The following is a 55,672-nucleotide window of genomic DNA, read 5'->3' as shown; positions in this document are numbered from 1 at the left end:
AGGGCCGATCCGTCTGCTGCGGCGGTGATGGTCATGCGGGGTGCTCCTTGCGTCGACGGGTTGCCGGTCCACGGTAACGTGCCGGGCGCGACCGACCGGACCCGCGCCTCCTGCGGGGGTGTCGGGATCGGACGGCGGGGTCGCGCCCGACCGGGTCAGCCGTTGTGGTCGGGGTGCGAGCCCGTGCGCTCGCCGGTCTCGATGCCCGCGATGGCGGCCAGGTCGCCCGCGTCGAGCTCGAAGCCGAAGACGTCGAGGTTGGCCCGGATGCGTGACGGTGTGACCGACTTCGGGATCACGACGAGGCCCTGCTGCAGGTGCCAGCGGATCGTCACCTGGGCCGGGGTGACCCCGTGCTTCGCGCCGATGCGCACCAGTGCCGCGTTGTCCAGGATGCGCCCTCGTGCCAGCGGCGACCACGCCTCGGTCACGATGCCGTGGGCGGCGTCGAAGGCCCGGAGTTCGTGCTGCTGCAACCACGGGTGCGCCTCGACCTGGTTGACGGCCGGTACGACGTCGGTCTCGGCCATCAGGCGTTCGAGGTGCGGGACCTGGAAGTTGCTCACGCCGATCGAGAGCGCCCGGCCCTCGGCCCGGATCGTCTCGAGGGCACGGTACGTCTCGACGTACTTGTCCTGCTTGGGGGCGGGCCAGTGGATCAGGTAGAGGTCGACGTGGTCGGTGCCGAGCTTCGTCAGGCTCTCGTCGAACGAGCGGAGCGTCTCGTCGTAGCCCTGCGCGGTGTTCCAGACCTTGGTCGTGAGGAACACCTCGTCACGGGGTACGCCCGAAGCCTGCAGGGCCCGGCCGACGCCCCGCTCGTTGGCGTAGAACTCTGCCGTGTCGAGGTGGCGGTAGCCCTCGCCGAGGGCGGTCTCGACGACCTGCTCGGCCTCGTCGTCGGCGACCTTGTAGACGCCGAGGCCGAGCTGCGGGATCGTGCGGCCGTCGTTGAGGGTGATCTGGGGCACGTCGATGGAGGGCATGCCCTCAACTCTGCCAGCCTCCGACCGACAGGCGTCGCAGGGCCCGGGCGACCGTCCGGTGAACGGTGCGTGCCGGGCCCGTCGTCCGGTGGACGAGGAGGCGCGGGTCAGCTCGTCTGGACCGGCACCGGTTCGGTGTCGGGTAGGGGGCTCGCGTCGCGACCGCGGAGGTCGGGCAGGGCCTTGTGGAACGCGGCGCCGACGACCATGCCGACGAAGGCGAAGCAGGCGGCCACGATGAGTCCGCCCTGGCCGCCGATGTGGTCGATCGCGAAGCCGGCGATGGCCGAGCCCAGCGCCGAGCCGATCAGCTGGCCGGTGCCGGCCCAGCCGTAGGCCTCGGCCGTGTCGCTGAACTTCACGCTCGACGACACGACGGCGAACATGACGGCGAGGGCGGGCGCGATGCCGACGCCCGCGATCAGCAGTGTGATGCTGATCGGCCAGAGGCCCGTCGCGAAGATCGCGAGGGTCATGCCGACGAAGACGATGGCGATGCGGCGCCCGAGAGCCCACGGGCCGACCGGGACGTGGCCGAGCGCGAGGCCGCCGACCAGCGACCCCGCGGCGAAGATGGCCAGCGCGATGCCCGAGTCGGCACTGCCCTCGCCGAAGAGCGCGACGACGCCCGCCTCGACCGCGGCGCAGGCGCCGATGAGCAGGAAGCCGGCGACGGTCGCCAGCAGCACCGTCGGCCGCGCGAGCACCTTGCCGAAGGCCCGTTTGCTGCGGGGGATGCGGACGCGCCCGACCTCGGGCGACGCGATGAACCAGATGCCGCCGCCCACCAGGAACGCGGCCGCGAGCCAGATGGCCTCTCGGGTGCCGATCTGCGTCCCGACGAAGGTCGTGATGACCGGGCCGGCCACCCAGATGATCTCTTGCGCGGACGCGTCGAGCGAGAAGAGGGGAGTGAGCTGGTTCGAGGTGACCATCTTGGGGTAGATGGTGCGGACGGCCGGCTGGACGGGAGGCACGCTCAGGCCGGTCACGAAGCCGAGCGCCATGAACACCGGCACCGAGAAGTCGTAGAGGGTGAAGGTGACCATCGTGATCAGGCAGACGATCAGCGTCAGGGTCAGGACGGGTCGCATCGCCCAGCGGCCCATCCAGCGGCTGGTGAGCGGGCCCGAGATGGCCTGGCCGATGCTGGTCGCGGCGAGCACCAGGCCGGCTGCAGCGTACGAGTGGTGCACGTGCTCGACGTGCAGCAGGAACGCGAGCGACAGCATGCCGAACGGGAAGCGCGCGGTCAGCTGGGCCGCGATGATGCGCGAGACGCCGGGCGTCTTCAGCAGGGTCGAATAGGTGCTCACGAGGGGACAAGTCTACGAGTGGGTCCAGGGTGCGCGACACGCCGTGGTCCCGAACTGGGGACACGGATCGACGAGTGTCGGTGGTGGGGACGAACATGTGGAGAACAGCCCAGAACCGGGGAGAACCGCCCTCGTTCTGTGCAAAACGTGTGCGGTTCCCTGTGGAGAACTCCGTGAGACGAACTACAGGCGTGTAACACCGCATCTAGTTGTGGGGGCAACTCCGGGCCACTAGATGTAGTATCGAAGAGTCGCCACGGGCACTACGCCCCGAGGCTCACGAACCACCGATCCGGCCTCAGGGGCCGGCCAGAACACAGGGGATCCCATGGCCATCACCGTCTACACCAAGCCGTCCTGCGTCCAGTGCACGGCCACCTACCGAGCCCTCGACAACAAGGGCATCGAGTACGACGTGCTCGACGTCACCGCCGACGACGCGGCCCTCGAGAAGGTCCGTGCCCTCGGCTACATGCAGGCCCCCGTGGTCATCGCCGACGACGACCACTGGAGCGGCTTCCGCCCCGACAAGATCGCCGCCCTGGCCGCCAAGGTCGACTAGTCGACCGGGCGCCCCACGCCCGACCCGTTGCATCGTGATCCGGGGTTCGGCCCCACACCACCTCGGAGGCGAGGACTCGTCGTGACGAACGAACTCGTCTACTTCTCGAGCGTCTCGGGCAACACCGACCGCTTCGTCAAGAAGCTCGGTGTGCCGGCCCAGCGCATCCCGCTGTTCCCGTCCGAGCCGCCGCTCCACGTCCATGACCCCTACGTCCTCGTCCTGCCGACCTACGGTGGCGGCGAAGGTCGAGGCGCCGTCCCGAAGCAGGTCATCCGGTTCCTCAACGACGAGGGCAACCGACGCCTCATCCGAGGCGTGATCGCGGCGGGCAACACCAACTTCGGAGAGGGCTACTGCCTGGCCGGCGACATCGTCGCGGCCAAGTGTGACGTTCCCCTTCTCTACCGTTTCGAAGTCTTCGGAACACCAGACGACGTACAAGCCGTACAGACAGGATTGGAAGAATTTTGGACGCAGCAGTCGATGACCTCGAAGTGATCGCCGCACCGGGGCAGGGCCTCAGCCAGGGGATGGACTACCACTCCCTGAACGCGATGCTGAACCTCTACGGTCCGTCCGGCGAGATCCAGTTCGAGAAGGACCGCGAGGCGGCGAAGCAGTACTTCCTGCAGCACGTCAACCAGAACACGGTCTTCTTCCACAACCTGCGCGAGCGCCTCGACTACCTCGTCGAGAACGAGTACTACGAGGCCGCGACCATCGAGCAGTACGACTTCGCCTTCATCGAGAAGCTCAACGACCTCGCCTACTCGAAGAAGTTCCGCTTCCAGACCTTCCTCGGTGCGTTCAAGTACTACACGTCGTACACGCTCAAGACGTTCGACGGCAAGCGCTACCTCGAGCGCTTCGAAGACCGCGTGGTCATGACCGCCCTCGGCCTCGCCCAGGGCGACGAGGCACTCGCCGTCGACCTGGTCGAAGAGATCATCGCGGGCCGCTTCCAGCCGGCCACGCCGACCTTCCTCAACACGGCGAAGGCCCAGCGCGGCGAGCTCGTCAGCTGCTTCCTGCTGCGCATCGAAGACAACATGGAGTCGATCTCGCGCGGCATCAACTCGTCGTTGCAGCTGTCGAAGCGCGGCGGCGGCGTCGCCCTGTCGCTCTCGAACATCCGCGAGGCCGGTGCCCCGATCAAGCAGATCGAGAACCAGTCGTCGGGCATCATCCCCGTCATGAAGTTGCTCGAAGACAGCTTCAGCTACGCGAACCAGCTCGGTGCCCGTCAGGGTGCCGGCGCGGTGTACCTCAGCGCACACCACCCCGACATCATGCGGTTCCTCGACACCAAGCGCGAGAACGCCGACGAGAAGATCCGCATCAAGACGCTGTCCCTCGGCGTCGTCGTGCCCGACATCACGTTCGAGCTCGCCAAGAACAACGAGGACATGTACCTCTTCTCGCCGTACGACGTCGAGAAGGTCTACGGCGTCCCCTTCGGCGACGTCGCGATCAGCGAGAAGTACCGTGAGATGGTCGCCGACTCGCGCATCAAGAAGACCAAGATCAAGGCGCGCGACTTCTTCCAGACGATCGCCGAGATCCAGTTCGAGTCGGGCTACCCCTACATCGTGTTCGAAGACACGGTCAACAAGGCGAACCCGATCAAGGGCCGCATCAACATGTCGAACCTGTGCTCCGAGATCCTGCAGGTCAACACGCCGACCACGTTCAACGAAGACCTCTCGTACAACGAGATCGGCAAGGACATCAGCTGCAACCTCGGCTCGATGAACATCGCCCTCTCGATGGACGCCCCCGACCTCGGCAAGACCGTCGAGACCGCGATCCGCGGCCTCAGCGCGGTCAGCGACATGAGCCACATCACCTCGGTGCGCTCGATCGAGGTCGGCAACGACCAGTCCCACGCCATCGGCCTCGGCCAGATGAACCTGCACGGCTACCTGGCCCGCGAGCGTGTCCACTACGGCACGCCCGAGGCGATCGACTTCACGAACATCTACTTCTACACGGTGCTGTTCCACGCCCTGCGTGCCTCGAACACCATCGCGATCGAGCGTGGCGTCACCTTCGGCGGCTTCGAAGACTCGACCTACGCGTCGGGCACCTTCTTCGACAAGTACACCGAGACCGAGTGGAAGCCCGAGACCGAGCGGGCGGCCGCACTGTTCGCCGACGCCGGCGTCGCGATCCCGACGCAGGACGACTGGCGTGCGCTCAAGGCCAGCATCATGCAGCACGGCATCTACAACCAGAACCTGCAGGCCGTGCCGCCGACCGGGTCGATCTCGTACATCAACCACTCGACGTCGTCGATCCACCCGATCGCGTCGAAGATCGAGATCCGCAAAGAGGGCAAGCTCGGCCGCGTGTACTACCCGGCGCCGTTCATGACGAACGACAACCTCGAGTACTACACCGACGCGTACGAGATCGGGCCCGAGAAGATCATCGACACCTACGCCGCGGCGACGCAGCACGTCGACCAGGGCCTGTCGCTCACGCTGTTCTTCAAAGACACGGCGAGCACGCGCGACATCAACAAGGCCCAGATCTACGCATGGCGGAAGGGCATCAAGACGATCTACTACATCCGTCTGCGTCAGCTCGCGCTCGAGGGCACCGAGGTCGACGGCTGCGTCAGCTGCATGCTCTAGGCCCTGCGCCTCACGGCTCTCGCGCCACCCGGCGCGGGCTGGCCTCGACAGCCGGCCCGCGCCTCCTGAACTCACGCTCTTCCCTCTGAAAGGCACGTCATGACCATCACCGATCCGGTGCACGCCACCGGCAAGTCGGTCCCGCTGATCACGTCGGTCAGTGCGATCAACTGGAACCGCATCCACGACGACAAAGACGTCGAGGTCTGGAACCGCCTGGTCAACAACTTCTGGCTGCCCGAGAAGATCCCGCTGTCGAACGACGTGCAGTCGTGGAACACCCTCACCCCCGAAGAGCAGCAGATGACGATGCGGGTCTTCACCGGCCTGACGCTGCTCGACACCATCCAGGGCACCGTCGGCGCGATCAGCCTGATCCCCGATGCGATCACCCCGCACGAAGAAGCCGTCTACACGAACATCGCGTTCATGGAGTCGGTGCACGCCAAGAGCTACTCGTCGATCTTCTCGACCCTCGCGTCGACCCCCGAGATCGACGACGCCTTCCGCTGGTCGACCGAGAACGTCAACCTGCAGAAGAAGGCCCAGATCGTCCTCGACTACTACACGGGCGACGACCCGCTGAAGCGCAAGGTCGCCTCGACGCTGCTCGAGTCGTTCCTGTTCTACAGCGGCTTCTACCTGCCGATGTACTGGTCCTCGCGCGCCAAGCTGACCAACACGGCCGACCTGATCCGCCTCATCATCCGCGACGAGGCCGTTCACGGGTACTACATCGGCTACAAGTTCCAGAAGGGTCTCGAGGGCGCCTCCGAAGAGCGCAAGCAAGAGATCAAGGACTACACGTTCAACCTGCTCTTCGAGCTGTACGAGAACGAGATCCAGTACACGCAAGACCTGTACGACGGCGTCGGCCTCAGCGAGGACGTCAAGAAGTTCTTGCACTACAACGCCAACAAGGCGCTGATGAACCTCGGCTACGAGCCGATGTTCCCCAAAGAGACGACCGACGTGAACCCGGCGATCCTGTCCGCGCTCTCGCCGAACGCCGACGAGAACCACGACTTCTTCTCGGGGTCGGGCTCGTCGTACGTCATCGGCAAGGCCGTCAACACCGAAGACGAGGACTGGGACTTCTAGCCCACCCCCGCACCACGCAGCAGGCGTCGCCCACCCCGGGTGGCGCCTGTTCTGCGTCCGGCCCCACCTCGCACCGTCCCGGTGTGCATTTCGCGACCGTCGAGGGCGGACACGCGGCTCATCTTCGGCCGCAAACGTTTTCGGTGGAGCCGAGTGTCGGGTTCGGCCCGCGTGGCGGACTCGGGGAGGTCGGGTTCGGCCCGCGTGGCGGACTCGGGGAGGTCGGGTTCGGCCCGCGTGGCGGACTGGCGGAGGTCGGGTTCGGGCGGTGTGCCGGGTGAGTGCTCAGTCGGCGAGCAGGGCCGCCCGGATCGCGGCGATGCCGATGCGCACCTCGGCGAACGAGGTGCTGAGTGGCGACAGGCCGATGCGCAGGGCGTCCGGGTTGCGGAAGTCGGGCACGACGCCGGCGTCCCAGAGCCGGGCCACGATCCCACGGAACGATTCGTGCGTGATCGTGACGTGGCTGCCGCGTTCCGCCGCAGCCCGGGGCGTCGCGACGGTCACCCCGAGCGGCACGAGCCAGGCGTCGACGAGGTCGAAGGCGTAGTCGGTCAGGGCGAGCGACTTCGACCGGATCGCGTCGATGCCGGCTTCGTCGATCAGATCGAGCATGTCGTGCATCGCGAGCATGCCCACCACCGGGGGAGTCCCGCTGATGAAGCGCCGGATGCCGGCCGCCGCCTCGTACCCGTCCGCCATCGCGAACACGTCGGCCGCGCCCATCCACCCCTGGATCGGCTGGTCGAGCTCGGGCAGCAGCGAGGCGCGGGCGTACACGAAGGCAGGGGCACCCGGCCCGCCGTTGAGGTACTTGTACGTGCAGCCGACCGCGAGGTCGACGCCCCACTCGTCGAGCTGCATCGGCACGACGCCGACGCTGTGGCACAGGTCGGCCAGCACGAGACCGCCGGCCTCGTGCACGATCGTGGTGATGGCAGGCAGGTCGACCAGCCATCCCGACCGGTACGACACGTGGTTGACGAGCAGCAGCGCCGTCTCGGGCCCCACGACGTCGCGCACCTGCGACACGGTCACGCCGGTCGCCTTGTCGACGGCGATCCAGCGGATCGTGGCCCCGTGCTCGCGGGCGATGCCCTCGACGACGAAGCGGTCGGTCGGGAACTGGTCGTCGTCGATCACGATCTCGTGGCGGTCGGGTCGGGCCCGCAGACCCGCGCGGATCGCCTTGTAGAGCAGCACGGTCGTCGAGGCGGCCACGACCGTCCGCCCTGGGGCGGCACCGAGGCCGGCCGCCGCGCTGCGGTCGCCGAGCCCGGTCGGCAGCGACCTCCAGCGCTCGGCCCACGAACGGATCACCCCCGTGCCCCCGGCACCCTCGACGAACTCGGACAGTCGTGACAGCGTGGCGGTCACGGGTCGCCCCAGCGAGTTGCCGTCGAGGTACGAGCCCACGTCGACGGCCGGCACGAACCGGTCGACGAACGACGCCAGCGGGTCGGCGGCGTGGAGCGGGCCGGCCGGGTGCGCCGAGGCCTGCTCGTCGGGATCGGTGGAGTCGGCGGGGTAGGCGAGTGGATCGGTCATCGGGTCTTCTCCTCGAGGGCGACGGCGGGGGGCTCGGCGGCGGTCAGTGCGGTCGCGGGCGCGAGCCAGGCGGCCCGCTCGTCGGAGGACGCGGAGGCGCGGGGCGCGTCGGCGATCCAGGGCACGCGAGGGAACGGCAGGCGTGCGCCGCAGGGCGGCGCGGCGACGTCGGGGGCGAGGGCGTCGAGAAGTCCCGCCAGCCCGAAGCCGGCCCGGCCCATCGCGCGCAGCTCGCGCTCGTTCACGCCGAGCGGCAGGTCGCCGTTGCCGAGGTCGGTCCCGTAGAGCACCCGGCCGCCCGCGGCACGGAAGCGCGAGAGGTGGTCGACCGCCGTCTCGTGCCCGACCCCACCCGCACCGTGGCCGTGGATGTCCAGCGTGCTCACCCACGTCGTCGAGGCGGCCAGGCGCGTGACCAGTTCGTCGTCGAGTCGTTCGCTGAAGGGGGTGTGCGCGAACCGGTCGACCCCGGCGTCGGCCGCACGAACGGCCTGGCCGACCCCCTGGACGTGCGCGACCACGGGCAGGCCGAGTCCGTGCGCGGCGTCGACAACGACCTGCAGCGTCCCGTCGTCGAGCACGGGCCCGGCGTCGGTGTTGAGGGCGACCTTGACGATCGTGGCGCCGAGGGCGTGCTGCTGCTCGACGAGCCGGGCCGCGCGGCGCAGCCGGGTCGAGGCGCGCAGGCCGCGCCCCGCGAGGGAGGCGCGGGGCGGCGCCCAGCTCGACCGGCCCGGGGACCCGCCCGGTGCGGTGATCAGCCCGCCGGCGATGGCCACCCCGGGCCAGCCGTCCCGCCCGGACCGGCCGAGCCAGCCGTGCGCGATCGCCGGGTCCCATCCGAGGGCGACGACCCGCGAGATGCCGCCGACGGGCGCCGCGCGGCGTCGATCAGGCCGAGGGGGACGTGCGGGTCGGGGAGGGGGGCCGGCACGGTGCCCGGCACGGGCGGGGGTTCGGCACCGGCCAGGGTGTCGGCGTCGTGCGCGTCGGCCGACCCGGCGAAGACGACGCCGTGGGCGTCGAGCCGTAGCAGGCTGCGACCGGACCACCGGCCCGACCAGGCGTGGTCGACCGTGACGAGCCGCGCCTCCTGGTCCATGACCCGACCCTATTCGTGCGTGCTGCCCGTGCCCTGCAGGCCCGCCCGCGTCCGGGGACGACGAGGCGGGCCCACGGGTGTGGGGAGGTGCCGAGGAGGCGCGACCTACGAGGGCAGGACGGCCCGCGAGCACCGTGCCACATACGGCAGGCGGATGAGGTCGACGTCGCGGGTGTCGGGGTGGGTGTCGAGCAGCTGCTCGACGTCGCGCAGGAGGGCCGCGCGGTCGTCGGGCGAGAGCGTGATGACGTAGCTGCGGGACGCGATCATGGCGAGGAACTCGTCGCGACCCAGCTCGTGCACCCACGCGACGTCGTGTCGCTCGACGGTGCCGAACGGTGCACCGACGACCGGGGCGTCCGACCCCATGTCGCGCTCGCGCGGCTGGTGCATCACCCGGCTGAGCTCCGCGACCCACGGCACCGACTCGTCGCGGATGTTCCAGATGAGGCCGAGCGTGCCGCCGGGGCGCAGCACGCGGGCGATCTCGGGCACGGCTCGGTCGGTGTCGACCCAGTGCCAGGCCTGGGCGACGAGGACGGCGTCGACCGAGTCGTCGCCGAGGGGGATGCTCTCGGCGGACCCCGCGACCGACGTCGCCCCGGGGACGACCTGCTCGAGGGTGGTGCGCATGCCGGGCGAAGGCTCGACGGCCGTGACCGACGGAGCGCGGTCGAGCAGCAGGCGGGTGAGCTTGCCCGTGCCGGCCCCCAGGTCGACCACGTGACAGGCGCCCTCGGGCAGCAGCCAGTCGACGGCCTCGAGGGGGTACGACGGGCGGCCCCTCTCGTAGACGTCGGCGGCCAGCCCGAACGAGGCGGCGAGGTCGGAATCGGGTCGTGCGGGGTCGAAGCCGTGGGCGGCCGGGTCGAACCCCTCCTGGGTTGGTTGATGTGTCACCGGAACACTGTGGCACGTCACGATCCGTCACACACCCTGTGTTACGTCGGCCTCGGGCGCAGCATGGACGGGATGACTTCCATGCTGCCTCCGACCCCCTCGTCCCCGCGTCCGGCCCGGCCCCTGCGGGTCGTCGCCGTGTCGGGCACCCTCAGCACGCCGTCCAAGACCGACGCCCTCGTGCACGAGATCGTCACGGCGCTGGGCGACGTCCTGCCGATCGAGGCGCACGTGATCCGGGTCAGCGAACTCGGGCCGCTGTTCGCCGGCGCGCTCACCCGTGACCAGCTCGACGAGCGGGTCGAGCGAGAGCTGGTCGCCATCGAGACCGCCGACCTGCTGATCGTCGCCTCGCCCGTCTACCGCGCCTCCTTCACCGGGCTCTTCAAGCACCTCTTCGACTTCGTCGAGCAGTACGCACTCGTCGACGTGCCCGTGCTGCTCGCCGCGACGGGTGGTAGCGAGCGACACGCGCTGATCATCGAGCACTCGCTGCGACCACTCTTCGGGTTCTTCCAGGCCCTGACGCTGCCGCTCGGCGTGTACGCGCACACGACCGACTTCACGGCGACCGGGGGCGCGGAGAAGTACGCGGTCACGGCCCCGCTGCTGCAGGAGCGCATCCGCCACGCGATCCAGCGCGGCCTGCCCCTGATCCGCTCGAGCATCGCCGAGAAGGGGCGCATCGAGCGGAGCCTCGACGACGGTGGCACGGGCGACGGTCCGCGGGTGGACGACCTGCGCGCGAGCGAGCTCGACCTCTCGACGCCCACACGGCTGTTCAGCTGAGCGCACGACCCGAAGGCGGGGCAGCCGCCCAGGATGCCCACGGGTATCGTGGTCGTCGTGACTGCCGACCCGACGCCCCGTGACCCGTCCGTCGCCCGCGCCGAGATCCGCGACAGCGAGGCACAGCGCCGGCTCGGCCTGTTGCCGTCCGGGGTGCTGCCGGGGCGTGCCGCCCGATGGGTGGCCGACGGTGTCGACGACCCGTCCGTGCGCGCGCTCGCCGAGGCACAGACGAGCACCGACGACGACCGTGAGGCGCTGCTCGCCCGGGCCGCGGCCGGCCTCGGCCTCGGCTTCGACTCGGTGCGCGAGGCACGGGCCCATCACGGCCAGCGCGTGGTCGAGTCGATGACGGCCGCGTCGGCCCCGAACGACGCCCTGGGCTTCTCGAACGGCTTCACCGACACCATCGAGGAGTCGGTGCGCGACAGCATCGCCCGCCTCTTCAAGCCCCGCGGCTGAGCCGGGGCCGCGCCGCCGAGCGTGAGGTCGGCGGCTGAGCGAGGGCTCCGCGGCCGAGCCGGGGCCTCGCGGCCGAGCCGCGCACCCGACGCGACCGGACGCAGGAGGCGCGGTGCCGGTCACGACCGGCACCGCGCCTCCTGCAGTCGGTCCGTGAGTCAGGCCTTGCCGACCTCGAGCTCGACGACGGCCCATGACAGGGCGGGAAGGCGCAGGCGTGCGGTGCCGCCGTCGACCGTGACGCCGGTCAGCGGGACGAGTCCGACCGTGTCTTGCGCGTTCTCGGTGTTGGACGAGAAGCGGTCGCCGCCCTCGGGAACGGCCAGCACCTCGGCGCGGGTGACGCGTCCGCCGCTGAAGCCGCGCAGGGCGACCTCGACGTCGGCGGCCTCGTCGAGACCGCGGTTCGCGAGGAAGAACGCGACCGTGCCGGCCTCTTCGTCGTAGGTCGCGCTGACGTCGACCAGGTCGGCGTCGCCGTACTTCTCGGTGTCGACCTTGTCGCTCGTCACGAGGGTGCGCAGGATCTGACCGGTCGCGAGCGCCGCCATGCGGGCGAACGGCCAGAAGATCGACTGGCGCCACGCGGGCCCGCCGGCCTCGCTGCGGATCGGCGCGATGACGTTGACGAGCTGCGCCTGGTTGGCGATCTTGACCCGGTCGCCGTGACGCAGCAACGAGTTGAGGAACGTGCCGACCACGACCGCGTCGGTGACGTTGTACTGGTCCTCGATCAGTCGGGGGTGCTCGCGCCAGCCCTTCGACACGTTGTGCGGCTGGTCGTCCGAGTCGAGGCCGGTCTGGTACCAGACGTTCCACTCGTCGAACGAGATGTCGACCTGCTTCGTGTGCTTGCCGGCGGCCTTGACGCCGTCGATGGTCGACACGACCTCCTCGATGAACGCGTCCATGTCGACGGCCGTCGCGAGGAAGCTCTTCGCGTCGCCGTCGTGCTCCTGGTAGTAGGCGTGCATCGAGACGTAGTCGACCTCGTCGTACGCGTGGGTGAGGACCTCGTGCTCCCAGGTGCCGAAGGTGGGCATGCCGCGGCCCGAGCTGCCGACCGCGACCAGCTCGATCGAGTCGTCGACGAACTTCATGGCCTTGGCGGCCTCCTGGGCGAGGCGGCCGTACTCGGTGGCGGTCTTGTGGCCGATCTGCCACGGGCCGTCGAGCTCGTTGCCGAGGCACCAGAGCTTGATGTCGAACGGGTCCTTCGCGCCGTTGGCGATGCGACGGTCGCTGAGCGCCGTGCCACCGGGGTGGTTGGCGTACTCGACCAGCTCGCGGGCGGCGTCGACGCCGCGGGTGCCGAGGTTGACGGCCTCCATCACCTCGGTGCCGGCGAGTTTCGACCAGGCGACGAACTCGTGCAGGCCGAAGGCGTTGGTCTCGACCGTGTGCCAGGCGCCGTCGAGGCGGCGCGGGCGCTGGTCGACCGGCCCGACGCCGTCCTCCCAGTTGTAACCCGACACGAAGTTGCCGCCGGGGTAGCGGATGACGGTCGCGCCGAGCTCCTTCGTGAGGTCGAGGACGTCCTGACGGAAGCCGTTCTCGTCGGCGGTGGGGTGGCCGGGCTCGTAGATGCCGGTGTAGACGCAGCGGCCCATGTGCTCGACGAACGAGCCGAACAGGCGGCGGGGGACCGGGCCGATGGTGAAGTCGCGGTCGACGGTGATGCGGGCGGTGGACATGGATCTCCTAGCTGAGGGGAACGGCGTGCGTGGGGTGGGGACGAGGACGAGGAGGCGCGGTGCGGCAGGGTCGTGGGGTCCGGTTCGGTCGGGTCACTGACCCCCGAAACCGGTGGTCGAGATGCCCTTGATGATCTGTCGTTGGAAGAACAGGAACACGAGGATCAGCGGCAGGGCCGCGAGGACGGCGGCGGCCATGTTCTGGGCGTACTGGATGCCGTAGGCGCTCTCGATGGTCTGCAGTCCGACCGGCAGCGTCAGCAGCGAGGCGTCGTTCGTGACGATGAACGGCCACAGGAAGTTGTTCCAGGCGCCGATGAACACGAAGATCGACACCGCCCCGAGGATGGGCCGCGACAGCGGCAGCAGGATCGTGAAGAACACCCGGATGCGCCCGGCGCCGTCGACGCGGGCGGCGTCCTCGAGCTCGATCGGCACCTGGTCGAAGAACTTCTTCAGCACGAAGACCATGGCCGGGGCGATGGCCTGCGGCAGGATGATGCCCCAGTACGTGTCGACCATGTCGAAGGCGAGCATCTGGTAGAACAACGGCACGATCAGCACCTGCGGCGGGATGATGATCGACGCGATCGTCGCCACGTAGAGCCACTTCTTGCCCCGGAAGTCGAGGCGCGAGAAGGCGTAGGCGACGAGGGCCGAGGTGGCCACGACGATCAGCGTGATGACGATCGACGTGAACAGGCTGTTGAACAGCCATACCGGGATGTTGCCTTGTTCGAGCACCCCGCGGTAGGCGTCGAGCGTGAAGCCGCCGGCCGGTATCCAGGTCTGCGGCGTCGCCGCGGCGTCGGTCTCGCTCTTGAACGAGGTGGCGAGCGACCACAGGAACGGCAGCAGCCAGAGGACGGCGAGCCCGACCAGGATGACCACGCTGAGGACGGCCATCGGGCCGAACGGCTTCTGGCCGGGCTTGTGGCCCTTCCGGCCGCGGTCGGCGGTGGGGGCGCGCAGGTCGGACGTGGGGGCGATGGCGGGGGCGGTCATTTCTGGGCTCCCTTGCGGTTGCGGGCCGTGATGCTGAACTGCGCGATCGAGATGACGACGATGACCGCGAAGAAGATGTACGAGATCGCCGACGAGTAGCCGAAGCGGTAGCCGGTGAAACCGGTGTCGAAGATGTACTGCACGGCCGAGCGGGTGCTGCCCGCCGGTCCGCCGGTGGTCATCTGGTAGATCTGGTCGAAGACCTTCAGTGAGGCGAGCACCTGCAGGATGACGATCAAGCCGGTGGTCGGGCCGAGCTGCGGGATGGTGATCGACAGCAGCGAGCGCCAGCGTCCGGCGCCGTCGAGCGACGCGGCCTCGTACTGCTGGTCGGGGATGTTCTGCAAGGCGGCGAGGTACAGCAGGAAGTTGAAGCCGACCGTCCACCAGACGGTGGTCGCGACCACGGCGATCATGGCGGTGTCGGGGTCCTGCAGCCAGGCGGGCTGCGGCAGCCCGAGCGTGCCGAGCACGTTGTTGATCGGGCCGAGGGTCGGGCTGTAGAGCTGGATCCAGAACAGCGAGACGACCGTCGAGGCGAGCAGGTACGGCAGGAAGAAGCTCAGCCGCCAGAGCCACTGCCCCGGCAGCCCGGTGTTGACGAGGATGGCGAGCACGAGGGCGACGACGACGAGCGGGATCGTGCTGAGCACCGTGAACCACAAGGTGTTGAGCATCGAACGCCACATGTCGCCGTCGGCGAAGGCCTCGGCGTAGTTGGCGACGCCGATCAGCTCGCCGCCCTGGCCGGTCAGGCTCTGGCCGGTGAAGCTCAGGTAGAAGCCGTGCACGAGCGGCCAGACCAGGAACACCGCGAAGAGCACGGTGAACGGGGCGGCGAAGCCCCAGCCGATGCGGTTGTCGGACGGGCCCGTCCGCTTGCGGGAGGCGCGGCTGCGGTCGGTCGCGCGGGCGTCGGACCGCGCGCGGTCGGCGGTGGCCCGGGGGGCCTTGACCGTGGTGGAGGTCACAGATCGACTCCTTCGTCGTCGTGATGGTCGGGTCGTGCGGAGGGGGAGGAGAGCGGTGTCGGGCGTGCGGGGTGGCCGGGTCGGCCGGTGGCGCGGGGGCGTCGCATGGTCGTCACACCGGGGCCGGGCGCGACAGCTGGGTGTTCACGCGCGCGACGAACCGCCGCATGCCGTCGGCCGCGTCGTCCTTGGCGAGGATGACCGACTGGATCGAGTCGAGGAAGTACGTCTGGAAGTCCGAGCCCGAGCCGGTGAACCAGGCGGGCGGGTCGTAGTTGAGGTAGTCGGCGGCCTCGGCGTAGTTCGCCTGCGGTCGCAGCTCGGCGTACTCGGGGCTCTCGACGATGGGCAGGTAGGCGGGGATGTGCCCGGCCGCCGCCCACGAGAGGGAGTCCTTGAGGATGGTCGAGACCATCTTGTAGACGTCCTCGCGCTTGACGTCGTCGACCTCGCTCTGCCGCGGCAGCACGAACGCGTGCGAGTCGGCGTAGACGGCCGGCGTGCCGAACAGCGTCGGGATGATGCTGCCGTCGAACGGGATGCCCGCGTTCTCGGCGCTCGGGACCTCCCACACGCCGGTGAAGAGCATGCCGCTCTCGCCGCTGACGAACTCGGCGATGCCCGACTGGATGTCGCTGGCGGTGGCCATGGCCGTGCCGTCGGTGAGCTGCTGCATGAACTCGAGCGCGGTGACGGCGGCCTGTTCGTCGTACTCGACCGTCCCGCCCTCTTTCAGCACCATGTCGGCGCCCTGCTGCTTGTAGAACGTGTAGAACATGCGCCACAGCTGGGCGCCGTCGTTGAGGTAGCCCCACGAGGCGCCGTGCTTGCCGGTCACCTGCTGCATGGCATTGGCGACCTCGAGGAACTGCTCGGGGCTGGTGATCTCGACGAGCTTCCCGTCGGGGCCGAGGGCGCCCGCCTGCGCGGCGATGTCCGTGTTGTACAGCAGGATGAACGGGTGCGAGTCGAGCGCGACCGAGTACAGGTCGCCGCCGTTGAAGCCCTTCTTCCAGACCGCTTCGGCGAAGTCCTGCTCGCGGACGCCGTACGACGCGAGCTTGTCGACGTCCCACGGGTCGAGCAGCCCACCGGGTGCGTAGCCGGGCACGCGCGACGCGTGCATGATCGCGACGTCGGGGGCCCGCCCACCGGCCGAGGCCATGGCGAGCTTCGTGTAGTACGGGGTGCCCCAGGCGAGCACCGTCTGCGTCGCGTGGAACTCGGGGTTCTGCTCGTTGGCCTGGTCGATCAGCGCCGACATCTTGATGCCGTCGCCACCGCTCAGCAGGTGCCAGAACTTGAGCTGCGCGACGTCCGTGCCCGAGCCGGTGACGGCGCCGGGGGCACAGCCCGAGAGGCCCGTGGCGACGAACGCTCCGCCGACGAGTGCTGCCGAGCCGAGCAACATGCTGCGGCGACTGAGGCCGCGTGGGGTGGCGGTGCCGCGGGTGGTGCCCGGTCGCGGTGCCGGGGTCGTCCGATGGTTCTCGGTCATCTTCACTCCTTTGTGATGTGTGACGAGAGCGACTATTCCATCGTTGTAACGGAAGCGCAAGAGGAGTTCGTCACAACGCCGGGACGTGGTCACGACGCCAGGCTTTCTCGTGGCGCCGTGACCACCTCGTGGTGTCAGCCGCGGGCGCCGCTGCTGGCTCGGACGACGATCTCGTGCGGGATCAGCACGAGCTCGGCCGCGCCCTGCCGGTCGGCGATGCGGGCCGCGAGCAGCTCGAGGGTGCGGTCGACGAACTGCCGCTTGTCGAAGGTGACGGTCGTCAGCGGCGGCACGGAGAACCTTCCGTCGACGATGTCGTCGAAGCCGGCCACCGCGACGTCGTCGGGGACGTGCAGGCCCGCCGAGCTCAGCGCGCTGACGGCGCCGATCGCGAGCGAGTCGGTGAAGCAGAAGATCGCGTCGGGCCGGTCGCCGCGATCGATCGCCGCGCGCACGACGGCGAAGGCGTCGGCCGACGTCCATTCGGGGCACGAGTACTGCAGGGCACGGTCGACGGGCCACCCGGCCTCGGCCTCGCCCGCTCGCAGCCGGGGGTGGGGGCGGGGGCGGGGGCCGTGTCGAACCCACCCGCCGAGTCGCCCAGGGTCGCGATGCGGCGGTGCCCGGCGGCGGTCAGGGGGGCCGTCATGTCGCGGGCCGCGGCGGCGCTGTCGGCCCGCACCTGGTCGACGAGGGTCTGTTCGACCTCGCCGATCACGACGACGGGCGGCAGCGAGTCGGTGGCGGCCCCGGTGCCGGAGCCGGTGCCGGCCGACGACAGGGCGCTGGCGTCGAGCGTGATCGGGTTGAGGACGAGGCCGTCGACGAGGTGTTCCTTGCCCCGCGAGAGCAGCTCGCCCTCGCGCTCGGGCCGCGAACCGGTCTGCTCGAGCTGGATCGACCAGCCGCGCTCGTGGGCCTGCTCGACGAACCAGTGCGTCATCTCGGCGCTGTACGGGGTGCTCAGGTCGGGGAAGGCCAACGCGATCGAGCCGGTGCGCCCGGTGCGCAGGCCGCGCGCGCTGAGGTTCGGCACGTAGTCGAGCTCGGCGAGCGCGCTCTCGACCCGGGTCCTGGTGTCGGGTCGCACGAACACGACGCCGTTGATCACGTTCGAGACGGTCTTCGGCGACACCCCGGCGAGTGCCGCCACGTCCTTCACCGTCGCGCGCATCCCCACAGGCTAGTGGCGGCCACGAGACCCCGGGCCCCGCTCAGGCGGAGGCGAGCACCTTGACGATGCGCTGCAGCGAGACGCTCTCGCTCGGCCGCAGGTCTTGCGCGAACAGGCTGAGGCGGAACTCCTCGAGCATCCAGCGGGCGCGGACGAGCGCAGGAGGCGCGGTGTCGGTCGGCGGGAACGTCCCGCCCGCGGCCTCGTACCGCTCGGTCGCCTGCTGCACCTCGCTCAGCCAGACGCGGTCCCGCCCGGGGTTCTCGAGCAGCTTCGCCGTGCGCTTCGTGATGCCCACGAGGTACACCGGCACGCGCTGCAGCTGCTGGAGCCCGGTCTGCGATACGAAACCCGGTCGGATGAGCCGGTCGCGTTGCTGGCGCATGTCGGTCAGCGCGGCGAGCAGGGTCATCGACGTGGCACCCTTCATCGCCTTGTCGGCGTCGCGGGCGGCGGTCAGCGTGCGGGCGACGAGCGAGACGGTCTGGAACATCTGGTCCATCACGGCCCCGGACACCCGGTCGCGCGTCGAGAGGAACTCTTTCTTGGTCATCACCATGCCGTCGGGCTTCACCCGGAACAGCACGTCGTCGACGACGGCCACGAGGCAGTCCGCGAAGAGCGCCGACGTGTTCTGGTACGGGCTCGTCGCGAGGATGAGCTTCTCGGCGCTCGTCAGGTGTTGCTGCACGTAGGCCACGGGCGACGGGGTCGCCAGCATCAGAAGGCGCCGCACGCCCTTCGGCGTCGCGAGGGCCTGGTCGGCGGGCGTCGCCATCAACGTGATCGAGACCGAGTCGCCGTGGTCGACCAGGGCCGGGTAGGCCCGGATCACCGTGTCGCCGTGGCGGGTGTCGACGACGGCGGGGAGCTCGTCGAAATCCCACGACGTCAGGCCCTCGCGCTCGATCGAGCTCGTAGGGCGAGGCGCGACGGGCGTGGTGTCGCCACCCGCGCCTCCTCGTCCGCGACCCCGGCCGCGGCCGCGCTCGTCGCGCCCGCCGCCCTGCGTGACGCGGGCGACGCTGTCGCGGGTGGCGTCGCGCAGCCGGTGCTGCAGCGCGTCGAGGTCCTTGTCGGCCCCGACCGTGCGACCCCGCTCGTCGACCACCGCGTACGTCACCCGCAGGTGCGCGGGCACGCGGTGCAGGGCGAAGTCGTCGGTCGTGACGGGCGTGTACGTGAGCTTCTTGATCGCCGCGGCGACGGTAGAGGTGAACGGCTCGTCGACGTCGCCGGGCGGTGCGTCGGGCAGCTCGTCGGTGATCTTCGACGCCCAGTCGGCGGCGGGGACCACGTTCTTGCGGATCTGTTTCGGCAGCGACTTGATCAACGACGGGACCAGCTCGTCGCGCGGCCCCGGCACCTGCCAGTCGAACCCGACCGGACGGAGGCGCGGCAACAGGGGCAGCGGGACGATCACCGTCACGCCGTCGTCGTCGGCCCCCGGCTCGAACTTGTAGCGCAGGGTCAACGTCTGGTCGCCCTGCTGCCACGTGCTCGGGAAGCCCTGCTCGTCGACGTCGGGTTCGTCGTCCCCGAGCAGGTCGGCGGCGGTCATGGTGAGCAGGTCGGGGGTGTCGACCTTGGCCTTGCGCCACCAGCCCTCGAAGTCGCGCATGCTGGCGACGTCGGCCGGGATGCGCCGTTGGAAGAACTCGAACGCGGCGTCGCCGTCGACCAGGATGTCGCGCCGACGCGTCCTCTCTTCGACCTCGGTCAGCTCGCGGATCAGCTGCCGGTTCTTCTGCTCGAAGGCCTGGTGCCCCTCCCAATCGCCCTCGACGAGCGCGTGCCGGATGAACAGCTCGCGGGCGTAGGCGGGGTCGATGCGCGAGAACTGGATGCGCCGACGCTCGACGATCGGCACGCCGTAGAGCGTGACGCGCTCGTAGGCGACGACGGCGCCCTGCTTCTTCTCCCAGTGGGGCTCGCCGTAGCTGCGCTTCACCAGGTCGGGTGCGAGCGGTTCGGCCCAGGCCGGGTCGATCGAGCCGGCGACCCGGGCGAACAGGCGGCTGGTCTCGACCAGTTCGGCGGTCATCACGGCTGCCGGCGGCTTCTTCGCGAGGCTGCTGCCCGGGAAGATCAGGAACCTCGTCTGGCGGGCGCCGACGAAGTCCTTCTTCTGCGGGTCGAACAGGCCGATCTGGCTGAGCAGGCCGGCCAGGAGGCTGCGGTGCACGCCGTCGGGGTTCGCGCTGCGCTCGCCGACGTGCAGCCCGAGGGGACGGGCTGCTCGGGAGAGTTGGCGGTAGACGTCCTGCCACTCGCGGATGCGCAGGTAGTTGAGGAACTCGTCGCGGCACAGTCGCTTGAAGGCGTTGCCGCTGAGCTCCTTCTGCTTGTCCTCGAGGTATTCGAACAGGTTGAGCAGGGTGAGGAAGTCGCCCTTGGGGTCGCGGAAGCGCGAGTGCTTCTCGTCGGCCTGGGCTCGTCGTTCGAGGGGACGCTCGCGGGGGTCCTGGATGCTCAGCGCCGAGACGATGGCGAGCACCTCGCGCGTCGTGCCCTGCGTCTTCGACTCGACGACCATGCGGGCGAGACGCGGGTCGATCGGCAGCCGCGTGAGCTGCTTGCCGACGCGCGTGATCTGGCCGCCCTGGGTGACGGCACCGAGCTCGCGCAGCAGGTCGAGGCCGTCCTTGATGCCGCGGGAGTCGGGCGGCTGCAGGAAGGGGAACGCGGCGATGTCGCCGAGGTTCAGCGAGATCATCTGCAGGATGACCGCGGCGAGGTTGGTCCGCAGGATCTCGGGCTCGGTGAACTCGGGGCGCTTCTCGAAGTCGGTCTCGCTGTAGAGGCGGATGGCGATGCCGCTGCTCGTGCGGCCGGACCGACCGGACCGCTGGTTGGCGCTCGCCTGCGAGATGGCCTCGATCGGCAGGCGCTGCACCTTGGCCCGGGTCGAGTAGCGGCTGATGCGGGCCGTGCCGGCGTCGATCACGTACTTGATGCCGGGCACGGTCAGGCTGGTCTCGGCGACGTTGGTCGCGAGGACGATGCGCCTGCGGGTGCCGGCGGTCGTGCTGGGCTGGAAGACGCGGTGCTGGTCGGCGGCGCTCAGTCGGCCGTAGAGGGGCAGCACCTCGGTGTGCGGCAGGTTGCGGCCGCGGATGCTCTCTTCGGCGTCGCGGATCTCGTTCTCGCCGCTGAGGAAGACCAGGACGTCGCCGCTCGACTCGCGCGCGAGTTCGTCGAGGGCCTCGTTGATGCCCTGGAGGTAGTCCTTGTCGTCGGCGCGCTGCCTGCGGTCGCCGGCCCGCGCCTCCTGCCGGTCGCCCTGCCGACCCGAGGGGCGGTCGTCGTCGTCGAGGTCGCCGTCGTCGTCGCTCGTGGTGTCGTCGGCGACGAGCGGTCGGTAGCGGACCTCGACCGGGTAGGTGCGGCCCGAGACCTCGACGATGGGCGCGTCGCCGAAGTGCTTCGAGAACGACTCGGGGTCGATCGTGGCGCTGGTGATGATCAGCTTGAGGTCGGGTCGGCGGGGCAGCAGCTGCTTGAGGTAGCCGAGCAGGAAGTCGATGGTGAGGCTGCGCTCGTGGGCCTCGTCGATGATGATCGTGTCGTAGCGCTCGAGCTCGCGGTCGAAGTGGATCTCGTTGAGCAGGATGCCGTCGGTCATCAGCTTGATCTGCGTGTCGGCGCCGACCTTGTCGGTGAAGCGCACCTGGTACCCGACGACGCCGCCGACCTCGTCGCCGAGCTCTTCGGCGATGCGTTCGCTGATCGTGCGGGCCGCGATGCGTCGCGGCTGGGTGTGGCCGATCTTGGTGCGACCGAGCTCGAGGCAGATCTTGGGCAGCTGGGTCGTCTTGCCCGAGCCGGTGGCACCGGCGACGATGACGACCTGGTTGTCACGGATCGCCGCGGCGATGTCGTCGCGCCTCTGGCTGACCGGCAGCTCGGCGGGATACGTGATGGTGGGGATCATGAGCCCTCCATCGTAAGCCGCCCCGGCTGAGCGGGGGGCCCGCCAGTCGTGCCTCGTCGTAGGATCGCGGCAGACCGTACGTCGACGGAGACGGAGAGACACAGATGTCATCAGCACACACCCCCCGGGGCCACGCCACCGCGTCGGTCGCGGCCATCCTCGCCGAGTCGGCCGCCAGGTACCCCGACGACGTCGCCGTGATCGTCGGGCCCACCTCGACCACGTACGCCGAGCTCTGGCAGCAGACGTTGGCCTACGCCGGGGCCCTCCGCGCCCGGGGCGTCGGCTCCGGCGACCGGGTCGCCATGCTGGTGCCCAACGTCGCCGAATTCCCGCGGGTCTACTACGCGACGCTCGCGCTCGGCGCGGTCGCCGTGCCCGTCCACGCCCTGCTCAAGCGCCACGAGATCGAGTACGTGCTGCGCGACAGCGGCTCCCGCCTGCTCGTCTGCGCCGCGCCGCTGCTGGGCGAAGGAGGCGCGGGAGCGCAACTGGCCGGGGTCGACGTCCTGACCGTGCTCGCGCCTCCTGCCGTCCAGGAGGAGGAAGGGCCCGACCGCCTGGAAGACCTCGCCGCGGCCGCCGAACCGCTTGACACCTACGTGCCCCGCGACCCGTTCGACACCGCCACGATCCTCTACACCAGCGGTACCACCGGCCAGCCCAAGGGCGCCGAGGGGTCGCACCTCGCCCTGATCGAGCAGGTCAACACCAACCTGATGACGACCTTCGACATGCATCGGGGCGACGTGCTGCTCGGGGCTCTGCCGCTGTTCCACACCTTCGGGCAGACCTGCACGATGAACACCGGGTTCCGGGTCGGCGCGACCATCGTCATGCTGCCGAAGTTCGACGGAGACGCGGCGCTCGCCGCGATGGTCGAGCACGGGTGCGAGATCTTCATGGGCGTGCCGACGATGTACATGGCCCTGATAGCCGCCGCCACCCGCAGCGAGGCGCGTCCGCCGCTGCGCTACGCCGTCTCGGGCGGGGCGTCCCTGCCTCTCGCGGTGCTCGAGAAGTTCCAGCAGGTGTACGACGCACCGATCCACGAGGGCTACGGGCTGACCGAGACCTCGCCCGTCGCCACCTTCAACCACGTCGGGGTGCCGCCGCGGCCCGGCACCATCGGCACGCCGATCTGGGGCGTCGACGTCGAGATCGCCGACCAGCACGTCGAGGACTCGATCGTGCTGCTGCCGCGCGGCGAGATCGGCGAGCTCGTCATCCGCGGCCACAACCTGATGAACGGCTACCTCGACCGTCCCGACGACACCGCGAAGGCGATCGTCGACGGCTGGTTCCGCACGGGCGACCTCGGCACGAAGGACGACGACGGCTACCTGACGATCGTCGACCGCACGAAGGACATGATCATCCGCAACGGCTACAACGTGTACCCGCGGCAGGTCGAAGAGGTCCTCGCGCAGCACCCCGACGTCACGATGGCGGCCGTCTTCGGCGTGCCGCACGAGCTGCACGGGCAAGAGATCGAGGCGGCCGTCGTCCTGCGCGACGGCGCCACGGCGACGCCCGACGAGCTGGTCGCGTTCGTCTCCGACGAGATCGCGGCCTACAAGTTCCCCCGCGTCGTCCACGTCCTCGACGTCTTGCCCCTCGGGCCCAGCGGCAAGGTGCTCAAGCGCGAGCTCGTCGACCGCTTCGGGTCCCCGCAGGAGGCGCGCTCGGGCAGCTGACGCCGGGTCGCGTCGACCCCGAGCCCCTCCCGTCCCGGGGTGCCCGCCACCTAGAGTGGAGCCTCGACGATCGTGTCCCGGCCCCCGGCCGCGCGCGACCGGCCCGTCCCGGCGGGCCCGCCTCATCACGAAGGAGTGACATGAGCGACACCATCACCGCACCCGCCCCGGCCGCCTCCGACGGTCCCGAGATCCACAAGGGCCTGGCCGGCGTCACGGTCGACCGGACGGCGGTCTCGAAGGTCGACGCGGCCAGCAACTCGCTGCTCTACCGCGGTTATCCGGTGCAGCAGCTCGCCGCCGAGCGGGACGTCGAGGACGTCGCCTGGCTGCTGCTGCACGGCGAGCTGCCCACCGCCGACGAGCGGCGCGACTTCGACGCCGAACTCCGCGCGCACCGCGCGCTCGCCCCCGGTCTGCAGCACCTGATCGACCTGATCCCGACCTCGGCCCATCCGATGGACGTCGTCCGTACCGCCGTGAGCGCCATCGGAGCCGCCCGGCCCGAACCGACGACCGGTGCGGGCGTCTACGACGTCGCCGACACGCGCCGACTCGCCACGCACCTCTTCGCCGTGCTACCCGCCGTGATCGCATACGACCAGCGGCGCCGCCACGACCTGCCTCCCGTGCCGCCGCGCGACGACCTCGGCTACAGCGCCGACTTCCTGCACCAGGTGTTCGACCGCGAGCCCGACGCGCTCGACGTCGACGCGTTCGACACCTCGATGACCCTCTACGCCGAGCACTCGTTCAACGCCTCGACCTTCACCGCGCGGGTGATCGCCTCGACGCTGTCCGACCTGCACTCGTCGATCGTCGGGGCGATCGGCGCCCTCAAGGGCCCGTTGCACGGCGGTGCCAACGAGGCCGCGCTCGAGCTGCTCGACCGCGTCGGACCGGCCGACGGCGCGGTGTCCTGGCTCGACGACGCGTTCGCCCGCAAGGAGAAGATCATGGGCTTCGGCCACCGGGTCTACAAGAACGGCGACAGCCGCGTGCCCACGATGGAGGACGCCTTGGGCCGCCTCGTCGACCGGGCCCGTGAGCAGGGCGACGACCGGGTCGACGGGCTCAAGGAGACCTACGACGTCGTCGCCGCGACGGTGTTCGAGCGCAAGGGCCTGAAGCCCAACGTCGACTACCCGTCCGGGCTGGCGTACCACCTGATGGGCTTCGAGACGCCGGTCTTCACGCCGCTCTTCGTCGCGTCGCGCGTCCTCGGCTGGAGCGCCCACGTCATCGAGCAGCGCGAGGCCAACTCGCTGATCCGCCCCCTCAGCGAGTACGACGGTGCACCCCTGAGGGACGTCCCCGCGCGCTGACGCCTACCGTGGCCCGCATGCCGAACCAGCTGCGAGACGCCGTCAGTCCCTACCTCAGGTCGCACGCCGACAACCCGGTCGAGTGGCGCGCCTGGGGGCCGGGGCCGTTCGCCGAGGCCGTCGAGCGGGACGTGCCCGTGATGGTCTCGATCGGCTACTCGACCTGCCACTGGTGCCACGTCATGGCGCGCGAGAGCTTCTCCGACCCCGAGGTCGCGGCGCAGCTCTCGGCCGGGTTCGTCTCGGTGAAGGTCGACCGCGAGGAGCACCCCGACGTCGACTCGAGCTACCTCGCCGCCGCCTCGGCCTTCACCGAGGGGCTCGGCTGGCCGCTGACCGTCTTCGTCACGCCCGAGGGCCGGCCCTTCTACGCCGGCACGTACTTCCCGCCGGTGCCCGTGCAGGGTCGACCGTCGTTCCGACAGGTGCTCGACGCCGTCACCGACGCCTGGACCACCAGGCGGACCGAGGTCGACGCGACCGCGTCCGCGGTGCAGGAGGCGCTGGCTGCGGGACCCGCGTCGGTCACCGGCACCGCGCCTCCTGGTCCCGACGCCGGGGTCGCCCTGCCGGGGCGCCCCGAGCTCGCCCACGCCGTCGCCCGCCTCGCGGCCCACGAGGACCGCGAGCACGGCGGCTTCGGCGGGGCCCCGAAGTTCCCGACGGCGCCGGCCCAGCTGGCGCTGCTCTCCCTCGGCGCCGGGGGAGACGACGGCGCCCTCGAACTCGTCTCGCGGACGCTCGCCCGGATGGCCGCGTCGCCGCTGCGCGACCCGGTCGAGGGCGGGTTCTTCCGGTACGCGGTCCGACGCGACTGGTCCGAGCCGCACTACGAGCGCATGCTGTACGACAACGCCCAGCTGCTGCTCGCCTACTCGCGGCTCTCGGTGCTCGATGCGGGCCCGGACGCTGCTGCCGCCCCGGGTGCCGACGCCACGTCGGGCACCGCGCCGATGTCGGCAACTCAGGAGATCGACACGCATCCGGCCCGGGTCGCCGCCGGGGTCGCCGATTTCCTGAGTTCGCGACTGCGCACGGCCGACGGGGCCTTCGGCTCGGCGCAGGACAGCGAGAGCACGATCGACGGCGTCCGCGACGAGGGCGGCTACTACCGGCGGGACGCCGCGGGCCGGGCCGTCCTCGACCCGCCGCCCGTCGACGACAAGGTGCTCACGGGCTGGAACGGCCTCGCGATCGCCGCGCTCGCCGAGGCGGGGGCACGGCATGGGCGGCCCGAGTGGGTCGAGACCGCGCGGGGCGCGGCCGACCTGCTGCTCGCGCGTCACGTGACGGACGACGGTCGACTGCTGCGCGCCTCCGTGGGCTCGACCGTGTCGGACGCCGTGGCGACCCTCGAGGACCACGGCCTGTTCGCGTCCGGCCTGCTGGCCCTGTCACTCGCGACGGGCGAGGGCCGGTACGCGGTCGCCGCCCGCTCGTTCGTCGCCGCCTGCCTGCTCGACGACGCCGACCCGAGGATCGTCGCGGCCCCCTCGGGCGGTGACCCGGTGCTCGTCTCGCAGGGCGTCGCCCTGTCCAGCGACCCGAGCGAGGGGGCCTACCCGTCGGGACGCAGTGCGGTCGCGGCGGCCGCGCTCACGCTGCACCAGCTCACCGGGGAGGCGCGCTACCGGTCCGTCGCCGAGCGGCTCGTCGCCGAGGTGGCCGGTTCGGCCCTCGACAACCCGCTCGCCTACGGAGCCGCCTTCGGGCTGCTCGTCGAGCTCGAGGCGCCGCTCACGCAGCTGGTCGTGGTCGAGCCCTCACCGGCGGACCGCACGGATCACGTCGACGACGGCCTCGCCCGGCGGGCGAGGGGTCTGGTCCGCCCCGGCAGCGCCGTCGCCGTGATGGACGAGGAGGCGCTGGTCGCGTTCGAGCACGCGGGCTTCGAGTTGTTCGCGGGTCGATCGGCCCCCGGGCGCGTGCCCACCGCCTACCTGTGCCGCGACTTCGTCTGCCGCCTGCCGGTCACGACCGTCGACGACCTCGACGGGCTGCTGCTCGAGGAGTGACCGCCCGAGCGCATCGGTCGGCGTCGTCCCGGGCGGGATGTCGGACGGGGTGGCTAGGGGACGCCCGGAGGGCTCAGGCGGCGGCGGGCAGGAGCGGCGCCGACGGATCGGCGACCCACTCGGAGAGCGAGCCGTCGTAGACCGAGACGCCCGATCGACCGAGGACCGCGAGGGCGAGCGCGTCGACGCTCGCCGAGACACCCGTGGCGCAGTAGACGACCGTGCGCGGCTCGTCGGGGACGACGGCGAGGCGGGCGCGGAGCACGGGCTCGCGGGCCAGCGTGCCGTCGTCGGCCAACAGGGTCTCGGCCGGCACGTTGACGCTGCCGGGGATGTGCCCGGCACGGGGCAGCCGGCTCGACGTCCCGTCGAACTCGTCGCGGGGCGAGCCGGAGACGAGGGTCGCCCGTTCGTCGCCGGCGAGGACGGACTCGACGAAGGCCTTGTCGACCCAGTGCTCGGGGCGTTCGGTCGCGGCGAACCGTGCCGGCACGGGCTCGGTGCGACCCAGGTCGTAGGGCTTGCCGTGGGCGAGCCACTGCGACCACCCGCCGTCGAGCACCGCCACGGCGTCGTGCCCGTAGGCGCGGAACAGCCACCACAGGCGGGACGCCCAGCGGCCGTCGACGGTGTCGTAGACCACGACGGTGCTGTCGTTCGAGACGCCGAGGGCAGCGACCGCGGCCTGGAAGCGCGCGGCGCCGGGACGGGTGAAGGGCAGGCCGGAGTCGGGATCGCTGAACTCGGCGACCAGATCGGCCAAGACCGCCCCGGGGACGTGCCCGTCGCGCTCGAACCCGTCACGACCGGTGGCGTAGGCGACGGACGCGTGGTCGGCGTCGCCGTCGAGTCCGAGGTCGACGAGCACGGTCGCGTCGACGATCGTCAGGTCGTCGGCGCCGAGGTGGTCGGCCAACCACTGCGCGGAGACGACGGGTGAGGTGAGGACGGGTGCCATGCGGGCCACGGTAACGCCCACCGGTGACATCGCCCCGTGAACCCGCAATGAAGCGTCACAGGGTCTGCGGTGCAGCGACCCCGAGCGGGTGGACGGGCCCGGTCGGTCGCCTCAGCGACCGGCCTTCTTCGCGGTGATGACGCCGGTGTCGAAGCCCATCAGGTTCAGCCCGCCGTTGAACCGGGCGTGCTCGACCTTCATGCAACGGTCCATCACGACGGTCAGACCCTGCTCTTCGCCGTGGCGGGCGGCGTCTTCGTTGTAGATGCCCAACTGCACCCAGATGGTCTTAGCCCCGATGGCGAGCACCTCGTCGACGACCGACGGGATGTCGGCGGCCTTGCGGAACACGTCGACGATGTCGGGGACCTCGGGCAGCGACGCCAGGTCGGGGTAGGCCTTCTGACCGAGGATCGTGTCGGCGCGGGGGTTGACGAAGTAGACGCGCAGGTCGGTCGACTGCTGCAGGTACGTTCCGACGAACGAGCTGGACCGGCTCGGGTTCGGCGAGGCACCGACGACGGCGACGCTCTTCGCCGACCGCAGGATGGCCTGCCGCTCGCGGGCCGACGGCCCGACCCACGTCCGCTGCGACTTCAGCAGCTTGGCGAGGGGCGACGACGAGGGCAGCTCGCAGGTCAGCCCGTTGGTCAGCTGCGTGGTGACGGTGTCGGTCACGTCGGGTCACTCGCCTTTCGTCGCCGCGGCCAGCGCTTGGTCGAGGTCGTGGATGATGTCGTCGGGGTCTTCGATGCCGACGCTGATGCGCACCGAGCCGGGCAGCACGCCCGCGTCGACGAGTTGCTGCTCGCTGAGCTGGGCGTGGGTGGTCGAGCCCGGGTGGATGACGAGCGTCTTGGCGTCGCCGATGTTGGCGAGGTGGCTGGCGAGCTCGACCGACTCGATGAAGGTCTTGCCGGCCGGACGGCCGCCCTTCAGTTCGAAGGTGAAGACCGAGCCGGGCCCCTTCGGCAGGTACTTCGCCGCACGGTCGTGGTGCGGGTGCCCGGGCAGCCCGGCCCAGCGGACGCGCTCGATGCGCGGGTCGGCGTCGAGCCACTCGGCGACCTGGCGGGCGTTGTCGACGTGGGCCTGCATGCGGAACGGCAGGGTCTCGACGCCCTGGGCGAGCAGGAAGGCCGAGTGGGGAGCGAGGGCCGGGCCGATGTCGCGCAGCTGCTCGGCGCGCAGTCGGGTGAGGAAGGCGTACTCGCCGAAGTTGCCGGACCAGTTGAGCCCGCCGTAGCTCGGCACGGGCTGGTCGAAGAGCGGGAAGCGCTCGCTGTCCCAGTCGAAGCGGCCGGACTCGACGACGACGCCGCCGAGGGTGGTGCCGTGCCCGCCGAGGAACTTCGTGGCCGAGTGCACGACCACGTCGGCACCCCACTCGATCGGCCGGTTGAGGTAGGGCGTGGCGATGGTCGAGTCGACGATCAGCGGCAGGCCGTGCGCGTGGGCGACGTCGGCCAGGCCCTCGAGGTCGGCGACCTCGCCGGACGGGTTGGCGACCGTCTCGACGAAGAGCAGCTTCGTCTCGGGGCGGATCGCGGCGGCGTAGTCCGCCGGGTCGGAGGACTGCACGAAGGTCGTCTCGACGCCGAAGCGACGCAGGGTCACGTCGAGCTGGGTGAGCGACCCGCCGTAGAGGTTCGCGCTGGCGACGATGTGGTCACCCGCGCCGGCGAGCGAGGCGAAGGTGACGAACTGGGCGCTGAGCCCGCTCGCCGTGGCGACGGCGCCGAGGCCCCCCTCGAGGCTGGCGACGCGCTCCTCGAAGGAGGCGGTGGTGGGGTTGGCGAGGCGGCTGTAGATGTTGCCGTACTTCTGCAGGGCGAACCGCGCCGCGGCGTCGTCCGTGTCGTCGAACACGAACGCGCTGGTCTGGTAGATGGGCAGCGCCCGCGCTCCCGTCGCCGCGTCGGGGATGTTGCCCGCGTGGATCGCCCGCGTGCGGAAGCCGTACTCACGATCTGCCATGCCCCCACGCTAGCCGTTGGGCGTCACGCGGGGACCCGGGACGTCACACGGCGGAACACGGCCGACCCGCGCCTCCCGCCTGGGGACGAGGCATCGTGCGTCGGGAGGGCGACCCTCGTCACGGGCCGGTCACTTCCAGCTGGGGATCCAGTAGTGCAAACGGATGAACTCCCAGTCCTCGAGCTGCCCCGTCCACAGCGGGTAGAAGAAGACCGACACGGCCACGGCGACCACGACCAGGATGGCCGTGACGCCGATCCCGCTCAGTCGACGGGACCGGTCGTCGGTGCGTCGTCCGAGGACGATGCCGAGCACCGCGGCAAGGCCGAGCACGAGATAGGGCTCGAAGGCGATCGTGTAGAACTGGAACACCGTCCGGTCGGTGAACGCGAGCCACGGCAGGTAGGCCGCCGCGACGCCGACGAGGATCGCCCCGTACCGCCACTCGCGGTAACGCACCACGCGGTAGACGAGGTAGAGGCAGGCCGCGACCGCCGCGTACCAGATCAGCGGGTTCGCGACCGAGGTGATCGCCTCGCCGCACCGGGCCACGTCGCAGCCGCCCTGGCCCTCGTCGAACCCCTGGTAGTACATGCTCGTCGGTCGCAGCATCAGCAACCAGGTGAGCGGGTTCGCCTGGTACGCGTGGGGGGTGTGCAGGCCGACGTTGAACCCGTAGACGCCTGCCTGGTAGTGCCAGAAGTTCTGCACGACGTCGGGCACCCACGCCAGGGCGCCCGTCCACCGGGCGCCGCCGTCCTCGACCCAGCTGCGGTAGTAGCCGCCCGACGTCACGAACCAGCCGGTCCAGCTCGCCAGGTAGGCCACCACGGCGACGGGGACGGTCAGCAGGAAGCTCACCGGTGCCTGCGTGAAGAGCGTGCCCGACAGCCAGAACTCCACGCCGGCCCGGCGGCGCGCCACCATGTCGACCACCACCGTGTAGACCGCGAAGAACGCCAGGAAGTACAGGCCGTTCCACTTGACGGCCGTCGCCAGGCCGCACATCAGCCCGGCCGTCACCAGCCAGGGACGCGCCCAGAGGGCAGGACCCCAGGCGATGTCGCGACCGGCACCGCGCCTCCTCGCCCGCCAGGCCTCGAGCCGCCGGGCGCTCTGCCGGCGGTCGAGCAGCACCGCCCCGAAGGCCAGCAGGCCGAAGAACATCACGAAGTTGTCGAGCAGGGCCACCCGCGACATGACGATGGCGTGCCCGTCGATCGCGAGGAAGAACCCCGCCAGCGTGCCGAGCAGCGTCGACCGCAGCAGCAGCGACCCGATGACCGCGACCAGGGCGACCGCGAGGATGCCCACGACGGCCGTGCTGATGCGCCAGCTCGCCGGGTTCTCGGGTCCGACCGCCGCCATGCCGAGGCCGATCAGCCACTTGCCGAGGGGCGGGGGGGCGACGGACGACGGGGCGGCGAGGAACCCGTCGACCCCGCCGGCGGCGAAGGTCGGGTCGTAGTCGGCCGGCCACGACCCCTCGTAGCCCAAGTTGAACAGTGACCAGGCGTCCTTGACGTAGTAGGTCTCGTCGAACACGAGGGTCGCGGGGGAGTTCAGGTGCCACAGCCGCAGCACCGCGGCCAGCAGCGTGACCGCGAGGGGACCCGCCCAGGCCCAGACGCGCCTCCTGACCGGGGTGCGCAGCACGCGTCCCCACCAGGCGTCGAGCCGGGTCGGGGGAGCCTCGCGGGTGTGGGCGGTGGCCGTGTCGACGACCGGCGTGCCGACGGGCGTGACGACCGCCTGGCCGGCGAGCGGACCGGGCGGCACCAGGGCCGGCCCGCCGGCCACCGGACGGGCAGGAGGCGCGGTGTCGGTCTCGACGAGCGCATCGAACTCGCGCTCGGGCCCGGTCGTCATCGGGCCATCGGAAGTGGGCGGTCCGGGGCCGGGGGACAATGGGCGGGTGATCGTGCTCGCCGCCACCCCCATCGGAAACCTCGGCGACGCCAGCCGCCGCCTGATCGAGACGCTGTCGAACGCCGAGGTCGTCGCCGCCGAGGACACGCGCACGGCGATCCACCTGATGCGCGCCCTGGGCGTCGAGAACCGCCCCCGCCTGATCGCCCTGCACGAGCACAACGAGCGCGAGAAGGCGGGCGAGATCGTCGACCTGGCCCGCGCCTCCGACGTGGTCGTGCTCACCGACGCCGGCATGCCCGCCATCAGCGACCCCGGGTTCCCGCTCGTCGAGGCCGCCGCCGCCGCGGGCGTCACCGTCACGGCGATCCCCGGCCCGTCCGCGGTGCTCCCCGCGCTCGCCGTCTCGGGACTGCCCACCGACCGCTTCAGCTTCGCGGGCTCCCTGCCGCGGAAGCAGGGCGACCGGCTGCGCGTGCTGGGCGCGCTCGCCGACGAGCGCCGCACCATGGTGTTCTTCGAGTCGCCGCACCGTCTGGCCGATTCGCTGGGCGACCTCGTGACGGCCCTCGGGGCCTCGCGCCGAGTCGTCGTCTGCCGCGAGCTGACCAAGCTGCACGAAGAGGTGCGCCGGGGCAGCGCGGCCGAGCTCGCCGAGTGGGCGGCCGAGGGCGTGCGCGGCGAGATCTGCGTCGGGGTCGAGGGCGCCCCCGAGCGCGTCGTCGACCTGGCCGCCGGGCTCGCCCAGGTGCAGGCCCTCGTGGCCGACGGCACCCGGCTGAAAGAGGCGACCACCGACGTGGCTGCCGCCACGGGCCTGTCGAGGCGCGACCTCTACCAGGCCGCCCGCGCGGCCCGCCCGCCACGCGCGTAGGGCGTCGCGTACCCCTCGCAGGGCGGCGGGTGCAAGCTCGACGCAGGCACGTGCCCGAAGGAGGCGCGGCCCACCACGATCAGGAGGCACGGCATGAAGGCGGTCCGTTTCGAGCAGTACGGCGACATCGACGAGCTGGAGGTCGAGCAGGTGGCGAAGCCCGAGGCGGGGGCCGGCCAGGCCGGGGGCGCCGTCAAGGCGGCGGGCCTGAACCCCGGCGAGGCGGCCATCCGCGCCGGACTGGTGCACGACGCGTTCCCGGCGGCGTTCCCGTCGGGACAGGGGACCGACTTCGCCGGCGTCGTCGACGAGGTCGGCGCCGGCGTCGACGAGTGGTCGGTCGGCGACGAGGTCGTCGGCTGGGCGAACCGGTCGTCGCACGCCGAGTTCGTCGTCGTCGGCCACGACGAGCTCGTCGCCAAGCCCGAGAACGTGCCGTGGGAGGTCGCCGGCAGCATCAGCGTGACCGGCCCCACCGCCTACGCCGCCCTGCGCGCCGTGCAGGCGACCGAGGGCGACACGCTCGTCGTCTCGGCCGCGGCCGGAGGCGTCGGCGTGATGGTCTCGCAACTCGCCGTCCTCGGCGGGCTCACCGTGATCGGCACGGCGAGCGAGCGCAACCACGACTTCCTGCGTCAGCTCGGCGTCACGCCCGTCGAGTACGGCGACGGCGTCGTCGACCGCATCCGCGAGGCCGCCCCGCAGGGCGTCGACGCCTACGTCGACTGCTTCGGCCAGGGCAACGTCGGCTACGCGCTCGAGCTCGGCGTCGCCCCGCAGCGCATCGACACGATCATCGACTTCGCGGCCGCCGAAGAGCACGGCGTGAAGGCCGAGGGCAGCGCCCAGGCCACGAGCCAGGCCGTCCTGTCCGAGCTGCTCGAGCTGATCTCGACGAACAAGATCATGGTGCCGATCGACGGCATCTTCCCCCTCGACGAGGTGAAGGACGCCTACCGCGACCTCGAGGACGGCCACGCCCGCGGCAAGTACGTGCTCGGCATGGACGTCGTCGAGTACCCGGGCGAGCACGCGGGCGAGCGGGCGGGCTCCGACGACCGCACCGAGGAGCACGACGCGACCTGAGCCATCGACGCGACCCGCGCCTCCTCGTCCCCGACGGTGGACGCAGGAGGCGCGGGTCGCGTCATCACGTCGGTGCCCCCACCTAAGATGGTCCCCATGCCCGCCGGCGACTCCTTCTTCATCGCAACGCCCATCTTCTACGTCAACGACGTGCCGCACATCGGTCACGCCTACCCCGAGGTCGCAGCCGACGTGCTCGCCCGGTGGCACCGTCAGCGGGGCGACGACGCCTGGCTGCTGACCGGGACCGACGAGCACGGTCAGAAGATCCTGCGCACCGCCACGAGCCACGGCGTCACGCCACAGCAGTGGGCCGACAAGCTCGTCACCGAGGCCTGGAAGCCCCTGCTGCAGACGGTCGACATCGCCAACGACGACTTCATCCGCACCACCGACGCCCGCCACGAGGCCGGCGTCCAGAAGTTCCTGCAGAAGCTCTACGACGACGGCTTCATCTACCAGGGCGAGTTCGAGGGCTTCTACTGCGTCGGCTGCGAAGAGTACAAGCAGCCGAGCGACCTCGTGCCCGGCACCGGTGCCTACGAGGGCGAGCAGGTCTGCGCGATCCACAGCATCCCGGTCGAGGTGCTGCAAGAGAGCAACTACTTCTTCCGCATGAGCGACTTCGAGCAGCGACTGCTCGACCTCTACGAGTCCCAGCCCGACTTCGTGCAGCCCGACTCGGTGCGCAACGAGGTCGTCTCGTTCGTCAAGCAGGGTCTGCGCGACCTCTCGATCTCGCGACAGAGCTTCGACTGGGGCGTCAAGGTGCCCTGGGACGAGAAGCACGTCGTCTACGTGTGGTTCGACGCCCTGCTCAACTACGTCACGGCGATCGGCTACGGCGTCGACGACGACGAGTTCCAGCGGCGCTGGCCGGCGGTGCAGCTCGTCGGGAAAGACATCGTGCGGTTCCACGCCGTCATCTGGCCCGCCATGCTCATGGCCGCCGGGCTGCCGGTGCCCAAGAACGTCTTCGGTCACGGCTGGTTGCTGGTCGGCGGCGAGAAGATGTCGAAGTCGAAGCTCACGGGCATCGCTCCGCAGCAGATCACCGACGTCTTCGGGGCCGACGCGTTCCGCTACTACTTCATGCGCGCCATCACCTTCGGCCAGGACGGCAACTTCAGCTGGGAAGACATCGCGGCCCGCTACCAGGCCGAGTTGGCCAACGGGTTCGGCAACCTCGCCTCGCGCGTCGTGGCCATGATCACCCGGTACTTCGACGGCACCGTTCCCGTCGCCGGCGACCTGACCGAGGCCGACCTCGCCGTGCGCGAGACCGAGCTGCGCGTCACGGCCGAGGCCGATGCGGCGATCGACCGCTTCGCGATCAACGAGGCGTTGGCCTCGATCTGGCAGCTCGTCGACCAGCTGAACGGCTACATCACCGAGCAAGAGCCCTGGGCCATCGCGAAAGACGAGTCGCAGCGCGACCGTCTCGCGACCGTCCTCGCCACCGCCCTGCGGGGCCTGGGCACCCTCACCGTGCTGCTGTCGCCGTTCATCCCGACGGCCACGCACACCCTGTGGCAGTCGATCGGGCAGGGCGCGCTGACCAGTCAGCCCGTCGACCGGGCGGCCGAGTGGTCCAGCGCTCCCGAGGTCCAGCCGCTCGCCGCCGGGCTCTTCCCCCGCATCGAACAGCCCGAGCCCGCGGCATGAGCGACGACACGGCAGGTGGCGTCGTGGCCGGTGGCGGCGCGACCGGCGGCGGCACGCCTACCGCAGACCCGGCGACGCACGTCCGGCACCGCTCGTCGGGTGCCGACGGGCAGAAGCGCGATCTGACCTACCCCGCGCCTCCTCAGCCGCTCGTCGTGCCGGTCTACGACAACCACACGCACCTCGAGATCGCCGACGGCGTCGGAGACGACGGCGACGGCCCCCTGGACTACCGCGAGCACCTCGACCGGGCCTCGGCCGTCGGCGTGCGAGGTGTCGTGCAGGTCGGCACCGACCTCGAGACGTCCCGCTGGTCGGCCGAGATCGCCAGCCGCGAGCCCCGGGTGCTCGCCGCCGTCGCGATCCACCCCAACGAAGCACCGGCCCTGGCCGCCGCGGGCACCCTCGACGACGCGCTGGCCGAGCTCGACGGGCTCGCCGCCCGACCGCGCGTGCGTGCGGTCGGCGAGACCGGCCTCGACTTCTTCCGCACCGGTGACGACGGTCGCGCGGCCCAGCTCGAGGCCTTCCGCGGCCACATCGAGATCGCCAAGCGCCACGGCCTGGCCCTGCAGATCCACGACCGCGACGCCCACGACGACGTGGTCGACCTGCTGCTCGAGGTGGGCGCTCCCGAACGCACCGTGTTCCACTGCTTCAGCGGCGGGCCCGAGCTGGCGAGCATCCTCGCCGAGAACGGCTGGTACGCGTCCTTCGCCGGCACGGTGACGTTCAAGAACGCCCAGCCCCTGCGTGACGCGCTCGTGCAGCTGCCGCGCAACCTGATCATGGTCGAGACCGACGCGCCCTACCTGACGCCGGTGCCCTACCGCGGCCGCCCCAACGCGCCGTACCTGATCCCCTTCACGCTGCGGTCGATGGCCGAGACGATCGGCACCGACGTGTCGATGCTGGCCGCCCAGATCTCGTCGACGACCGAGCTGGTCTACGGCACCTGGGACAGCGAGCCCGTGACGGTCGAGGGCTGATGTCGCGCGCCCCCCTGCTCGGCCCCGCCGAGATCCGCGACCTCGCCGACCTGCTGGGCGTGCAGCCGACCAAGAAGCTCGGGCAGAACTTCGTCCACGACGCCAACACCGTGCGTCGCATCGTCGCCGCGTCGGGCGTCTCGGCCGGCATGACGGTCGTCGAGATCGGCCCCGGGCTCGGCTCGCTCACCCTGGGCCTGCTCGAGGCGGGCGCCAAGGTGGTGGCCGTCGAGATCGACAAGCGCCTCGCCGAACAGTTGCCGAAGACCGTCGCGCAGCTGCAGCCGGCGGCCGACCTCACCGTCGTGGTCGACGACGCCCTGCGCGTGACGACCCTGCCCGACGAACCCACCCACCTCGTGGCGAACCTGCCGTACAACGTCAGCGTGCCGGTGCTGCTGCACTTCCTCGAGCACTTCGGCGGGCTCGAGCACGGGCTCGTCATGGTGCAGTCCGAGGTCGGTCTGCGTCTCGCCGCCGAGCCCGGCTCGAAGGTCTACGGCGGCCCGAGCATCAAGGCCGCGTGGTACGGCGAGTTCCGCGCCGCGGGCCAGGTCAGCCGGCAGGTGTTCTGGCCGGTGCCCAACGTCGACAGCATCCTCGTCGCCTTCGACCGCAAGCCGGCCCGGGGCAGCGACCTCGAGCGTCGGGCGACGTTCGCCCTCGTCGACGCCGCGTTCCAGCAGCGTCGGAAGATGCTGCGCCAGTCGCTGTCGTCCCTCTACGGCTCGTCCGCCGCGGCGTCCGAGGCTCTCGAGCGGGCCGGCCTCGCTCCGACGCAGCGGGGCGAGCAGCTCACCGTCGACGACTTCCTCGCCGTGGCCCGGGTCAGTGACGTCGACGCCCTCGCCGGTGCGTCCGTCGCCGCCGTGCTGCACTCCGACGAGGGTGAGGCCGGCTGAGCCGTGCCCCGACGCAGGAACGGCTCCGGCGGCGGGCCCTCCGGTACGGGCGGGGGCGAGCGTGAGCGCGGCGAGCAGCGGCTCAGCGACGCCCGGCTCGGGTCGGGCACCGGGCGCGGTGCGGCGGAGTGGTTCGCACGGCTCGACGCCGCGGGGGCGACGCGACTGTCCCACGAGCAGATCTCGCGCCTCCTGGTCGACGAGTTCGAGGTCGTGCCGTGGTGGGCCGAGGGCATCACGGTGCGTTACGAGCAAGAACGCGGCATCGAGCCGCCGGGGCGCCAGCCCGACGGCAGCTACGCGGTCACCGTCGGACGCAGCCTGCGGGGCGGACCGCTCGCCCTGTTCGACCTCGCCGTCGGCCGGTTCGCCCGGTGCGCCGGGGGCCCGCCCGAGGTCGGCGCCCGGGCCGCGACGCGCCCGACCGCCGACTGGACCCTCGCGCACGGGGACACCCTGCGCCTCCAGGTGGTGTCGACCGGCGGTCCGAAGGGCTCGGTGTCGTTGACGCAGGGCGGTCTGCGCCTGCCCGAACGGGTCCAGCCCGTGAAAGAGGGGTTGACGCGGGCGTTCGACGTCATGGGTGATCGCCAGAACTGACTAGGTTGGACGCATGACGTCCGTGGCCGCCCCGACCGTGGTCCACACGCGTGCGCCGGGCAAGATCAACGTCTTCCTCGCCGTCGGCGATCTGCAGGACGACGGGTACCACGACCTCGCGACCGCCTACCAGGCCGTGTCCCTCTACGAAGACGTGCGCGCGCGGCACGCCGACGGCTTCACGGTCAGCGTCACGGGCGGCCCGTCGATCGACGTGTCGGGCGTGCCGACCGACGAGTCCAACCTGGCGATCAAGGCCGCGCGCCTGCTGGCCGAGACGACCGGCTACGCCGGAGGCGTCGCACTGACCGTCGACAAGGCCGTGCCGGTGGCCGGCGGCATGGGGGGCGGTTCGGCCGACGCGGCCGCGACGCTGCTCGCCTGCGACACCCTGTGGGGCACCGGCGTGGGCCGCGACGAACTGCTGCGGCTCTCGGCCCGGCTCGGCGCCGACGTCCCGTTCGCCTTCGCCGGCGGCACCGCGATCGGCACCGGCCGCGGCGACGAACTCAGCCCGGCCCTGGCGAAGGGACAGTTCCAGTGGGTGCTGGCCGTCGCCGACGTCGGCCTCTCGACGCCCCGCGTCTACGACGAACTCGACGCCCACCGGCTGCGGCACCAAGGCGAGATCCGGTCGGTGCGGCACCCCGTCGTCGACGCCGGCGTCCTGCAGGCCCTCCGCGCGGGTGACCCGGGCATGCTCGCGGACGCCATGCACAACGACCTCCAGGCGCCCGCCCTGCACCTCCAGCCGGGCCTGGCCGACGTCCTCGAGCTCGGCGAGGGCAACGGTGCCCTGGCAGGCATCGTGTCGGGTTCCGGCCCGACCGTCGCGTTCCTCGCGCCCGACCTCGACGGCGCCCTCGAACTGCAGATCGCCTTGAGCGCCGCCCGCCTCACGGTGGTGCGCGCCACGGGCCCCGTGCACGGCGCCCGCGTCGTCACCGACTGACTCCGTCGCCGCAGGCCCTGAGACCCCAGGAAGTCACCGAGACCCCTGTGCGCGCAGAGGGGTCTCGGCGCATTCCTGGGGTCCCGGTGACTCGCAGGGCTCAGCGCTCGTACTTGAGCACGTTGGTGCGGGTGAGGTGCCACTCGTCGGCGACGTGGAAGCCCTTCGCGGCGAGGTCGGCGGTGACGCGGGGGCGCCAGTCCTGCTTGTCGCTCGTGATCAGCCAGACGACGTCGAGGTCGTCGGTGCGGTCGATGACGTCTTCGAGCGGGTGCTGGACCTCCCACAGGCCGCCGGTCTCGGCCGCGGGGGTCTCTAGCGTGAAGTCGGACATGCCCTCGAACGCCGCGGGGTAGGTGTTCTCGATGATGCGCGACGTCGCCTTGGGGTGCCGACGCACGGGGCCGAACACGACGCCCTCGGTCGTACCGGCGGGCTCGAGGGCGCGCTGTCCGGCGACGAGGTCGGCCACCTGGTTCCAGGCGGCGGAGTCCTTCGCCTCGGGCTGTCGTTGACGCTCCCAGGTCGGAGCGGTGAGCACCAGGGCGAGCAGCAGCACGAGCGCGACGACCCGCCGCCAGGGGATGGCGGCCACCGCGACGGCCATCATGATCGCGACGGCCGGGGTGCCGAAGGTCAGGTAGCGCGGCGAGTAGAGCGGCTCGGTCACGAGCGAGACGCCCACGAGACCGACGGTGGGGACGATCATCCACGGCAGGACGACCTCGGCGAGGCCCCGGGCGCGGGGCACGAGACCGGCGGCCACGACGACCAGGCCGGCGGCGACCAGCATCCAGCCGAAGACGGCGAAACGGGCGTTCTGGTAGAACCACTGCGTCGTCAACACCTGGTGGATCGTGGCGAAGCTCGGTCGGTCGAGCCAGCCGCCCTGGCCGCTCTGCTCGGACGTGAAGTACACGACGGGCAGGCTCGCGAGACCGGCGACGGCCGCACCGGCGAACCAGCCGAGGAACGAGCCGCGCGCGCCGTGCGGTCCGCCGACGAGCGGGGCGGGGTCCGCCGCGTCAGTCGACCCCGCCACCGACCCGGAGGAGGCGCGGAGGCGGCGCTCCCGTCGCCACTGCACCAGCAGGGTGACGCCGTGCCCCGCCACGACGAAGGCGACGTACAGGAAGAACAGCACCGAGACGACGGCGAGCACGGCGTAGGCGACCCACCAGCGCACCGCCGACGCCCGGGGGCGGGTCTCGCCCACCTGGGCCGTGCGACGCGAGGCGGTGACGAGCACGAGGGTCAGGGCGACGGCGAACACCGCCGAGAAGGCGGACGACGGCCCGCGCCGCCCACCCGGGTCACGCGGGGGGGCGGGCAGAACAGCCGGCCCGCCACGACGGACGTCCGGCGGTCGGCGAGGGTGCGCGCCAGCACGACCGTGAGCGCGGCCGCGAGCCCCGTGACGAGCGTGCTGGGAACCCGGAGCGAGATCGGCGAGTACGGGAAGACGTCGAACCACAGGTGCATGAACGCGTAGTAGGTGGCGTGCACCAGGGCGACGGTCTGGACCATCTGCCAGAGCTGGCCCCAGCTGCGGGTCGCCGAGATGACCGTCGCCGCCTCGTCGTACCAGACCGAGGGCACCCAGAGGAAGGCTCCCGAGATCACGGCGGCCAGCAGGCCGATCAGCAGGGCGTCGAGGTGACGCCAGTGCCGGAGGCGCGCGAGGGTCGTGCCCCGACCGGTGTCGGACGTCGTGGGTACAGTGGGCGCGGTCGATCGACCGTCGGCCGGATGCAGGAGGTTCGTCATGTCGTCTCTTCCCCCTCTCGGCGGATCTCGCGCGCGACACGGTGGTGACGCGCCCGGGGCGGCCGTGCGCGACGGTGGCGTGCACGGTGCCGACGTGCGCGACGGGGGACGCGGGGGCGCCCCCGCCGAGGGCGAACGCTACTCGCGAAGCGTGCGCCTGCCGGGGTTCGGTCTGGGCTCCCAGGGGCGTCTGGCGACGTCGAGGGTGCTGGTGGTCGGGGCCGGCGGGCTGGGCGCGCCGGTCATCCAATATCTCGCAGCCTCGGGTGTGGGAACCCTGGGAATCGTCGACGACGATGCCGTCGACCTGTCGAACCTACAACGCCAGGTGCTGTTCCGACCCGACCAGCTGGGCTTCCCGAAGGCCCGCGCCGCCGCCGACTGGGTGCGGGCCGCGAATCCCGACGTGACCGTCGTCGCCCACCCGTTCCGCCTGAGCGAACGCACCGCCGACCTGCTCGACGACTACGACGTCGTGGTCGACGGCAGCGACTCGTTCGACACCTGCTACCTCGTGGCCGACGCCGCGGCCGCTCGCGGCCTGCCGGTCGTCCGGGGCAGCGCCACCCGCTGGGACGGCCAGTTCAGCGTCTTCTGGGACGACGCCCCCGACGGCCGGGCGGTCGACTACCGCGACCTCCACCCCGCCCCGCCCGCCTCGGGCTGGGACGAGTCCTGCGCCGACGTCGGCGTGCTGGGGCCGCTGTGCGGCACGGTGGGCACGGGCATGGCCAGCGAGGTCGTGAAGCTGCTGACCGGACTCGGCGAGCCGCTGCTCGGCCGGGTCGTGACCGTCGACGCCCTGGGCGGCACCTGGCGTGAGAGCCGGCTGGCCCGTGCCCCGCACCGCGTCGAGGCCCGGGCCACGGTGAACGACGCGCGCCGCGCCTCCTCGTCCTCGGTCCCGGGGGCGCAGGCGACCACCGCCGACACACCGGTGCGTGGTCGCAGCGTCGGCCCCGACGTCGACGCCGACGAGCTGACGACCCTGCTCGGGGCACGCGCGACCGGCGACACCGATTTCACCCTGCTCGACGTGCGCGAGGTCGACGAGCACGACTTCGCCCACATCGCGGGTGACGTGCAGGCTCCCGGGTACGGCACGCGCACCCGGCAGCGGCCCGAACTCGACCCGGCGCAGCGGGTGGTCGTCTACTGCGCCCGAGGGCCGCGGGCCCGAGCCGCGGCCGACCTGCTGGCGGGCGACGGCTTCGACGTGTCGGTGCTGCACGGGGGCATGCTCGGGTGGCAGCTCGCGCAGGGGGCGCCCGCGCGACCGTAGGCGGGCGGTGCTCAGCCGCCGGCGAAGGGCGGCATGACGTCGATCACCGTGCCGTCGGGCACGAGCTGCTCGCGGTCCCGCGTCGTCAGTCCGTCGACGAGGAACGAGCAGCGCAGCAGGACGTCGCGGAAGTCCGCGGCCGACACGCCCTCGACCGGGCGGACCTCGGTCAGCAGGCGTCCGATGGTCGGGCGTTCGCCCGCGGGCACCTCGACGCGCTGATCGTCGCGGCCCACGGCGGTGCGGGCGGCCGCGAAGAAGCGCAGGGTCGCCGAGACGGAGGCCGAAGCGGCTTCGCCGACGGTGGGGGCGGGGTTCGTGGTCGTCATCTCAGCCTCCGATGGCACTCATGGTGCGTTTGGGTTGCACGAAGTCCGGGTCGTCGATGCCGTGGCCCGAGGGCTTGGCCCACATGGCACCGCGCCAGGCGTCGGCCAGTTCGAGGTCGCTCGCCCCGCTGCGCAGCAGGTCGCGCAGGCCGGTCTCGCCGCCGCTGAAGAGGCAGCTGCGGATGCCGCCCTCGGCGGTCATGCGGGTGCGTCGGCAGTCGGCGCAGAACGGCTCGCTGACCGACGCGATGATCCCGACCCGACCCGTCAACCCGGCGTCGTCACCGCGACCGACGGCGTCGAACAGCTCGGCGGGGGCACCGTCGCGCGGGACGGCGGCGGGGCTCAGGGCGAACCGGGTGGCGATCAGCGAATGGATGTCCCGCGAGGTGACGAACGAGGCGCGGTCCCAGCTGCGGTCGGCGTCCAACGGCATCTGCTCGATGAAGCGCAGCTCGTGGCCGCCGCGCAGCGCCCAGGCGAGCAGGTCGGGGGCCTCGTGGTCGTTGATGCCGGGCAGCAGCACCGCGTTGATCTTGACCGGGGTGAGGCCGGCCGCGGCCGCGGCGTCGACCCCGGCGAGCACCTTGTCGAGGAAGGGGCGACGCGAGACCTTCATGAACGTCTCGGCGTGCAGCGAGTCGAGCGACACGTTGACCCGGTCGAGCCCGGCGTCGGCGAGGGCCTGCGCGCGGTGCGCCAGGCCGATCGCGTTCGTGGTCAGCGAGACCTCGGGTCGCGGCTCGATCGCGGCGACCCGCCGCACGATGTCGATCAGGTCGGCACGCAGCAGGGGCTCGCCGCCGGTGAACCGCACCTGCCGGATGCCGAGGTCACGCACGCCGATGCCGACCAGGCGCACGATCTCGTCGGCGTCCAGCGCCTGCTCACGGGGGAGCGCCGGCAGGCCCTCGGCCGGCATGCAGTAGGTGCAGCGCAGGTTGCACTTGTCGGTCAGCGAGACCCGTAGGTCGGTCGCGGTCCGACCGAAGCGGTCGAGCAGTCCCGGTGCCACGTCGTTCGTCGGCCGCGGGGGCAGCAGGGCGTCGGCGGAGGCCCGGCCGGGCATGGTGGGCAGTCCGAGCGAGACGGTCATCCGTCGAGGTTAAGCCCGCGGGGCCGAACGCGCGGTGTCCGGGGGAGGAGACCCGCGCCTCCGTTCGCCCTCCGGCGCACGACGACCGGCGTCGCAGGCTCGATCACCGCCGTCCGTCACACGCGCGCGTCCGCGCATTCGGAACTAGGCTCACCTCCATGACGCAGATACGGATCAAGGACGCTGCGGCGTTCCTCGGCGTGAGCGACGACACGGTGCGTCGCTGGATCGACCTCGGACTGCTCGAGAGCGTGAAGGACGACGCCGGGCGCGGCGTGGTCGACGGCCTCGCGCTCGCGACGCTCGCCCGGAAGAACGCCGTCCTGCCCGCCGACCCGTCCGAGGTGGGGCGCTCGGCACGCAACCGCCTGGTGGGCGTCGTCACCGAGATCACGGCCGACCGGGTCATGGCCCAGGTCGAGCTGCAGTGCGGACCGCACCGCATCGTCTCGCTGATGAGCAGCGAGGCCGTCCGCGAGCTGGGCCTCGAGCCCGGCTCGGTGGCCATCGCCGTCGTGAAGGCCACGACGGTCATCATCGAGACCCCCGGCGGGAAGGCCTGACCCGTGGGAAGAACCCGCTCGAACGTCACGACGCTCGCCGGAACCCTCGCCGGAACCCTCGCGGTGGCGACGGCCCTCGCCCTGACGGGTTGCTCGGGTGCGACCGTCGACCCGGCGACCAGCGCGACCCCGACGGCCTCCGGCTCGGCCCTCGAGGGGTCGATCACGGTCTACGCCGCCGCCTCGCTCACGACCACGTTCACCGAACTGGCCGACGAGTTCGAGAAGGCCCACCCCGGCACGACCGTCGAGCTGACCTTCGCGGGCTCGTCCGATCTCGTCACGCAGATCACCGAGGGTGCCCCCGCGGACGTCTTCGCCTCGGCCGACGAGGAGAACATGGCGACGTTGACCGACGCCGGACTCGTCGACCCGTCGGCACCCGAGGACTTCGCCACGAACGTCCTCACGATCGCGGTGCCGTCGTCGAACCCGGCCGGCGTCACCGACTTCGCCGACCTCGCGAAGCCCGACGTGAAGACCGTGATCTGCGCCGCCCAGGTGCCGTGCGGGGCAGCGACGGCGACGGTCGAGAAGGCGACCGGCGTGACGATCTCGCCGGTCAGCGAGGAGTCCTCGGTCACCGACGTGCTCGGCAAGGTCACCTCGGGCGAGGCCGACGCCGGGCTGGTCTACGTCACCGACGTCGAGGCCGCCGGTGACAGCGTGCAGGGCATCGACTTCCCCGAGGCCGACCAGGCCGTCAACACGTACCCGATCGCCCCCGTGGCCGACACGGCGAACCCGGCGGTGGCCGAGGCGTTCGTCGCCTTCGTCACCGGCGAGGTCGGGCAGGGCGTGCTGCAGGACGCCGGCTTCGGCGCACCGTGACGTCGGCCCCGTGACATCTCGTCCCCGGTCGCCCCGGCCCGGAGCGACCCCACCCGAGGCCACCCGACGCGTCCTCCGTCGACGTCGCCGGGCGTACGCGAGCGTCCCGGCGTGGGTCGCGGTCGTCGCGGCGCTCGGTGCCGCCTTCGTGCTGCTGCCCCTGGTCGCCATGGTGTCGAGGGTCGACTGGGCCGAGTTCGTGCCGCTGGTCACGTCCGAGTCGTCGGTCGACGCGTTCTGGCTCAGCCTGCGCACCTCGGTCGCGGCGACCCTGATCTGCGTCGTGCTGGGCGTCCCGATGGCCGTCGTGCTGGCCCGTACCAAGTTCCGGGGCCAGAAGGTGCTGCGGTCGCTCGTGCTGCTGCCGTTGGTGCTCCCGCCCGTCGTCGGGGGCATCGCGTTGCTCTACACCTTCGGGCGCCGTGGCCTGCTGGGTCAGACCTTCGACGCTCTCGGCGTGACCATCGCGTTCTCGACCACGGCGGTCGTGCTGGCCCAGACCTTCGTCGCCCTGCCCTTCCTGGTGCTGAGCCTCGAGGGTGCCCTCCGCACGGTGGGCACGCGCTACGAGGCCGTCGCGTCCACCCTCGGGGCCCGGCCCACGACCGTGCTGCGGCGGGTCACCCTGCCGCTCGTGCTGCCCGCCCTCGTCTCGGGAGCCGTGCTGTCGTTCGCCCGGGCCCTCGGCGAGTTCGGGGCGACGCTGACCTTCGCCGGGTCGCTGCAGGGCGTCACGCGCACCCTGCCGCTCGAGATCTACCTGCAACGCGAGACCGACCCCGACGCCGCCGTGGCGCTGTCGCTCGTGCTCGTCCTCGTGGCGGTCGTCGTCGTCGCCCTCGCGCACCAGGCCGGCCAGTCGTCCGGTGTCGCCTCGAGGAGGCGCGGGTCGCGACGCTCGAGTTCGCGGCGGTCGTCGAGGACCGCGGCTTCGACGTCGAGTTCCCCGTCGGCGAGGGCGGGACGGTGGCCGTCCTCGGCCCGAACGGTGCGGGCAAGTCGACGCTGCTGGCGTTGATCGCGGGCCTGCTGCGACCCGACCACGGCACGGCCCGGCTGGGTGACCGCCTGCTCTTCGACGTCGACGGGCGAGGACGCGGGCCTGCGCTGCGCCCGCACGAGCGTGGCGTCTCGATGCTCGCCCAGGACGCCCTGCTCTTCCCGCCCCTCAGCGCCCTCGACAACGTCGCGTTCGGCCCGCGCAGTGCCGGCGTGCCGCGCCGCGAGTCCACCCGTCGCGCAGCCGACTGGCTGGCCCGGGGCGACCCCCCGGCGCCCGCCGACCGGCGGCCGGCGCAGCTCTCGGGTGGCCAGGCGCAGCGCATCCCCCTCGCCCGGGCCCCGGCGGCGGGCCCCGCCCTGCGCCCGCCCGGCGAGCCGATGGCCGCCCTGGACGCGTCGGTCGCGCCCGCCCTGCGACGGACGCTGCGCGACGTCCTGGCCGACCGCACGGCGGTCGTCGTCACGCACGACGTCCTCGACGCCTTCACCCTGGCCGACCGGGTCGTCGTGCTCGCGGCCGGTCGGGTCGTCGACGCCGGCCCCACGCGCGCGGTCCTCGAACGCCCGACCACACCGTTCGCCGCCGGGCTCGCGGGTCTCGACCTGCTGACCGGCACGGCTCACGGGGGAGGCGTCCGGCTCGACGACGGCACCCTGCTGACCGCCCGCTCCGCCGACGCGCTCCCGTCGGGGGCGGCCGCGGCGGTGGCCGTCCGGCCGAGCGCCGCGCGCGGGGCGGCGGGGGCCGCCCCGGGGGCGACCCCGCCCGAGAACGTCCTCGATCTCGTCCTCACCGACCTCGAACCCCGCGGCGACGTCGTCCGCGTCCGGGCCGGCGACGTGTCGGCCGACGTCCCGCCCGGCGTGGTCGCCGGCCTCGACCTCCTCCCGGGCAGCCTCGTCCGGTTCTCGTTCGACGCCGAGGACGCCGTCGCCTACCTGGTCTGAGCGGGGGTCGACAGGGAGCCGGGACGTCTGCGTCCGACGACGCGTCGCACCCGGTCGACGTCGCGCTCGATGCCGTCGAGCAACCGGTCGGTGAACCCGGGCCCGGCCCGCCAGAGCGTCACGAGCAGGATGACCAGCACGGCCGAGGCGAGTGACGCGCGCTGCAGCGCCATGCCCGGCTCGAGCTGGCGGACGAGCAGCGCGAGTGGGATCGCCAACCACTCGACCCGCCCGGTCAGCGCGACGAACGGCACCAGCAGCAGTGCGTACCAGGGGTAGCGCGGGCTGACGGTGACGAGCGTCACGCCGATCATCGCGAGCTGCCCGAGCCACGGGTCGTGTGCCGGGGTCTTCACCCACACGAGCACCGCCGTGACGCCGACGATCAGCACGGCGACCGGTGTCGTCCACGCGTCGGGCAGGAAGGCCGACAGGAACACGAACCGGGAACCGTCCTCGTAGCCCTCTTCGGTCAGGTACCCCGGCAGGTACCCCAGCACCCCCCACCCGGTCATCGCGACGTAGGGCACGTAGAGGACGGCGAAGGTGACGACGGAGGCGCTGATCACCTTCCAGGGCTGCCCACGCAGCAGGGCGGGTGCCGCGATCACCGGGATGAGCTTGGTCGCGATCGCGGCCCCGAGCGCGATGCCGCCGCGGAAGCGCCGACCGGTCGCGACGAGCAACGACGCGGCGACCACGAGCACGGCGCCGAGCAGGTCGACGTGCGAGTTGGTGATCCCCTCGCCGACCACGAGCGGGCACCAACCCCACAACGCCGCCCAGCGCGGGTCGAGACCCCGACGACGCAGCGTCGCCAGCAGGGCGAGGGTCGTCCCCAGCACGAGCACGAAGCCCATGGCCTGCAGCGGGAAGAACCCGGCGTCGGGGCCGACCACGGCCGACACCGCCCAGAAGTACAGCTCGGCCATCGGCGGGTAGATGGTCGGCACGTCGGGCCGGTTGATCAGCGTGCAGACGACGTCGCCGGTCTGGCTGTCGTAGGCACGGTGCACCTGGCGGTCGGGCTCGCCGCAGCGTTCGCCGATCGTGCCGTCGTCGCGCGTGAACGGCGTCGACTCGGGGAAGATCCACGTCGGTCGCAGGTCGCGCAGTTCGCCCGCGTCGGGCGTGTACTCGTAGGGCGAGACGCCGGCGGTCTGCACGATGCCGTCCCAGGCGTAGCGCGCCGGGTCGGTGCTCGTGTTGGGCACGCCGGTCAGGCCCGCACCACCGACCAGGGCCGTGCCCGCGATGACGAGTCCCGTGACGTGTCGCGCGGGCACCCGCCGCAGCAGCACGACCGCCAGGGCGAACAGCGCCCAGCAGACAGCGGTCCAGACGACGAAGTCGGTGCGCAGCTCTTTCATGAGGAACCCGACGTTCACGACGCCCCAGGCGATCGCCCCGGCCAATCCGAGGACGGCAACGGCCGCGAACACAGTACGCACGCCCCCAGTCTGGCCGAATCGGCCCTGGGAGTCCGTCCAAGTCGTGCGCATCGGAGATGATGAGCCACATGAGACGACCTACACCATGAGACGCCTGCTGTACGAGGCGCGCCGCGCGGCCTCGTCACCGAACCGCAACGCCCGGTCGGCGACCGTCTTCGGCCGCCTCCTCGGTGCCGCGTTCGTCGTCTGTCTGCTGACCGGCCTCTACAGCCACTTCCTGCAGGAGCCCCTCGACGGGATGCGGTTCCCGACGAGCCCCGTCTGGCTCTACCAGGTGAGCCAGGGCGTCCACATCACCGCCGGGATCGCCTGCATCCCCCTGCTGCTGGCGAAGCTGCACTCGGTGTTCCCGCAGCTCTTCCAGCACCCGCCGATCAAGCACCCGGTCGACGTGCTCGAGCGGGCCTCCATCGCCCTGTTCGTCGCCGCGACGATCCTGCAGCTCGTCACCGGGCTGCTCAACACGTACCAGTACTACCCGTGGCCCTTCCCGTTCAAGCAGGTGCACTTCGCCCTGTCGTTCGTCATCATCGGCTCGCTCGCGATCCACATCGCGGTGAAGCTGCCGCTGATCACCCGCTACTGGCGGGCGCGCGACAGCTACGACGACGACGGGCGCTTCGTCGGGCCGGCGGCCGAGCTGGGCGAGGCCCGGGCCGCGTTCGTGGCCGAGAGCGAGGCGACCGCCGAGCTCGCCCGCTTCCGTGCGGTGCGCGACGCCGACGGGACGCGACGCGACCGTGACCCGCACGCCGCGCCTCCTGCTCCCGCCCGGGGGCTGACCGGTCGGCTGACGCGCTGGATCGATTCCGCGCACGAGGTCGACCGCGAACCGGGGCGGGCACGCGTGTCACGGCGCGGCTTCTTCACCGCCGCCGGCGTCGCCACCGGGGGAGTCGTCGCGCTCACGGCCGGGCAGTCCTTCGCCCCGTTCTCTCCGCTCAACGCCTTCGCTCCGCGGCAGCGCGGACTCGGTGCGAACGACCTGCCGATCAACCGCACGGCCGCCGCGGCCCAGGTGCTCGAGACGGCCATGGACCCCGACTGGCGGCTCGACGTCGTGGTCGGCGGCGTCGCCACCTCGTTCACGCTCGACACGCTGCGCGGGTTCAACGGGGCGGACGAACGCCTCCCGATCGCCTGCGTCGAGGGCTGGAGCCAGACCGGCGCCTGGCGCGGGGTCCGACTCGTCGACCTGCTGGCCGCGGCGGGGGCCCCGGCCGACCACCGCCTGCGGCTCACCAGCCTCGAGAAGAAGGGGGGCTACCGCGTGACCGAGATGGGCCCCGAGTACGCCTCCGACCCGCGCACCCTCGTCGCGCTCGAGCTGAACGGCGAGCCGCTCAGCATCGACCACGGCTACCCGGCACGCATGATCGCCCCGGGGCGCCCCGGCGTGCTGCAGACCAAGTGGCTCAGCTCGATCGAGGTGCTCTCGTGACCGCGCGCGTCCCCTCGGCCGCGTCGAGCGCAGGAGGCGCGGGCACGTCGCGCGCCGTCCGTGTCGTGCGCGGGGTGCTGATCGCCCTCGGCGTCGCCCTGATCGGCCTCGGCGGCTGGGTGCTCACCGACACGGTCAACCCGAACCGGTACGGCGGGCTGCTGCTCTGGCTGGTCGGATCGGTCGTCGTCCACGACGCCGTGCTCGCCCCCGTCGTGGCCGTCGTCTCGCTGGTCGTGCGACGGACGGGGCGTCGCGTCCGACCCGCGGTCCTCTGGATCGTGCAGGGCGCGGTCGTCGTCGGGGCCGTCTTCTCGCTGATCGTGGTGCCCGAGATCGTCGCGAAGGCGAAGGGCCCGAAGAACGACACGGTGCTGCCGTTCGACTACGGCCTGCGCCTGGCCGTGCTCTGGCTCGTGATCGCGGCGGTGGCAGCCGGTCTCGTGGCGCTCTACCTGGCGCGCAGGCGGCAGAAGGTGCGTCCGTCGACCGACCAGGTCTGAGCGACCCGCAGGCCGGACCGCCCCGCGTGGAGGTGCAGGGCCTCGCGGCCGACCTCGGCCCAGGGGAAGGTCGCGCTGGCGTGACCCTGGTCGTCGACCACGTGGGCCTCGTAGCTGTCGTCGAGCGACGCCTCGGGCGCGGTCTCGACGACGACCGATCCGGTCGTGGTGAGGATCTCGGCACAGCGGGTCAGCAGTGCCGTCGGGTCGCCGCCGATGCCGACGTTGCCGTCGAGCAGCAGGGCGAGGTTCCACTCGCCCTCGCGGGGCAGGGGGTCGAAGGCCGGACCGCCGGCCACGGGCAGGCCGGCCTCGCGGGCCATCGCGACCGCCGTGGGCGAGACGTCCAGGCCGAGCACGGTCAGTCCGCGGTCGACGGCGGCACGCACCATGCGGGCGGGCCCGCAGCCGATGTCGAGCACCGGGCCGGTCTCGTCGTCGAGGGTCGTGAGGTCGGCGGCGTCGGCGTCGGCGCTCCAGCGCGCGACGTCGAACGCGTCGTCGGTGTCGCCCGGGGCCGGAGGCGACGCCGGGGGTCCGGCACCGCCGGTCACGCGGACGAGTTGCAGGAGTCCCTCGTGACGCAGGGCGCGCGCGTACGGCTCTGCACCTCCTGATCCGAAGGTGGCGGGTCGGTCGGGGGCGATGGTCACGAGGTAACCCCTTCTGTGGCGGGGCCGGTCGTGCGGGCGACGCCGTGCGTGGTGGTGGAGGTGGCCTCGGCGTGCCGCAGGGCGGCCGCGAACCGGCTGTCGGGTGCGGTGGCCGCGACCAGGCGGGCGTCGTCGATGGTGTCGACGTCGACGAGTTCGGGCAGCGTGCGCGCGCTGAGGCCGGGGTCGGCGAGCCGGCGGGGCTGGTGGGCGCCCGTGTCGTCCCGCGACATCGGCACGCCGCGCAGCAGGTCGCCGGTCGGTCGGGCGAGACCCAGGGCCCAGAAGCCGCCGTCGTTCGCCGGCCCGAACCAGGCGTCGACGTCGTCGCTCCACGCGTCGAAGACGGGGGCGCGGGCCTCGACCGGCACCTGGGGGGTGTCCATGCCGATCAGCACGGTCTTCCCGTCGACCTCGTCGAAGAGGGCGCCGAGGCGTGCGTCGAGGTCGCCACCGATCTGAGGGATCACATCGAAGTCTTCGGAGCCGACGGGCCTACGGTTGCCGTCGAACAGCAACACGCGCCGGGTGGCCGGCAGGCGGCGGACCACGTCGAGGGTGTCCTGGATGGCGGCGGCGGCCACGTCGGCGGCCTGCTCGAGGCTGAGCGGGGGGTGCAGGCGCGTCTTGACCTTGCCCGGGATCGTCTCTTTCGCGATCACCACGAGGGTCGTCATCGGCCGACCTCCCGCAGCAGTCGGGACATGTCCTTGATCGCGACGGACGTGCCGCGGATGGTGCCGGTCACCTTGCTGCGGCCGACCCGTGGCGAGTAGGGGGCGTCCTGCTCGACGATCCGCCAGCCGGCTTCGCTGGCGCGCAGCACCATCTCGAGCGGGTAGCCGCTGCGGCGGTCCTTCAGGTCGAGGTCGAGCAGCGCCCGGCGTCGGGCGACGCGCATCGGGCCGAGGTCGTGCAGGTCGACGCCGCTGGCACGCCGCATGAGGTGTGAGAGCGCGAGGTTGGCGAGGCGGGCGTGCACCGGCCAGGCGCCACGGGTGGTCGGGCGTCGACGACCGAGGACGAGATCGGCGTCACCGGCCATCACGGGAGCGGCGAGGGCGACGAGGTCGGCGGGGTCCATCGAGGCGTCGGCGTCGCAGAACGCGACGGAGGCGGCCGGGGCGGCCTCGAGACCGGCGGGGGCGGCGCTGCCGAAGCCGCGCCGCGCCTCCTGCACGACGGTCGCGCCGTGCTCGGCGGCGACGCGGGCGGAGTCGTCGGTCGAGCCGTTGTCGACGACGATCGCGTGCCAGCCCTCGGGCAGGCGGCCCAACACCCAGGGCAACGCACCCTCTTCGTCGAGACAGGGAAGCACGACGTCTACTCGGGGGCTGCTCATCCTCTCGACTGTACGGACGCGTTCCCATGAAGGTGATGGGAGCGGGCGGCCCGCGCCCCGAACGGGGGGAGTGCTGTCATTCTGCTAGCATCAGCGACAGGAGGTGGTCCCGATGGCGACGTTGACGGTGCGAGGTCTCGACCCCGAGGTGATCGAGGGGCTGAAGGCCCTCAGCTCGAGCCACGGGCGGTCGATGGAGGCCGAGGTGCGACTGATGGTGACGCGACTCGCCCAGGGGGTCGAGGGGCCGGTCGTCAGTCCGGCTCCGGCGGCCGCCGGCACGGCACCGACGGCCGAGAACTGGGTCCACGCGTTCCGTCGCCGGTTGGCCGAGAAGGGCTCCTACCTCGACGACGAGTTCGTCGAGGGGCTCGAGCGCGATCGGCGGGCGCAGGCCCCGGCGAGATCGGTCGACTTCGGATGATCGTCGTCGACACGAACGTGGTGTCCGAACTCGCCCGTCCTCGTCCCTGCCCCGAGGTGCTGAGCTGGTTCGAGCGGCAACCCCTCGACGGTCTCTACCTCAGCGTCGTGACCGGCGCCGAGATGCTGGCCGGGCTCCTGGCCATGCCCGAGGGGCACCGCCGTGACCGCGTCGAGGACTGCGTGATCGACATCCTCGAGCACCAGTTCGACGGTCGGGTGTTGGCGTTCGACGCGCATGCCGCGATCGAGTACGCGACGGTGCTCCTGCGGCGTCGGACCGCCGGCCGCCCGATCGCGACGGCCGACGCCATGATCGCGGCACACGCCCTCGTGGGCGGCGCCGCCCTCGCCACGCGCAACACGAAGGATTTCGAGGGCCTCGGTCTCGAGCTCGTCGACCCCTGGGCCGGGTGACCGCGAGGTGGCCGACTTCGCCTAGCGGACGACCGCCGCGCGCAACGGTGCCGTGGCGAACTCACGCATGCCCTGCTCGAAGGTCACGCTCGGCCGCCAACCCAGCTCGCCCTGCAACCGGGCAGACGAGGCCGTGACGTGCCGCACGTCTCCCGCGCGGTACTCGCCCGTGACGACGGGCATCGGTCCGCCGGCCTCGCGAGCCAGGGCCTCGGCCATCTCGCCGATCGTGTGCACCGTGCCGCTGCCGACGTTGAACGCGCGGAACGTGTCGGTCGGCTGGTCGGCCGTCCACTCGAGGGCCGCGAGGTTGGCGGAGGCGATGTCACGGACGTGGACGAAGTCGCGACGCTGGGCGCCGTCCTCGAACACGCGCGGTGCCTCGCCGCGTTCGAGGGCCGAGCGGAAGAGCGAGGCCACGCCGGCGTAGGGCGTGTTCTGAGGCATGCCCGGACCGTAGACGTTGTGGTAGCGGAGGGCGGCGGCCCGACCTCCGGTGCTGCGCGCCCACGAGGTCGACAGGTGTTCCTGGGTCAGCTTCGTGATGGCGTAGACGTTGCGGGGGTCGAGCGGGGCCTCTTCGCCGATCAGCTGCGGCTCGAGCAGCTCGCCCGCCTCGTCACGCGGGTCGAAGACGCCCGCGTCGAGGTCGGCGATGCGGCGGGGTGCGGGTCGCTCGGTCGCGCCGGACGAGGGGCGGTAGCTGCCCTCGCCGGAGACGACCAGCGACGAGGCGACGACGAGACGGGCGACGCCGGCGCGGTCCATCGCGGCGAGCACGACGGCCGTGCCGAGCTCGTTCGACGAGACGTAGTCGGGGGCGTCCTGGAAGTCCACCCCGAGGCCGACCTTGGCCGCCTGATGGCAGACCGCGTCGACGCCCACGAGTGCCCGGTCGACGGTCTCGGCGTCGCGCACGTCACCGTGCACGAAGTCGACGCGCGGGTCGACCGTCGGCTCGCCGCCGTGTACGTCGGGCCGCAGCGAGTCGAGCACGCGCACCCGCCAGCCGCGGTCGAGCGCGAGGTCGACGATCGCCGACCCGATGAAGCCGGCACCGCCGGTGACGAGCAGCAGGCCCGGACCGTCGGTGGACGTAGTGGACGCAGCGGACGCAGCGGACGAGGAGGCGCGGGTCGCGGGCACAGCGCGGCCTTCCGACCCGAGACGGGCCGCGAGAGCACCTCGGCCACCGCCTCGGGCGGCATCAGCTCGCGGGGGGAGTAGTCGTCGGGCAGCGCGGGGCCGATCGACTGGAGGGCGGCGACGCTGCGCGGGGGGGCGGCGGCGAGCCGTTCGAAGACGAGCGAGGCGCTCACGGCGTCGGCGTCGGGCGCGTCGCCCTCGGCCGGGGCCAGACCGGCGTCGCTGTCGGTCACGTACGAGATGTTGACGGCTCCCATGCCGAGCTCGAGGGTGAGGGGGATCTCGGGGTACATCGTCATGTTGACCGTGTGCGCCCCCGCGGCCCGGAACCAGAGCGACTCGGCCCGGGGCGAGAACCGCGGCCCCTGGATCACGACGCAGGTGCCGGTCGGGGCGAACGGCACGCCCTGTGCCTCGAGGGCCTCGATCGCGGCGGCCCGCAACACGGGGTCGAACGGGTCGGCGGCGATCAGGTGCTGCACGTGGCCCTCGACGTCGAAGAACGTGTCGCGTCGTCCCCAGGTGCGGTCGATGAACTGGTCGGTGACGACCATGGTGCCCGGGGCGACGTCGGGGCTGACCCCGCCGACCGCCGACGACGACACGACGGCCTTGGCTCCGAGCGACGCGAGCGCCCACACGTTGGCCCGGTAGTCGATCAGGTGCGGCGCGACCGCGTGGCCCGCGCCGTGCCGGGTCAGGCACGCCACGCGCTGGCCGCCCCGCCGCCCGCTCGTCCCCCCGCTCGCGGCCGGGCCGTAGGGCGTCCCGACGCCGGGCCGGGTCGCCCCGCCCTCGGCGAAGAGCGAGTACAGCCCCGATCCGCCGATGACGGCGACGTCGACGGGCGGCGGCCCCGAGGAGGCGCGGGTGGGCTGGGGGACGTCGGTCTCGGTCGCGGGGTCGGTCACCCCCGATACGCTACTGACCATCGCCCGAGAGGAACCGCGTGCGCACCATCGAGACCCACCTCGCCGAGGTCACGGCAGTCGTCGAGGCCGCCGTGCGGGCCCGGCCGGTCGACGCGCTCGTCGTCAGCCCCGAGGCGCTCGCCTCGCGCTCCGACCGGTCCCGCGACCGGGTGCTCGCCGCCGACGTCGTCGCCCCGATCGACCGGCCGCCCTTCGCCAACTCGCAGATGGACGGCTACGCCGTCTCGACCGCCGGGCTCGACCCGGCCGGTCCCACGACCCTGCAGGTCGCGGCGCGCATCCCCGCCGGGCGGGCCGCCCCCGACCTCGGCGCCGGCCCCGCCGCCCCGTGAAGGCCCGGCGCCGCCGCCCCCGCCGGCGCGGACGCGATCGTGCCCATCGAGAAGGTCTCGCCCGGCGCGTTCCCCCCCGTCGGGGTCGACGCCGTCGTCGAGGTGCCGACCGGCATCACCGCCGGGGCCTTCGTCCGGGCCGCGGGCAGCGACGTCGCCGCGGGTTCCGTGCTGTTCGCGGCCGGGACGCGACTGACCCCCGCCCGGTGGGGCGTGCTCGCCGCCTCCGGGATCGACGCGGTCGAGGTACGGAGCCGCCCGCGCCGCCTGCTGGTGTCCACCGGCGAAGAGCTCGCCGCACCCGGTGCCCCGCTCGGGCCCGGCCAGATCCACGACGCGAACGGCGTCGCACTGGCCGCGGCGCTCGCCGAGGTCGGCGTGATCGTCACGACCGCCCGGGTGACCGACGACGCGGCCGCCCTCGTCGCCGTCGTCGCCCGCCACGCCGCCGAGGTCGACCTCGTGCTGACGAGCGGCGGGGTCAGCGCGGGGGCCTACGAGGTCGTCCGCGACGCCTTCGAGGGCTCGGGCGTCACCTTCGGCTCGGTCGCGATGCAACCCGGCGGTCCGCAGGGCTGGGGCACCGTCCGGGTGCACGACCGCGAGCTGCCCCGCGCGCGG

General features: G+C 71.8%; 53 protein-coding genes and 2 pseudogenes (1 of these 55 cut by a window edge). 27 read left to right on the top strand and 28 right to left on the bottom strand.

The annotated features are described in order from the left end of the window. From AEQ27_RS12380 to AEQ27_RS12370, 3 genes are all read right to left on the bottom strand, one after another. Positions 1–35: the beginning of a ribonuclease H gene (locus AEQ27_RS12380; protein WP_054146928.1), read on the bottom strand. The gene continues 499 nt to the left of window position 1, outside the view; only the first 35 of its 534 coding nucleotides appear in the window; its start codon is at positions 33–35; its stop codon lies beyond the left edge, outside the window. Positions 36–155: 120 nt separating this feature from the next. Continuing rightward, a complete protein-coding gene (locus tag AEQ27_RS12375) occupies positions 156–986 on the bottom strand; it encodes an aldo/keto reductase (protein ID WP_054146927.1) in 831 nt (276 codons plus the stop codon). A 107-nt stretch (positions 987–1,093) separates the two neighbouring features. Then, positions 1,094–2,302 carry an MFS transporter gene (locus AEQ27_RS12370; protein WP_054146926.1) on the bottom strand — a complete coding sequence of 403 codons (1,209 nt, stop codon included), beginning with the start codon at positions 2,300–2,302 and terminating at the stop codon, positions 1,094–1,096. Between the two features lie 328 nt (positions 2,303–2,630). On the opposite strand from AEQ27_RS12370, the gene nrdH reads away from it, so the two are divergent. From nrdH to nrdF, 4 genes are all read left to right on the top strand, one after another. Next, positions 2,631–2,864, top strand: a complete 234-nt coding sequence (gene nrdH / locus AEQ27_RS12365; RefSeq protein WP_043596549.1) for a glutaredoxin-like protein NrdH — start codon at positions 2,631–2,633, stop codon at positions 2,862–2,864. 81 nt (positions 2,865–2,945) lie between these two features. After that, positions 2,946–3,365 (top strand): class Ib ribonucleoside-diphosphate reductase assembly flavoprotein NrdI, encoded by a 420-nt coding sequence (gene nrdI, locus AEQ27_RS12360; RefSeq protein ID WP_054146925.1) that lies wholly within the window; start codon positions 2,946–2,948, stop codon positions 3,363–3,365. A 32-nt stretch (positions 3,366–3,397) separates the two neighbouring features. Next, a complete protein-coding gene (nrdE, locus tag AEQ27_RS12355; protein WP_054146995.1) occupies positions 3,398–5,503 on the top strand; it encodes a class 1b ribonucleoside-diphosphate reductase subunit alpha in 2,106 nt (701 codons plus the stop codon). 99 nt (positions 5,504–5,602) lie between these two features. Continuing rightward, positions 5,603–6,604 (top strand): class 1b ribonucleoside-diphosphate reductase subunit beta, encoded by a 1,002-nt coding sequence (gene nrdF / locus AEQ27_RS12350; protein ID WP_054146924.1) that lies wholly within the window; start codon positions 5,603–5,605, stop codon positions 6,602–6,604. Positions 6,605–6,889: 285 nt separating this feature from the next. Here nrdF and AEQ27_RS12345 read toward each other — a convergent pair whose 3' ends face one another. The 4 genes from AEQ27_RS12345 to AEQ27_RS12330 all read right to left on the bottom strand — a co-directional run bounded on the left by AEQ27_RS12345 (position 6,890) and on the right by AEQ27_RS12330 (position 10,154). Next, a complete protein-coding gene (locus AEQ27_RS12345; RefSeq protein WP_054146923.1) occupies positions 6,890–8,152 on the bottom strand; it encodes a kynureninase in 1,263 nt (420 codons plus the stop codon). Continuing rightward, positions 8,149–8,931 carry a hypothetical protein gene (locus AEQ27_RS12340; RefSeq protein WP_054146922.1) on the bottom strand — a complete coding sequence of 261 codons (783 nt, stop codon included), beginning with the start codon at positions 8,929–8,931 and terminating at the stop codon, positions 8,149–8,151. Before AEQ27_RS12340 ends, AEQ27_RS12345 begins: the two co-directional genes overlap by 4 nt. Further along, positions 8,910–9,254 carry a hypothetical protein gene (locus tag AEQ27_RS12335; protein WP_054146921.1) on the bottom strand — a complete coding sequence of 115 codons (345 nt, stop codon included), beginning with the start codon at positions 9,252–9,254 and terminating at the stop codon, positions 8,910–8,912. Before AEQ27_RS12335 ends, AEQ27_RS12340 begins: the two co-directional genes overlap by 22 nt. A 105-nt stretch (positions 9,255–9,359) precedes the next feature. Further along, on the bottom strand, positions 9,360–10,154 hold the full coding sequence (locus AEQ27_RS12330; RefSeq protein WP_054146920.1) for a class I SAM-dependent methyltransferase: 795 nt from the start codon (positions 10,152–10,154) through the stop codon (positions 9,360–9,362). Between the two features lie 72 nt (positions 10,155–10,226). Here AEQ27_RS12330 and msuE point away from each other — a divergent pair, with 72 nt between their 5' ends. After that, entirely contained in the window at positions 10,227–10,943 is a 717-nt protein-coding gene (gene msuE, locus AEQ27_RS12325) for an FMN reductase (RefSeq protein WP_235451076.1), read from the top strand. Between the two features lie 57 nt (positions 10,944–11,000). Further along, positions 11,001–11,405 carry a hypothetical protein gene (locus AEQ27_RS12320; RefSeq protein ID WP_152970343.1) on the top strand — a complete coding sequence of 135 codons (405 nt, stop codon included), beginning with the start codon at positions 11,001–11,003 and terminating at the stop codon, positions 11,403–11,405. Positions 11,406–11,563: 158 nt separating this feature from the next. Here AEQ27_RS12320 and AEQ27_RS12315 read toward each other — a convergent pair whose 3' ends face one another. The 7 genes from AEQ27_RS12315 to hrpA all read right to left on the bottom strand — a co-directional run bounded on the left by AEQ27_RS12315 (position 11,564) and on the right by hrpA (position 21,681). Continuing rightward, the gene (locus AEQ27_RS12315; protein ID WP_054146917.1) at positions 11,564–13,099 is read right to left on the bottom strand and encodes an alpha-N-arabinofuranosidase; all 1,536 of its coding nucleotides are present in this window, start codon (positions 13,097–13,099) and stop codon (positions 11,564–11,566) included. 93 nt (positions 13,100–13,192) lie between these two features. Beyond that, complete coding sequence (locus AEQ27_RS12310; protein ID WP_054146916.1) at positions 13,193–14,104, bottom strand: carbohydrate ABC transporter permease; 912 nt, start codon at positions 14,102–14,104, stop codon at positions 13,193–13,195. Then, entirely contained in the window at positions 14,101–14,958 is an 858-nt protein-coding gene (locus tag AEQ27_RS12305) for a carbohydrate ABC transporter permease (RefSeq protein ID WP_054146994.1), read from the bottom strand. Before AEQ27_RS12305 ends, AEQ27_RS12310 begins: the two co-directional genes overlap by 4 nt. A 229-nt stretch (positions 14,959–15,187) precedes the next feature. Continuing rightward, entirely contained in the window at positions 15,188–16,573 is a 1,386-nt protein-coding gene (locus tag AEQ27_RS12300) for an extracellular solute-binding protein (RefSeq protein ID WP_082383504.1), read from the bottom strand. 134 nt (positions 16,574–16,707) lie between these two features. Beyond that, positions 16,708–17,028 carry a substrate-binding domain-containing protein gene (locus AEQ27_RS18790; protein ID WP_369813647.1) on the bottom strand — a complete coding sequence of 107 codons (321 nt, stop codon included), beginning with the start codon at positions 17,026–17,028 and terminating at the stop codon, positions 16,708–16,710. Next, positions 16,941–17,747 (bottom strand): LacI family DNA-binding transcriptional regulator, encoded by an 807-nt coding sequence (locus tag AEQ27_RS12295; protein ID WP_369813646.1) that lies wholly within the window; start codon positions 17,745–17,747, stop codon positions 16,941–16,943. The genes AEQ27_RS18790 and AEQ27_RS12295 overlap by 88 nt, the downstream gene beginning before the upstream one ends. Positions 17,748–17,787: 40 nt before the next feature. Beyond that, positions 17,788–21,681, bottom strand: coding sequence for an ATP-dependent RNA helicase HrpA (hrpA, locus tag AEQ27_RS12290; RefSeq protein WP_054146915.1), 3,894 nt, complete (start codon positions 21,679–21,681; stop codon positions 17,788–17,790). Between the two features lie 104 nt (positions 21,682–21,785). On the opposite strand from hrpA, the gene AEQ27_RS12285 reads away from it, so the two are divergent. The 3 genes from AEQ27_RS12285 to AEQ27_RS12275 all read left to right on the top strand — a co-directional run bounded on the left by AEQ27_RS12285 (position 21,786) and on the right by AEQ27_RS12275 (position 26,718). Continuing rightward, on the top strand, positions 21,786–23,378 hold the full coding sequence (locus tag AEQ27_RS12285; protein WP_054146914.1) for a long-chain fatty acid--CoA ligase: 1,593 nt from the start codon (positions 21,786–21,788) through the stop codon (positions 23,376–23,378). A gap of 140 nt (positions 23,379–23,518) precedes the next feature. After that, complete coding sequence (locus AEQ27_RS12280) at positions 23,519–24,703, top strand: bifunctional 2-methylcitrate synthase/citrate synthase (RefSeq protein ID WP_054146913.1); 1,185 nt, start codon at positions 23,519–23,521, stop codon at positions 24,701–24,703. A gap of 17 nt (positions 24,704–24,720) precedes the next feature. Next, the gene (locus tag AEQ27_RS12275; RefSeq protein WP_054146992.1) at positions 24,721–26,718 is read left to right on the top strand and encodes a thioredoxin domain-containing protein; all 1,998 of its coding nucleotides are present in this window, start codon (positions 24,721–24,723) and stop codon (positions 26,716–26,718) included. Between the two features lie 73 nt (positions 26,719–26,791). Here AEQ27_RS12275 and AEQ27_RS12270 read toward each other — a convergent pair whose 3' ends face one another. From AEQ27_RS12270 to AEQ27_RS12255, 4 genes are all read right to left on the bottom strand, one after another. Next, positions 26,792–27,676: a sulfurtransferase gene (locus AEQ27_RS12270; protein WP_054146912.1), complete on the bottom strand. Its 885-nt coding sequence runs from the start codon at positions 27,674–27,676 to the stop codon at positions 26,792–26,794. A gap of 111 nt (positions 27,677–27,787) precedes the next feature. Then, positions 27,788–28,318, bottom strand: a complete 531-nt coding sequence (locus AEQ27_RS12265; RefSeq protein ID WP_369813653.1) for a CoA-binding protein — start codon at positions 28,316–28,318, stop codon at positions 27,788–27,790. Positions 28,319–28,360: 42 nt separating this feature from the next. After that, positions 28,361–29,653 carry an O-acetylhomoserine aminocarboxypropyltransferase/cysteine synthase family protein gene (locus AEQ27_RS12260; protein WP_054146910.1) on the bottom strand — a complete coding sequence of 431 codons (1,293 nt, stop codon included), beginning with the start codon at positions 29,651–29,653 and terminating at the stop codon, positions 28,361–28,363. A 129-nt stretch (positions 29,654–29,782) separates the two neighbouring features. Beyond that, positions 29,783–31,522 carry a dolichyl-phosphate-mannose--protein mannosyltransferase gene (locus AEQ27_RS12255; protein WP_054146909.1) on the bottom strand — a complete coding sequence of 580 codons (1,740 nt, stop codon included), beginning with the start codon at positions 31,520–31,522 and terminating at the stop codon, positions 29,783–29,785. A 46-nt stretch (positions 31,523–31,568) separates the two neighbouring features. Between AEQ27_RS12255 and rsmI the strand changes: the two genes are divergently transcribed. From rsmI to AEQ27_RS12220, 7 genes are all read left to right on the top strand, one after another. Next, positions 31,569–32,396, top strand: coding sequence for a 16S rRNA (cytidine(1402)-2'-O)-methyltransferase (gene rsmI / locus AEQ27_RS12250; RefSeq protein ID WP_054146908.1), 828 nt, complete (start codon positions 31,569–31,571; stop codon positions 32,394–32,396). Positions 32,397–32,489: 93 nt separating this feature from the next. Next, entirely contained in the window at positions 32,490–33,482 is a 993-nt protein-coding gene (locus AEQ27_RS12245) for an NADP-dependent oxidoreductase (protein WP_082383490.1), read from the top strand. Positions 33,483–33,578: 96 nt separating this feature from the next. Continuing rightward, positions 33,579–35,147, top strand: a complete 1,569-nt coding sequence (metG, locus tag AEQ27_RS12240) for a methionine--tRNA ligase (protein WP_054146991.1) — start codon at positions 33,579–33,581, stop codon at positions 35,145–35,147. Further along, positions 35,144–36,136, top strand: coding sequence for a TatD family hydrolase (locus AEQ27_RS12235; RefSeq protein WP_082383489.1), 993 nt, complete (start codon positions 35,144–35,146; stop codon positions 36,134–36,136). Before metG ends, AEQ27_RS12235 begins: the two co-directional genes overlap by 4 nt. Next, on the top strand, positions 36,136–37,038 hold the full coding sequence (rsmA, locus tag AEQ27_RS12230) for a 16S rRNA (adenine(1518)-N(6)/adenine(1519)-N(6))-dimethyltransferase RsmA (protein WP_054146907.1): 903 nt from the start codon (positions 36,136–36,138) through the stop codon (positions 37,036–37,038). The genes AEQ27_RS12235 and rsmA overlap by 1 nt, the downstream gene beginning before the upstream one ends. Before the next feature lie 3 nt (positions 37,039–37,041). Next, positions 37,042–37,638, top strand: coding sequence for a hypothetical protein (locus tag AEQ27_RS12225; RefSeq protein ID WP_054146906.1), 597 nt, complete (start codon positions 37,042–37,044; stop codon positions 37,636–37,638). A 13-nt stretch (positions 37,639–37,651) separates the two neighbouring features. Then, a complete protein-coding gene (locus tag AEQ27_RS12220) occupies positions 37,652–38,590 on the top strand; it encodes a 4-(cytidine 5'-diphospho)-2-C-methyl-D-erythritol kinase (protein ID WP_054146905.1) in 939 nt (312 codons plus the stop codon). Positions 38,591–38,690: 100 nt separating this feature from the next. Here the strand turns inward: AEQ27_RS12220 and AEQ27_RS12215 are convergent, their stop codons facing one another. Together AEQ27_RS12215 and AEQ27_RS16690 are read right to left on the bottom strand one after the other, a co-directional pair. Beyond that, positions 38,691–39,863 (bottom strand): hypothetical protein, encoded by a 1,173-nt coding sequence (locus AEQ27_RS12215; RefSeq protein WP_082383488.1) that lies wholly within the window; start codon positions 39,861–39,863, stop codon positions 38,691–38,693. After that, entirely contained in the window at positions 39,845–40,357 is a 513-nt protein-coding gene (locus AEQ27_RS16690) for a hypothetical protein (protein WP_082383487.1), read from the bottom strand. Before AEQ27_RS16690 ends, AEQ27_RS12215 begins: the two co-directional genes overlap by 19 nt. Between AEQ27_RS16690 and AEQ27_RS12210 the strand changes: the two genes are divergently transcribed. Beyond that, positions 40,356–41,639: a ThiF family adenylyltransferase gene (locus AEQ27_RS12210; protein WP_082383486.1), complete on the top strand. Its 1,284-nt coding sequence runs from the start codon at positions 40,356–40,358 to the stop codon at positions 41,637–41,639. The two genes, AEQ27_RS16690 and AEQ27_RS12210, sit on opposite strands and share 2 nt — an antisense overlap. A gap of 11 nt (positions 41,640–41,650) precedes the next feature. Here the strand turns inward: AEQ27_RS12210 and AEQ27_RS12205 are convergent, their stop codons facing one another. Together AEQ27_RS12205 and moaA are read right to left on the bottom strand one after the other, a co-directional pair. Further along, a complete protein-coding gene (locus AEQ27_RS12205) occupies positions 41,651–41,968 on the bottom strand; it encodes a MoaD/ThiS family protein (protein WP_054146903.1) in 318 nt (105 codons plus the stop codon). A 1-nt stretch (position 41,969) separates the two neighbouring features. Continuing rightward, positions 41,970–43,064 carry a GTP 3',8-cyclase MoaA gene (gene moaA / locus AEQ27_RS12200; protein WP_369813644.1) on the bottom strand — a complete coding sequence of 365 codons (1,095 nt, stop codon included), beginning with the start codon at positions 43,062–43,064 and terminating at the stop codon, positions 41,970–41,972. A gap of 158 nt (positions 43,065–43,222) precedes the next feature. On the opposite strand from moaA, the gene AEQ27_RS12195 reads away from it, so the two are divergent. The 4 genes from AEQ27_RS12195 to AEQ27_RS12180 are packed head-to-tail and all read left to right on the top strand — an operon-like array spanning position 43,223 to position 46,408. Continuing rightward, positions 43,223–43,627, top strand: coding sequence for a molybdopterin-binding protein (locus AEQ27_RS12195; RefSeq protein WP_043593466.1), 405 nt, complete (start codon positions 43,223–43,225; stop codon positions 43,625–43,627). A gap of 3 nt (positions 43,628–43,630) precedes the next feature. Then, positions 43,631–44,458 (top strand): molybdate ABC transporter substrate-binding protein, encoded by an 828-nt coding sequence (modA, locus tag AEQ27_RS12190; RefSeq protein WP_054146902.1) that lies wholly within the window; start codon positions 43,631–43,633, stop codon positions 44,456–44,458. Between the two features lie 10 nt (positions 44,459–44,468). After that, a complete protein-coding gene (locus AEQ27_RS12185; protein ID WP_082383485.1) occupies positions 44,469–45,476 on the top strand; it encodes an ABC transporter permease in 1,008 nt (335 codons plus the stop codon). Then, positions 45,425–46,408: a sulfate/molybdate ABC transporter ATP-binding protein gene (locus AEQ27_RS12180; RefSeq protein WP_082383484.1), complete on the top strand. Its 984-nt coding sequence runs from the start codon at positions 45,425–45,427 to the stop codon at positions 46,406–46,408. Before AEQ27_RS12185 ends, AEQ27_RS12180 begins: the two co-directional genes overlap by 52 nt. On the opposite strand, the gene AEQ27_RS12175 is transcribed toward AEQ27_RS12180, so the two are convergent. Beyond that, on the bottom strand, positions 46,396–47,859 hold the full coding sequence (locus AEQ27_RS12175; protein WP_161805538.1) for a glycosyltransferase 87 family protein: 1,464 nt from the start codon (positions 47,857–47,859) through the stop codon (positions 46,396–46,398). The two genes, AEQ27_RS12180 and AEQ27_RS12175, sit on opposite strands and share 13 nt — an antisense overlap. Positions 47,860–47,944: 85 nt before the next feature. Between AEQ27_RS12175 and AEQ27_RS12170 the strand changes: the two genes are divergently transcribed. Together AEQ27_RS12170 and AEQ27_RS12165 are read left to right on the top strand one after the other, a co-directional pair. Continuing rightward, entirely contained in the window at positions 47,945–49,303 is a 1,359-nt protein-coding gene (locus AEQ27_RS12170; RefSeq protein ID WP_054146900.1) for a molybdopterin-dependent oxidoreductase, read from the top strand. After that, positions 49,300–49,806, top strand: a complete 507-nt coding sequence (locus AEQ27_RS12165; RefSeq protein ID WP_054146899.1) for a hypothetical protein — start codon at positions 49,300–49,302, stop codon at positions 49,804–49,806. The genes AEQ27_RS12170 and AEQ27_RS12165 overlap by 4 nt, the downstream gene beginning before the upstream one ends. On the opposite strand, the gene AEQ27_RS17385 is transcribed toward AEQ27_RS12165, so the two are convergent. The 3 genes from AEQ27_RS17385 to AEQ27_RS12150 are packed head-to-tail and all read right to left on the bottom strand — an operon-like array spanning position 49,755 to position 51,801. Further along, entirely contained in the window at positions 49,755–50,459 is a 705-nt protein-coding gene (locus AEQ27_RS17385; protein ID WP_152970342.1) for a bifunctional 2-polyprenyl-6-hydroxyphenol methylase/3-demethylubiquinol 3-O-methyltransferase UbiG, read from the bottom strand. The two genes, AEQ27_RS12165 and AEQ27_RS17385, sit on opposite strands and share 52 nt — an antisense overlap. Next, the gene (locus tag AEQ27_RS12155; RefSeq protein ID WP_054146898.1) at positions 50,456–51,136 is read right to left on the bottom strand and encodes a DUF2064 domain-containing protein; all 681 of its coding nucleotides are present in this window, start codon (positions 51,134–51,136) and stop codon (positions 50,456–50,458) included. The genes AEQ27_RS17385 and AEQ27_RS12155 overlap by 4 nt, the downstream gene beginning before the upstream one ends. Beyond that, the gene (locus AEQ27_RS12150; RefSeq protein WP_054146897.1) at positions 51,133–51,801 is read right to left on the bottom strand and encodes a glycosyltransferase family 2 protein; all 669 of its coding nucleotides are present in this window, start codon (positions 51,799–51,801) and stop codon (positions 51,133–51,135) included. The genes AEQ27_RS12155 and AEQ27_RS12150 overlap by 4 nt, the downstream gene beginning before the upstream one ends. 112 nt (positions 51,802–51,913) lie before the next feature. On the opposite strand from AEQ27_RS12150, the gene AEQ27_RS12145 reads away from it, so the two are divergent. Next, on the top strand, positions 51,914–52,225 hold the full coding sequence (locus AEQ27_RS12145; protein WP_054146896.1) for a hypothetical protein: 312 nt from the start codon (positions 51,914–51,916) through the stop codon (positions 52,223–52,225). Further along, positions 52,222–52,641, top strand: a complete 420-nt coding sequence (locus tag AEQ27_RS12140) for a type II toxin-antitoxin system VapC family toxin (RefSeq protein ID WP_054146895.1) — start codon at positions 52,222–52,224, stop codon at positions 52,639–52,641. The genes AEQ27_RS12145 and AEQ27_RS12140 overlap by 4 nt, the downstream gene beginning before the upstream one ends. 21 nt (positions 52,642–52,662) lie before the next feature. Here AEQ27_RS12140 and AEQ27_RS12135 read toward each other — a convergent pair whose 3' ends face one another. Beyond that, positions 52,663–53,718, bottom strand: coding sequence for an NAD-dependent epimerase/dehydratase family protein (locus AEQ27_RS12135; protein WP_054146987.1), 1,056 nt, complete (start codon positions 53,716–53,718; stop codon positions 52,663–52,665). A 308-nt stretch (positions 53,719–54,026) separates the two neighbouring features. Next, positions 54,027–54,719 (bottom strand): annotated as a pseudogene (locus tag AEQ27_RS16675) (MTAP family purine nucleoside phosphorylase); the annotation flags it as partial. Between the two features lie 17 nt (positions 54,720–54,736). Here AEQ27_RS16675 and AEQ27_RS18785 point away from each other — a divergent pair. Together AEQ27_RS18785 and AEQ27_RS18550 are read left to right on the top strand one after the other, a co-directional pair. After that, a pseudogene (locus tag AEQ27_RS18785) lies at positions 54,737–55,270 on the top strand (molybdopterin molybdenumtransferase MoeA); the annotation flags it as partial. Further along, the coding region (locus AEQ27_RS18550; protein WP_369813652.1) for a molybdopterin-binding protein at positions 55,265–55,672 on the top strand (408 nt) is incomplete at its 3' end. The pseudogene AEQ27_RS18785 and the gene AEQ27_RS18550, both read left to right, overlap by 6 nt.

Origin of the sequence: Frigoribacterium sp. RIT-PI-h (assembly GCF_001297205.1) — a bacterium.
Classification (GTDB): Bacteria; Actinomycetota; Actinomycetes; order Actinomycetales; family Microbacteriaceae; genus Frigoribacterium.
Note: the sequence above shows the minus strand (reverse complement) of the source record. Positions and strands in the feature narration are given on the sequence as shown.

Excerpts from the sequence above, each read along its gene's own strand:
- nrdE (WP_054146995.1), top strand. The coding sequence starts at position 3,398 with ATGGACTACCACTCCCTGAACGCGATGCTGAACCTCTACGGTCCGTCC.
- AEQ27_RS12245 (WP_082383490.1), top strand. The coding sequence starts at position 32,490 with ATGAAGGCGGTCCGTTTCGAGCAGTACGGCGACATCGACGAGCTGGAG.
- AEQ27_RS12270 (WP_054146912.1), bottom strand. The coding sequence starts at position 27,676 with ATGGCACCCGTCCTCACCTCACCCGTCGTCTCCGCGCAGTGGTTGGCC.
- rsmA (WP_054146907.1), top strand. The coding sequence starts at position 36,136 with ATGTCGCGCGCCCCCCTGCTCGGCCCCGCCGAGATCCGCGACCTCGCC.
- AEQ27_RS12260 (WP_054146910.1), bottom strand. The coding sequence starts at position 29,653 with ATGGCAGATCGTGAGTACGGCTTCCGCACGCGGGCGATCCACGCGGGC.
- msuE (WP_235451076.1), top strand. The coding sequence starts at position 10,227 with ATGACTTCCATGCTGCCTCCGACCCCCTCGTCCCCGCGTCCGGCCCGG.
- AEQ27_RS12255 (WP_054146909.1), bottom strand. The coding sequence starts at position 31,522 with ATGACGACCGGGCCCGAGCGCGAGTTCGATGCGCTCGTCGAGACCGAC.
- AEQ27_RS12275 (WP_054146992.1), top strand. The coding sequence starts at position 24,721 with ATGCCGAACCAGCTGCGAGACGCCGTCAGTCCCTACCTCAGGTCGCAC.
- AEQ27_RS12315 (WP_054146917.1), bottom strand. The coding sequence starts at position 13,099 with ATGTCCACCGCCCGCATCACCGTCGACCGCGACTTCACCATCGGCCCG.
- AEQ27_RS12150 (WP_054146897.1), bottom strand. The coding sequence starts at position 51,801 with ATGAGCAGCCCCCGAGTAGACGTCGTGCTTCCCTGTCTCGACGAAGAG.
- AEQ27_RS12295 (WP_369813646.1), bottom strand. The coding sequence starts at position 17,747 with ATGCGCGCGACGGTGAAGGACGTGGCGGCACTCGCCGGGGTGTCGCCG.
- AEQ27_RS12140 (WP_054146895.1), top strand. The coding sequence starts at position 52,222 with ATGATCGTCGTCGACACGAACGTGGTGTCCGAACTCGCCCGTCCTCGT.
- metG (WP_054146991.1), top strand. The coding sequence starts at position 33,579 with ATGCCCGCCGGCGACTCCTTCTTCATCGCAACGCCCATCTTCTACGTC.
- AEQ27_RS12205 (WP_054146903.1), bottom strand. The coding sequence starts at position 41,968 with ATGACGACCACGAACCCCGCCCCCACCGTCGGCGAAGCCGCTTCGGCC.
- nrdH (WP_043596549.1), top strand. The coding sequence starts at position 2,631 with ATGGCCATCACCGTCTACACCAAGCCGTCCTGCGTCCAGTGCACGGCC.
- AEQ27_RS12310 (WP_054146916.1), bottom strand. The coding sequence starts at position 14,104 with ATGACCGCCCCCGCCATCGCCCCCACGTCCGACCTGCGCGCCCCCACC.
- AEQ27_RS12155 (WP_054146898.1), bottom strand. The coding sequence starts at position 51,136 with ATGACGACCCTCGTGGTGATCGCGAAAGAGACGATCCCGGGCAAGGTC.
- AEQ27_RS12345 (WP_054146923.1), bottom strand. The coding sequence starts at position 8,152 with ATGACCGATCCACTCGCCTACCCCGCCGACTCCACCGATCCCGACGAG.
- AEQ27_RS12170 (WP_054146900.1), top strand. The coding sequence starts at position 47,945 with ATGAGACGCCTGCTGTACGAGGCGCGCCGCGCGGCCTCGTCACCGAAC.
- AEQ27_RS16690 (WP_082383487.1), bottom strand. The coding sequence starts at position 40,357 with ATGACGAACCTCCTGCATCCGGCCGACGGTCGATCGACCGCGCCCACT.
- AEQ27_RS12235 (WP_082383489.1), top strand. The coding sequence starts at position 35,144 with ATGAGCGACGACACGGCAGGTGGCGTCGTGGCCGGTGGCGGCGCGACC.
- AEQ27_RS12145 (WP_054146896.1), top strand. The coding sequence starts at position 51,914 with ATGGCGACGTTGACGGTGCGAGGTCTCGACCCCGAGGTGATCGAGGGG.
- AEQ27_RS12210 (WP_082383486.1), top strand. The coding sequence starts at position 40,356 with ATGTCGTCTCTTCCCCCTCTCGGCGGATCTCGCGCGCGACACGGTGGT.
- moaA (WP_369813644.1), bottom strand. The coding sequence starts at position 43,064 with ATGACCGTCTCGCTCGGACTGCCCACCATGCCCGGCCGGGCCTCCGCC.
- AEQ27_RS12220 (WP_054146905.1), top strand. The coding sequence starts at position 37,652 with ATGACGTCCGTGGCCGCCCCGACCGTGGTCCACACGCGTGCGCCGGGC.
- AEQ27_RS12300 (WP_082383504.1), bottom strand. The coding sequence starts at position 16,573 with ATGACCGAGAACCATCGGACGACCCCGGCACCGCGACCGGGCACCACC.
- AEQ27_RS12335 (WP_054146921.1), bottom strand. The coding sequence starts at position 9,254 with ATGGACCAGGAGGCGCGGCTCGTCACGGTCGACCACGCCTGGTCGGGC.
- hrpA (WP_054146915.1), bottom strand. The coding sequence starts at position 21,681 with ATGATCCCCACCATCACGTATCCCGCCGAGCTGCCGGTCAGCCAGAGG.
- AEQ27_RS12195 (WP_043593466.1), top strand. The coding sequence starts at position 43,223 with ATGACGCAGATACGGATCAAGGACGCTGCGGCGTTCCTCGGCGTGAGC.
- AEQ27_RS12375 (WP_054146927.1), bottom strand. The coding sequence starts at position 986 with ATGCCCTCCATCGACGTGCCCCAGATCACCCTCAACGACGGCCGCACG.
- AEQ27_RS12285 (WP_054146914.1), top strand. The coding sequence starts at position 21,786 with ATGTCATCAGCACACACCCCCCGGGGCCACGCCACCGCGTCGGTCGCG.
- AEQ27_RS12280 (WP_054146913.1), top strand. The coding sequence starts at position 23,519 with ATGAGCGACACCATCACCGCACCCGCCCCGGCCGCCTCCGACGGTCCC.
- nrdF (WP_054146924.1), top strand. The coding sequence starts at position 5,603 with ATGACCATCACCGATCCGGTGCACGCCACCGGCAAGTCGGTCCCGCTG.